Source organism: Streptomyces flavalbus (genome assembly GCF_042674625.1).
Classification (GTDB): domain Bacteria; phylum Actinomycetota; class Actinomycetes; order Streptomycetales; family Streptomycetaceae; genus Streptomyces; species Streptomyces flavalbus.
In genome coordinates this window covers 6,751,003-6,807,755 of sequence record NZ_JBHTEB010000001.1, presented here as the reverse complement: position 1 = coordinate 6,807,755, position 56,753 = coordinate 6,751,003, and the positions used below count along the sequence as shown (strand labels likewise).

Sequence of the window (56,753 nt, the reverse complement as noted above, 5' to 3'; positions counted from 1 at the left end):
GACGTTCGTCACCAGTGACCCCGAGTTCAACAGCGACGTCCAGCTCAACATCCTCGCCAGCCCCAACGACGGCGAGGGCGGGCGGCACACCGCCGAGGTCACGCTCACGCCGGGCCGCTACTTCTACCACTGCGCGATCCCCGGCCACGGCCAGATGCAGGGCATCCTGGTGGTCACCGAGGGCGGCGGCGAGGACACCACGCCACCCGAGGCCACCGCACAGGTCAGCGGCGCCCGCGACGCCGACGGCGCCTACGTCGGCTCCGCGACCGTCACCGTCACGGCCACCGACGAGGCGGGCGGCTCCGGCGTCGACCGGATCGAGTACGCCGTGGACGACGCGACCGCCTGGCAGCCGTACACCGCGCCGGTCGTCGTCGACCAGGTCGGTGACCACACGGTCCGCTACCGCGCCCTCGACCGGGCGGGCAACGTCTCCGCCGAGGGGAGCGCGCGGTTCACCGTCGTCGCGCCGCCGACGGACGACACGACCCCGCCGGAGACCTCGGCGACGGTCACCGGGGAGCGGAACGCGGACGGCGCCTACGTCGACATGGCGACGGTCACCGTCTCCGCCTCGGACACCGGCTCGGGCGTCAACGGCATCGAGTACGCGATCGGCGCGTCCGGCGCCTGGCAGCCGTACACCGCTCCGGTGATGGTCCACCAGGTCGGCACGCACACCGTGCGCTACCGGGCCACCGACAAGGCGGGCAACACCGCGGCGGTCAAGAGCGTGGAGTTCACGGTCGTCGCCGCGCCCGTGGAGGACACCACGCCGCCGGTGACCGGGGTGACGGTCGCCGGGACGCGCAACTCGGACGGGGCGTACATCGGCACCGCCGAGGTGACGGTGACCGCGACCGACGAGGGCGGCTCGGGCGTCGACCGGATCGAGTACTCCCTCGACGGCGGACCGTACCTCGGCTACGGCGGCCCGGTCACCGTCGACCGCGCCGGGGCCCACACGCTCGCCTACCGCGCCACGGACAAGGCGGGCAACACCGCCGCGGCCCGCACGGTCAGCTTCACGGTGGTGTCGAGCCCGGTCCCGCCGCCCTCCTGCCCGGAGTACGACGAGCGGCTGACGGTCTTCGTCGGCACCGTCGACTCGGGCGTGCCGAACCGGGTCACCGACAACCGGTGCCGGATCGGCGAGCTGATCGAGGACGAGAAGGAGTGGACGTCCCAGGCGCTGTTCCTCAAGCACGTGAGGTCCGTCCTGGACGGGCTGCTCCGCCAGGGCGTCATCGACCAGCGCGAGTACAACGCCATCAACCGGGCCGCCAGGCAGTCCGGCATCGGCAAGCCCGGCCAGACCGAGGGCTACCGCAAGCTCTTCGACGGCAGCGCGGAGAGCTTCGCCCGGTGGCAGCACGTGGGCGGCGGCTCCTTCGCGCTGAACGCGGACGGCTCCATGACCAGCGGCACCAGCAGGTCGGGCCTGGGGATGCTGTGGTTCCCGGAGCGCAAGTACGGCGACTTCTCGCTGCGCCTGCAGTGGCGGGACGACGCCCCCGGCACCGGCAACGCCAACTCCGGGGTGTTCGTGCGCTTCCCGTGGATCCTCGACCACCCCGAGGAGCCCCGGCCCGAGTGGGCCGCCATCAAGTACGGGCACGAGGTGCAGGTGTTCGACCGGCCCGACGGCGACATGTACAAGACCGGGTCGGTCTACGGCTTCGACCGGGTGGGGCTCGCCGGGGCCGGGGTCACCCAGAAGGGCACCTGGAACGACTACGAGATCCGGGTGGTGGACCAGCACTACTCGGTCTACCGCAACGGCGTGCTGATCAACGAGTTCGACAACACCGGCGGCCAGGAGTTCACCCCGCCCCGCGCGGACGACCCCGGCACCGACGGCCGCCGGTTCGCCTCCGGCTACGTCGGGCTCCAGGTGCACAGCACGACGGACGTGATCTCGTACCGGGACATCCGGATCAGGGAGCTGTAGGTCAGCTCTTCCTGGCGCGGCTCGGCTGGACCCGCTTGGGCTCCCCCGGCATCTTGGGGTACTCGGGCGGGTACGGCAGGTCGCCGAGCCCGTGCTCACGCTCGTCCCTGGCCGCCAGCTCCAGCAGGGCGTCCAGGGAGTGGCGCTGCTCGTCCATGCCCGCGTGCACGTCGCCGACCTCGGCGAAGCGCGCGGGCATGGTCCTGAGGTCGAAGTCCCTGGGGTGCGCGTCGGGGACCTCGTCCCAGCGCAGGGGGGCGGAGACGGGGGCGTGCGGGCGGGGGCGTACGGAGTAGGCGGAGGCGATGGTGCGGTCCCGGGCGGTCTGGTTGTAGTCGACGAAGATCCTCTCGCCGCGCTCCTCCTTCCACCACCTGGTGGTGACCCGCTCCGGCATCCGGCGTTCCAGTTCCCGGGCCACGGCGATGGCGGCGCGCCGCACCTGGGTGAAGGTCCAGCGCGGTTCGATGGGGACGAAGACGTGCAGTCCGCGTCCGCCGGAGGTCTTGGGCCAGCCGCGCAGCCCGCCGAACTCGTCGAGGACGGCACGCAGTTCGTGGGCGGCGTGAACGGCGTCCGCGTAGTCGGTGCCGGGCTGCGGGTCGAGGTCGACGCGCAGTTCGTCGGGGCGGTCGACGTCCGCCCGCCGCACCGGCCAGGGGTGGAAGGTGAGCGTGCCGTACTGGGCGGCCCACACCACCGCGCCGACCTCGGTCGGGCACATCTCGTCGGCGCTGCGGCCGGAGGGGAAGGTGATGTGCGCGGTCGGGATCCAGTCGGGCATCCCCTTGGGCGCCCGCTTCTGGTAGAACCACTCGCCGCCCACCCCGTCCGGGTAGCGCTCCAGGGTGGTGGGCCGGTCGCGCAGGGCGCGCAGGATGCCGGGGCCGACGGCGAGGTAGTACCGGGCGAGGTCCAGCTTGGTGTAGCCGGGCTCCGGGAAGTACACCTTGTCCGGGTTGGACAGCCGTACGGTCCGCCCGTCGGCCTCCAGCTCCACCGCTTCGCCCATGCCAGCCACGGTAGGCGCAGCGCACCCGCCCCGCACACCGGCACCCGCCCGCCCCGACCGTTTGCGGGGCCCGGGGCCACCGCACAGAGTCGAGTCATGGACCTCCCCGTGATGCCGCCCGTGAAGCCGATGCTCGCCAAGTCCGTGGCGGAGATCCCGCCGGGGATGCAGTACGAGGCGAAGTGGGACGGGTTCCGGGCGATCGTGTTCCGGGACGGCGCCGAGGTGGAGTTGGGCAGCCGCACCGGGAAGCCGCTGACCAGGTACTTCCCGGAGCTGGTGGCGGCGCTGCGGGAGCGGGTGCCCGAGCGGTGCGTGCTGGACGGGGAGATCGTGATCGCGCGGGAGGGGCGCCTCGACTTCGACGCGCTCACCGAGCGGATCCACCCGGCGGACTCCCGGGTGCGGACGCTGGCGGAGCGGACCCCGGCGTCGTTCGTGGCGTTCGACCTGCTGGCGCTGGCCGACGCGTCACTGCTGGACGTGGCGCAGGGCGAGCGGCGGGCGCTGCTGGTCACGGCGCTGGCCGGGGTGACCGCGCCGGTGCACGTGGCGCCCGCGACGACCGACGTCGAGGTGGCCCGGGAGTGGTTCGAGCGGTACGAGGGCGCGGGCCTGGACGGTGTGGTCGCCAAGCCGCTGACCCTGCGCTACCGCCCCGACGAACGCGCCATGTTCAAGATCAAGCACGAGCGCACCGCCGACGTGGTGGTGGCGGGGTACCGGCTGCACAAGTCCGGGCCGGTGGTCGGCTCGCTGCTGCTGGGGCTGTACGACGACCGGGGCGCGCTCCAGCACGTGGGCGTGTCGGCCGCGTTCTCCATGCGGCGGCGGCGGGAGCTGGTGTCGGAGCTGGAGCCCTTGCGGATGGACGACGTGTCCGGTCACCCGTGGGCGGCCTGGGCCGACGAGGCGGCGCACGAGTCGGCGCGGCTGCCGGGCGCGCCGAGCCGCTGGTCGGGCAAGAAGGACCTGTCGTGGGTGCCGCTGCGGCCGGAGCGGGTGGCGGAGGTGGCCTACGACCACATGGAGAACGGCCAGCGGTTCCGGCACACGGCCCGGTTCCGCCGCTGGCGCCCCGACCGCACCCCGGAGAGCTGCACCTACGGGCAGTTGGAGGAGCCGGTGCGCTACGACCTGGCGGAGATCCTGGGCCGGGCCGACTGAGTCAGGGCCGCATCAGGACCTTCACCGCGCCCTCCTGCTTGCGCTGGAACATCTCGTAGGCGTGCGGCGCGTCGGTGAGCGGCACGTGGTGGGTGGCGAAGTCCTCCACGCCGAGCGGGTCCTCGTCGGTGAGGTACGGCAGGATGTCGTCGCTCCAGCGCCGTACGTTGGCCTGGCCCATCCGGAGCTGGATCTGCTTGTCGAAGAGGGTGAGCATCGGCAGCGGGTCGGCGGTGCCGCCGTACACGCCGGACAGGGATATCGTGCCGCCGCGCCGTACCAGGTCGATGGCGAGGTACAGGGCGGCGAGCCGGTCGACGCTGACGCGCTCGGCGAGTCGGCCGCTGACCGCGCGGGGCAGCATCGACGACGCCTGCTGGGCCAGCCGGGCGGCGGCGCTGCCGTGCGCCTCGGTGCCGACGGCGTCGATGACGGCGTCGGGGCCGCGGCCGTCGGTCTCGTCCTGGATGGCGGCGACCAGTTCCTTCTCCTTGTCGAAGGCCGTGAGGTCGTACGTCTCCACGCCGCGCGCCCGCGCCCGTTCCAGCCGCTCGGGCACCAGGTCGACGCCGAACACCCGTCCGGCGCCGCGCAGTTGGGCGATGCGGCAGGCCATGTCGCCGATGGGGCCGAGGCCGAGCACGGCGATGCTGCCGCCCCGCGGGACATCGGCGTAGGCGACGGCCTGCCAGGCGGTGGGCAGCACGTCGGAGAGGTAGACGAAGCGGTCGTCGGGCGGGCCCTCGGGCACCTTGATCGGCCCGAACTGCGCCTGCGGCACCCGCAGGTACTCGGCCTGGCCGCCGGGGACCGCGCCGTACAGCCGGGTGTAGCCGAACAGGGCGGCACCCATACCCTCGCTGGTGACCTGGGTGGTCTCGCACTGGGTGAACAGCCCCGTCAGGCACATCCAGCAGTTGCCGCAGGCGATCTGGAACGGCACCACCACCCGGTCCCCCACCTGGAGGTCGGGGACCCCGGCGCCGACCTCCTCGACGATGCCCATGGGCTCGTGGCCGAGGATGTCGCCCGGTGTCATGAACGGGGTGAGCACCTCGTAGAGATGCAGGTCGGAGCCGCACAGCCCGGTGGAGGTGACGCGGATGACGGCGTCGGTCGGTTCCTCGATGCGCGGATCGGGGACGTTCTCCACCCGCACGTCGCGCTTGCCCTGCCAGGTCACTGCCTTCATCGCGTCCGCTCCCTCCTGTCACCTGGGCCGCCCGGGTACCCCCGCGGTCCGGCGCCGATGCATGGGCGCCGGACGTGCGCCGTTCGGCGTAGGGACCGCTGCCGTACGGTGAATTCCCCACAGACCGCCAGAAGCGGTCGGAAGCGTTCGGGTATGGCAATCGATGCACCTATAAGCGCACAATTGATGGCACAGGGTAGGGCGGGTGGCTGCGGTGGGCACACGGCGGGCTTCTAGACGCGGTTCAGGACTCGACAATCGACCCGGCGCGGGACCGGCCGTCCGGCGCGGCCGACGGCTCGCCAGCGCGACGGCGCTGCTCGTCGTCGCGCTGACCGCGTCCCTCACGGCGGGCTGCACCGGCGGCGGGGACCAGCGCGACGACGGGCGGGCGCCGGAGAGCACCCCGGCCGAGCGGACCCCCTCGCGGACGCCGTCGGGCGCGGTGCTGGCCGTGAAGATCGACAACGCCCGGCAGGCCCGCCCGCACACCGGGCTCGACGCCGCCGACATCGTCTACGCCGAGCAGGTCGAGGGCGGGCTGAGCCGACTGATGGCGGTGTACGCCACCCGGCTGCCGGAGGTCGTCGGGCCGGTGCGCAGCGCGCGCGAGTCGGACCTGGAGCTGCTGCGCCAGTTCCACCGGCCGACGCTCGCCTTCTCGGGCGCGCAGCGCAAGCTGCTGCCGCTGATCGACGAGGCGCCGCTGCGGGCCGAGCCGCCCGGCCGGACCCGGGACGCCTACTTCCGCGGTCCCGGCCGCCCCGCCCCGCACAACCTCTACCTGCGCCCCGCCCGGCTGCTGGCCGCCGCGCCCGGCCGGGACGCGCTGACCGGCACCGGCTTCCGCTACGGCGCCGCGCCCGACGGCGGCACGCCGAGCGACGCGCGCACCGTGCGCTTCCCGGCGGCGTCGTTCACGTTCACCTGGTCCGAGCGGCGCGACGGGTGGCTGGTGGCGATGGACGGCACCGAGGCGCGATCCACGGAGGGGCGGCGGCTGGCGCCCGCGACGGTGGTCGTGCAGCACGTGCACATGCGCACCTCCGACTTCCACGACTCCAACGGCAACTTCACGCCGTTCATCGAGACGGTCGGCTCGGGGCGGGCGGAGGTGCTGCGCGACGGGAGGGTCTACGACGCCCACTGGAAGCGCGACATCGCCTCCGACGGCACCCGCTTCACCACCGGGGACGGCAGGCCGGTGAACTTCGCCGACGGTCAGGTGTGGGTGGTGTTCGTCAAGGACTGAGCCGCGCCGGGCCACGGCTGGTCGACGAGGGGTTCCGCCGGGTCGCGGAGCCCCTCGGCCGCGTCGGCGACCCGGCCGATGAGGTCGAGGAAGAGGGCCCGCTCCTCGGCGTTGAGCGGGGCGAGGAGGACCTGGTACATCTCGCGGGCGGAGCGCCCGGCCGCTGGTTCACGCCCGGGTTCACCGTGCCGGCGCTGGTCCGCGACCACCGGGACGCCGACCCGGCGGCGTACGCCGCCTGCTGCGACGCGCTCGCCGCGTTCGACCTGCGCGAGGCGCTGCCCGAGATCACCGTGCCGACGCTCGCGGTGGCCGGGCGCCAGGACCCGGCGACGCCACCCCAGCACCTGCGGGAGATCGCGGACGCGGTGCCGGGCGCGGCGCTGGTGGAGATCCCCGGCGCCTCGCACCTGGCGCCCGCCGAACGGCCCGGGGAGGTGCTGACGGCGCTGCGGGCGCACTTCGGCGCGGGGGTGGCCCGGCGGGGCATGGCGGTGCGGCGCGAGGTGCTCGGCGACGCGCACGTGGACCGGGCGCAGGGACGGCAGACGCCGTTCACGGCCCGCTTCCAGGACTTCGTCTCCCGCTGCGCCTGGGGCGAGATCTGGACCGACCCGACGCTCAGCCGCCGTGAGCGCAGCATGATCACGCTGACCGCGCTGGTGGCGCACGGCCACTACGAGGAGCTGGCGACGCACGTGCGGGTGGCGCGGCGCAACGGGCTGACGCCGGAGGAGATCGGCGCGGTGCTGCTCCAGACGGCGGTGTACTGCGGGGTCCCGGCGGCGAACTCGGCGTTCGCGGTGGCGCGGCGGGTGCTGGCCGAGGAGGACCCGACCGGCTGGCCTGCCGTCAGGTCAGCGGGCTGCCGGTCTCCAGGGTGCGGCGGGCCGTCAGCGCCTGCTCGGCCAGGCCGTCCGCGCCGCAGGAGCGGGCCAGCGCCAGGCCCCGGTTCAGCTCGGCGGCGGAGCGGGCGGCGATGCCGTACTCGACGCGCGCGGCGGCGTGTTCGTACAGGCAGGGCGAGGCTTCCAGGTAGGCGACGGCCTGCTGGGCGAGGCGGACCTTGCGCTGGCCGGTCTCCAGGGCGGCGGCGCAGCGCACGGCCTCACCGATCGCGGTGTCGGTGCCGAACCGCTCCGCCTGGCGGCGGGCGTCGACGGCGAGCCGGGCGGCCCGCGCGGGGTCGTCACCGGCGAGGGCGCGGGCGAGGTCGACGGTCCACGGGGCGAGCACGGGGTTGTGTCCGCCGCGGGCGGCGGCGGCCTTCTCGGCGGCCTCCAGTTCGTTGACGCCGTCCTCGGTGCGGCCGACGGCGAGCAGCAGCCTGCCGCGCACCGAGCGGATGTCGGGCAGCACGATGGTGGACGGGTACGGCGGCGCGAAGCCGTACCGGTCCGCGATCGACCAGGCCTCGTCGACGTGGCCGCGGGCGAGCAGCGTGTCGACCAGGCCGCACGTCGCCGACCAGTACAGCGGCAGTCCGCGGCCGACGCGTTCGGCGAGCCGCAGGGACTCCCGCAGCACCTCCTCGGCGTCCTTCAGGCGGCCCTGCCTGCGGTAGGCGAGGCCGAGGAAGGCGTGCGCGAGGGCGAGGTGGCCGCCGCTCCAGCCCGCGCTGGTGTAGGCGCGCAGGGCCTCGGCGAACAGGCTCTCGGCGCGGTCGAGACGGTCGGCGTAGGCATAGGCGCTGCCGAGCATCATCAGCAGTTCGACGCCCCACTCGGTGTCGGTCCAGCCGAGGCCGGGCGCGAGGCGGCCGTTGACGAGGGCCTGGTCGGCGAGTTCGACGACCTCGACGGCGTTCTCGCCGTGGGTCATGGCGTCGAAGGCGCGCAGGATGAGCAGGGCGCGTTCGGAGTTGTCGCGGCCGGTGCAGGTGCCCGCGAGCCGGGCGAGCCGCTCGGAGCGGCCGGGGGTGGCGGCCTCGCCCGCGTAGACGCCCTCCCACATGTACTGCACGGCCTGGAGCCGCAGCCGGGCGGGACCGGCGTCGTGCCGGGCGGCCTCCGCCTCGACGGTGCGGACGGCCTGCTCCAGTTGGTCGTTGTGGAGCAGCGCCTGGGAGAGGCGGAAGACTGCGTCCACGCGCGCGTCGCCGTCGAGGCCGGGCATGGCGAGCGCGGTCTGGAGGTGGCCGATGGTGGTGGCGGGCGCGGTGAGCAGGGTGGCGCAGCCCAGTTCGTAGAGCACGCGCGCGTGCACCTCGGGCCGGGGCGGTTCCTCCAGGGCGCGTTCCAGGCAGCGGCGGGCGGCGTCGGGGGCGCCGACGGCGAGGTGTTCGCGGGCGGCCTCGCGCAACTGGTCGACGAGTTCGGCGTCGTCGTCGGGGTGCACCTGGAGCAGGTGCCGGGAGGCCGCGGCGGCTCCGAGCCCGGAGTCGGTGACGACCTGGGCGGCGATGCCGTGCATGGCGGTGCGCAGGCCCTCCGGGATGGAGTTGTAGACGGCGGTGGCGATCAGCGGGTGCACGAACTCCAGCTCGCCGTCGTCGGCGCGCGGGTCGGCCGGGTCGGGCACGGTGAGGATGCGGGCGGTGCGCAGCAGGGCGGCGCAGCGGGCGGCGGTGTCGCGGTCCATGGTGGTGAGCTGGGCGACCAGCCGGACGGAGATGGCGTCACCGAGAATGGCGGCGGCCCAGGCGAACCGGGTGGCGTCGACGCCGAGCCCTTCCAGGCGGGCGACGAGGCCGCGTCCGCGCGCGGAGCGGTTGAGGGCGCGCAGTTCGCCCGCGGAGACCTCGGTGGGGGTGAGTTCGCTGTCCTGCACCTTGGCGAGGAGTTCGACGGTCTCGTAGGGGTTGCCGCCGGTGACGGCCCACACCTCGCGGCAGAACGGGGCGTCGGCGTGGGCGCCGACGGTGGCCCGGGTGATCCCGGCGGTGGCGTCGGGGGTGAGGGCGCTGAGGGTGCTGACGGGGCGGCCCGCCGCGGCGGCGACGGTGTCGAGGTGGCGGGCGCCGTCGCCGCTGATCTCGCCGGGCCTGCGGGCCACGACGACCAGCACCGGTATCTCGCGCAGCCGTTCGGCGAGGGCGGCGAGCCAGCGCAGGGTCTCCTCGTCGGCCCAGTGGGCGTCGTCGATCAGCAGGACCAGCGGCCAGTCGCGGCCCGCGAGGCGGCGCACGGCGGCGACGAGGCCGTCGCACACGCCCTGCGGGTCGGCCCGCCGCCCGCCGGGGTCGGCGATGCCGAGGGCGGGGCCCGCGATGTCGTACCAGTCCCCGAGGTACTCGCGGGCCTCCTCGGGGAGCAGGGTGACGAGGGCGGGCTGGAGCAACTGCCGTACGACGTTGAAGGGGACGGACCTGAGGGTCTCGCCGCCGCGGGCCGACCAGACGGTGCAGCCGCGCAGTTCCGCGATCCTGCGGGTCTCCGCGAGCAGCGCGGTCTTGCCGAGCCCGGCCTCGCCGCAGAACACCAGCAGGCCGCCCGAGGACGAGCGGTCGGCGCACAGCCTGTCGACCGCCTCCTCGATGGCGGTGACCTCCCGGTCGCGCTCCCACAGGGCGGCCGGGGCGGCCCGCATGGGCCGTGCCTCCGTCATCCCGCTACCTCCCCGAGTCGCCCGAACGACGTACAGGGGCGAGCGTAGTCCTCCCCAAGTCCCGGCGGGGGGTGGTCCGGTGACTGTTCCCGCCACGGATGACGCCGACCGGCGGGCGGAGCGCGGGGGCCGGGGGTGGTCGCCCCTCTCATACGGCTTTCACCGACGCCTCATACGGTGGGGGCATGACGCAGGTGACTCCTCCCGGGTGGTATCCCGACCCCGGGCAGACGAATGAGGGGCCGCCCACCGAGCGCTGGTGGGACGGCAAGGCATGGACGGACCAGGTCCGTCCCGCGGGGTCGGGCGCCGCGTGGGGTCCCCCGGCACCGTCCCCGGCGGACTCCGCCGCCGCGCCCGGCTATCCGGCGCCGCCCGGCTATCCCACGCAGCCGGGCGTGCCGCAGCCCGGAATGCCCGCCTATCCGGCCTTCGGCGGCCACCCCGGCTACCCGGGGCAGCCCCCGGCCCCCGCCCGGCGCGGGCTGCGCACCGGGATAGCGGTCGGGGTCGCGGTGGCGGTGCTGGCGAGCATAGGCGTCGGCGTGTGGGCGCTGACCAAGGACGACGGCGGTGGCGGCGGCGACCGGGCCGGGTCGTCGCAGGGACAGTCCGGCGGCCCGTTCGGCGGACCGGGCGGCGAGGACGGCGGCGGCGACAACGGCGGTCCGGACGGCGACGGCGGCAGCGGCGGCTCGGGCGGTGGGGACGGCGACGACGACACCCCGGGCCCCGGTGGCTCGCAGCCGCCGGAGGTCGAGGGCGGCGGCACCGTGGCCGACCCGGTCAACGGCATCAGCCTGAAGGTGCCGGAGGGCTGGACCGGCCAGCAGGCCACGGTGGGCGCGCAGATGGCGTCGGACACCACCTACAAGTGCCCCGGCGACACCTCCAAGGACTGCACGAAGGGCGGCGCGTACTCGGCGCCCGCGGTCGCGCTCGGCTCCAAGGGCGACACCCCGGAGGAGGTAGCGAAGGCGGACATCGCGGCGAACGCGAAGGAGTCCTACGGCGGTGACACCTACGGCGGGATCACCTCGCACGAGGTGCTGGAGTCGGGGGCGGTGACGGTGGCCGGGCAGAAGGGCTACCAGGTCCGCTGGAAGGCGGTGACGAACAAGGGCTCCGACGGCTACGTCATGTCGCTGGTGTTCCCCTCGCCGGGCAACGCGAAGCAGTTGGTCGTGGTCCGCTGCGGGCTCGACACCGACCAGGAGGTGTCGCTGCTCGACGAGATCACCAAGAGCATCAAGGAGTCGTCGTTCGTCGGCGGCGGCAGCGGCCAGGACGTCTGAGCCGTCCCCCGTGCCCGACCGGCCGGGTGGGGCGCCCCTCCGCTCAGGGAGCGCCCCGCCCGGCCGGGGGGTGCGCGCCGCCCCCGTCCCCACGGTGCGGCGCGGTCAGGTCGCCGTCCAGTCATCCCGTGGACGGCGGCCTGGGCATCAGGTGAGGCCGAGCGCCGGGAGCACGGCGGCCTCCACGAAGCGCAGCAGGTAGTCCGGGTCGGGCTGGTCGCCCTCCAGCAGCGGGCGCACCCGCAGCACCCCGAACAACTGCGCCGGTACGTACTCCAGCGCGGGATGGTCCGCGGCGACCTCGCCGCGCTCCACGCCGCGCCGCAGGATCTCCGCGAGGGAGCCGATCTCGGGCTCCACCAGCGCCTCGCGCAGCGCGCTCGCCAGTTCCGGGTCGGCCATGACGGCGTGCCCGAGGGCCTGGAGCAACCGGCTGTCCTTGTGGGACCAGTCCTCCGCGGCCCGCGCGACCGCGCGCAGGTCCCCGGCGAGGGTGCCGGTGTCGATCCCGGCGAACCGGACCCGGCGCCGGGAGCGCAGGGCCGCCGCGACGAACTGCGGCTTGGTCTTCCACTGCCGGTAGAGCGTGGACTTGCTGCACCGGGTGCTGCTGGCGATGCCCTCCATGCTGACGGCGTCGTAGCCGCAGGCGCGGATCTGTTCCAGGACGGCGTCGAAGAACTCCTGCTCACGCTCGGGCGTCAGCTTGGAGCGGCGCGAGGCGCCGACCGGTTCCGGTCGGTCCGCGGCCTGGGACGACGTCATCGGCTCAGCTCCTGACTTGTGGGGGCGGTCAGCGGGGCGCGGGGTTCCAGTGTGGCGTACGTCTATCGATACGCGAGTGTACCGGTACCGAACCGTATCGGTACACTCGCGTATCGGTACGGAGACGTATCGATGACACACGTGACCGCTTCCGCGCCCGCCGGGGCCGGTCGGCACACCGCCAGTGAAGGGGCCGGGATGACTGCGAGGACCGCGCGGCCACCGCTGCTGAGGGAGTTGCTGCTGGTGGCGGGCCTCTTCCTGGCGTACAAGCTGGGCCGCACGCTGGCCGCGGGCCACACCGCGGAGGCGTTCCGCAACGCCCGCCACCTGTGGGACCTGGAGCGCGCGGTGCGGCTGCCCGGCGAGGGCGGGGTGCAGTCGCTGCTGCTGCACGGCGACGGTCTGGTGCGGCTCGCGAACACCTACTACGCCACCGTGCACTTCCCGGCCACCGCCGCCTTCCTGGTCTGGCTGTACCTGCGCCGCCCCGCGCACTACGTGTGGGCGCGCCGGGTGCTCGCCGCGGTCACCGCCGCCGCCCTCGTCGTCCACCTGGCGTTCCCGCTGGCGCCGCCGCGGATGCTGACGCCGACCGGGCTCGTGGACACCGCGCGGGTCTTCGGCCCGTCGGTGTACGGGCCGCCGGAGAGCGACCAGCTCTCGAACCAGTTCGCGGCGATGCCGTCGCTGCACTTCGGCTGGGCGGTGATGGTGGCGGTCGGCCTGATCGTCGCGACCCGGACCCGGTGGCGCTGGCTGTGGCTGCTGCATCCGCTGCTCACCCTGCTGGTGATCGTCGGCACGGCGAACCACTACTGGCTGGACGCCCTGGTGGCGGCCGTCCTGCTCGGCCTCGCCCTGCTCACGGTGCACGCGCCGCGCCGCGCGGCGAGCACCGTGCGCCGCGGCGGCGGGACGCTGGCGCGGGCCGGGGCGGGCGCGCTCGCGAGGGCGGGCCGGTGAGCGCCGCGCTGGCCGCCGTGCTGCTGTCGCTGCTGTCGGCGCTCGCGTACGCGACGGCGGCGGTCGCGCAGGAGCGGCTGGCCTCCCGGTCGGCGGGCGCCGGGCTGCCCCGGCTGCTGCGCGACCGGGCCTGGTGGTGGTCGGTGCTGCTGAACGCCGCCGGGGCGCTGCTGCACGTGGTGGCGCTGCGGTACGGCCCGCTGACCGTGGTGCAGCCGCTCGGCGCGCTCACCCTGGTGGCGGCGGTGCCGCTGGGCGCCCGGATCGCGGGGCGCCGGGTGAGCGCGGTGGAGTGGCGGGGCACCGGGCTGACCCTGCTGGGGCTCGGCGCCCTGCTGCTCACGGCGTCCGGGCCCGCGCCCGACGACGTGCTGAGCGTGCCGGAGGCGCTCGGGGTGGCCGCCGCGACGACGGCGCTGATCTGCGCCTTCGCCTGGCCGGGCGCCCGCCCCGGGCTGCGGCACGCCACCGCCTCCGGGGTGGCGTCCGGGGTGGCGTCCGCGCTCACCCAGACGGTGACGGTGGCGGCGACCGACCGCTCGGGGCCGCTGCTGGGCGCCCAGGTCGTGGGGGTGGCGCTGCTGGTGGCGGCGTTCGCCACGGTCGGGCTGCTGCTGGCGCAGACCGCCTACCGGGGCGGCCTGGGCGCGCCGCTCGCGGTGGTGACGCTGGCCAACCCGGTCGCCGCCGCGGTGATCGGGGTCAGCCTCCTCGGCGAACGGCTGCGGGGCGGCCCGGTGGGCGTGCTGCTCGCCCTGACCGGCGCCGCGCTGGCGTCCTGGGGCGTGGTGCTGCTGTCCCGGGCGGCCCCGGAACCGGGCCGCGCGGCGCCCACCCAGGTGGTGGCGTCCGGCGGACCGCCGCTGCCGGGACAGCGGCGGCGGTCCACCCACCGGCGCCTCACCCGGCTGTGAGCGCCGCCCGCCCGGCCACCGGGCTACCGGGCTAGGGGCGCCGGGCTACCGGGCTAGGGGCGCCGGGCTACCGGGTGAGGGTCGCCGGGCTACCGGGTGATCGTCGCCGGGCTACCGGGTGATCGTCGCCGGGTCGCTCACCCCGGGCCGTCCGTTCTCCACGTGCCCGGCGAAGCGGCGCAGGAAGGCCGGGTCGGTGGCGTGGGTGACGGTGAGGTCGTACCAGCGGCGGCTGGCGCCCAGGTCGACGGTGTGCCGGACGGTGGCGCCGCGCGGCACCGTGAGGGTGCGGGAGCGGCCGTCGTAGGCGTTGGCCAGGGTCAGCCGGGCCGTGCGGTCGCCGTGGTTGGTGAGGGTCAGCTCGACGTCGTCGCCGCGGTGGCGTGCGGTCACCTCGGGGCCGCGGGCGCCGCCCTCGCCCTTGAAGGCACGCAGGAAACCGGCGGGGCCGTGCACGGTCAGGTCGTACACGCCGTCGGAGTACGCCGTGTTCCAGGTGTCGGAGACGGAGGTGCCCGCCTCGGTCGTGTACGTCCAGGGGCCGTCGGCGCGGTTGCCCGAGGTGACGTGGAAGGCCGCGCCCGCCTTCGGTCCCGAGGCGAAGGTGAGGGTGTAGCGGCCGGTCGCCGGGTCCAGGGCGCCGTCCACGCGCGGGACGTACGCCAGCGGCCGGGAGCGGCGCAGGCCGGGCTCCTGGACGGGCATCGCCGGGTCGGCGGGCGGCGCCGGGCGGTAGTCGGGGTGGCGGTCGCGGTCCTGCGGCTCGTAGCCGTCGGTGTCCGGCAGGGCGGCCGGGCGGGCGTCGGCGCGGGAGAAGTCGAAGGCCGAGGTCAGATCGCCGCACACGGCACGGCGCCAGGGCGAGATCTGCGGCTCGCGCACCCCGAAGCGGGCCTCCATGAACTGGATCAGGGAGGTGTGGTCGAAGGTCTCGGAGCAGACGTAGCCGCCCTTGCTCCACGGGGAGACGACGAGCGTCGGCACGCGCGGGCCGAGCCCGTAGGGTCCGGCGACGTGCCGGGCGCTGCCCGGGAACACGTCCAGGGAGGCGTCCGCGGTGGACTTGCCGCGGTCGGCGGAGGTCGGCGGGAGCGGCGGCACCACGTGGTCGAAGAAGCCGTCGTTCTCGTCGTAGGTGATGAACAGGGCGGTGCGCGACCAGACGGCCGGGTTGGCGGTGAGCGCGTCCAGGACCTGCGCGATGTACCAGGCGCCGTAGTTGGACGGCCAGTTGGAGTGCTCGGTGAACGCCTCGGGGGCGACGATCCAGGAGACCTTCGGCAGCCGTCCCGCCTTGACGTCCGCGCGCAGCTCGTCGAAGTAGCCGTCGCCGCCCGCGACGTCGGTGCCGGTGCGGGCCTTGTCGTACAGCGGGTCGCCGGGGCTGGCGTCGCGGTACTGGTTGAAGTACAGCAGCGAGTTGTCGCCGTAGTTGCCGCGGTAGGCGTCGGAGATCCAGCCCCAGGAGCCGTCGGCGTCCAGGCCGTCCCCGGTGTCCTGGTAGATCTTCCAGGAGACCCCCGCGTCCTCCAGGCGTTCGGGGTACGTCGTCCAGTCGTAGCCGAGTTCGTCGTTGCCGAGGACCGGGCCGCCGCCGGTGCCGTCGTTGCCGGTGTGGCCCGACCACATGTAGTAGCGGTTGGGGTCGGTGCTGCCGATGAACGAGCAGTGGTAGGCGTCGCAGACCGTGAACGCGTCGGCGAGCGCATAGTGGAAGGGGATGTCCTCCCGGGTCAGGTACGCCATCGTCACGGGGCCCTTCGCGGGCACCCAGCGGTCGTACTTGCCGCCGTGGTAGGCCTGCTGGCCGTCGGGCCAGGAGTGCGGCAGGCCCTGGAGGAACCGCATCCCGAGGTCGTCGGCCGTGGGGCGGAAGGGCAGCAGGTCCCTCGTGCCGTCGGACTGGTGCCAGACCGGCTTGCCGCTGTCCAGGGTGACCGGCCGCGGGTCCCCGAAGCCGCGTACGCCCCGCAGCGTGCCGAAGTAGTGGTCGAAGGACCGGTTCTCCTGCATCAGGACGACGATGTGCTCGACGTCCTCGATGGTGCCCGAGCGGCGGTCGGCCGGGATGGCGGCGGCCCGCTCGATGCTGGCGGACAGCGCGCTGAAGGCCGTGGTGGCCCCCGCGAGCTGGAGGAAACGGCGCCGGTTGACGTCGGCCATGGAGAAGCCTCTCGACTGGTGGGACAGCTGTGAGGGGAGTGTGGTCCAACGGCTCCGAACGACACGGAAGTCCCGGGTGACCCGGTGGTGAAGGTCATGGGTACGGCGGGCGCGCGGACCGCGGGAGCCCCGGGCCGACCGAGGCGCCGTCGGCGACCTGAACGCCGACGGTGCCTGGTCAGCTCTCGGGAGTGGGGACCACGCGCAGGTGGCTCACCCGGCGGCGGGCGCGGGCCCGCTGGTGGGGCGGTGGGGACGACGGTCGGCGCGGCTCGCGCAGGACCATCGTCAGGCGGGAGTAGCCCATCTCCTCCAGGGCCCGCGGGGTCTCGCACACGATCCGGCAGTCGGTGGCGCCCCAGCGCGGGTCGGGGTGCAGCAGCGGACGGACCGCGCCGTCGTGCTCGACGCCCGCCGCGCCGACCGCCCGGATCCAGTGCGGCAGGCCCTGCCGGTAGGCCGCGTCCATGATCGGGTCCTGGGCGATGTCCCGGCGGATCGACTGGAGCTGGACGTCATGGCCGTGCCGTTCCACCGCGGCGGCGAAGTCCGCGAGCATCGGCAGGCACCAGCGGGCCTCGTGCTCGCCGAGGACCGCGCCCGCGTCCGGGTGGAAGAGCACGAACCGCAGGAAGTTGTCGTCCGGCATGGCCGTCGGGTGTGGGCCCACCGCGGCGAAGAGTGTCCGGAAGGCGCCGTTGGTGAGGACCACGTCCCAACGGTGGTCCACGACGAGCGAGGGGAAGGGCACGGCCTCCAGGAAGGCGACGTAGTCCCGGAGGTACGCCTCGGCCACCGGGTTCTCGGGGACGGGCCGCGGCGCCGACCGCTGCCCACCTGCCTGATATGCCATCGGGAGGTCACCCCTTATGCCTCTGCGGCCCTTCACGCGGCGCCTTGATCCTGGTGCCCCCGGGCGAGGCGTGTCAACTATCGTGGCATTTCATGCTGGTTGACGGCTGAAATTGGCCACAGTTGTGGCGAGACCTGGATGTGAGTTCGAACCACGGGCTACTCTCCGGGAAGTTCACGGCAACCATCTGTGAGAAGCCTGTGAGAGACGTAGGAGACCTGTCGGTGGGGACGGATGGCTACGAGGTTCCGGGCGCCACGGTGACGGCCGCGCTTCCGGCCGTCGTCTCCCGCGTCACCGCGCTCGCCGACCGGCTCGGCGTGGCGCACGCGGAGGTCTTCGACACCGGTCGGCTGTCCGTCGCCTGCGGGGTGCCGGAGCCCGTGGTCAGGGAGCTGCTCAGCGGCCGTGCGGCGGGTGAGCCCGATGTGCAGGCCCGCTTCCTGCAACGCCTCGACCTGCTGCGCCGCACCCGGCTCAAGCCGAACGGCCGCAAGTACACCCAGCAGGAGATCGCGGACGGCGCGGGCATGTCCCGGCAGCAGGCGGGCGCGCTGATCAACGGCGACCGGCGGCCCACGATGGAGCACTGCGACGCCCTGCAGCGCTTCTTCCGCGTGCACGCCGGGTTCCTCACGGCCGAGGACCCGGAGGCGCTGGCGGGCGCGTTGCAGCGTACCGAGCAGGAGTTGCTCCAGCAGCTCGCCGACCGTGAGCGGCAGGCCGCGGCGGCGGAGGCCGAGGACCCGTTGGAGCGGCTCCTCCAGGACCACGGCGTGCGCGGGATCGCCTGGCGGGCGGCGCAACTGCCCACCGACCAGCACCGCGACAAGGTCGCGGAGTGGCTGGACATGCTCCTGGAGAGCGTCCAGCGGCCCGAGTCGTGATCCGGGGGAGATTCTGTGGGGATCGGTAGGGAGATGCGCCGCCTGTGCGGCGAGTTGCTCGCCGAGCTCTCGCTGCCCGTGCCCGCCCGGCCCGCCGACCTGTACGCCGCCCTGTGCGCGGCGATGAGCAGACGCCGGGGCCGCCCGGTCGTCTTCCGTACGGCGGCCTTCCCACCGGGCACCGCCAGCGGGCTGTGGCTCGACATGGCCGAGCAGGACGTCGTGGTCGTCGAGGAGCGCACCGCGCCGGACCACCAGTTGGTCATCCTCGGGCATGAGCTGTGGCACATGACAGCCGGGCACCGCCACCACCACGTCGACGGCGTCGCGGTGGCCGCGCGTCTGCTGGACGACGAGGCCGACCTGCGGGCCACCGTCCTGAAGATCGCCGCCCGCACCCGCTTCGACCTGGAGGACGAGAAGGACGCCGAGAGCTTCGGCCTGCTCCTCGCCAGCAAGTGCCGCACCTTGCTGACGGGCCCGGCCACCCGCGGCCCGGGCCAGCGCGACGACCTCGCGGGCCGCATCGAGACGTCCCTCGGCTACCTGGGACCTCAGGGGTAGGCGGGGTCCCACGCCGCTCGGTGGCAAGGCGCCGCGCCGTGCAGGGGCGGGGCTCCGCGCGCCGTGCAGGGGCGGCGCTCGGCGGGGACGGGGCTCCGCACCGGTCAAACGGCGGGCTCCGCAGCGTGCGGCGGCCGGGTTCCGCGCCGGTCAAACGGCGGGCTCCGCAGCGTGCGGCGGCCGGGTTCCGCGCCGGTCAAACGGCGCGCTCCGCAGCGTGCGGCGGCCGGGTTCCGCGCCGGGCAAGCGGTGGGCTTCGTGGGGTTCCGCCTGCGCTAAGCGGGCGAACGCGGGCCGAGCGTGGGTGGATTGTCAGTGGTGGGCGGCAAGCTGGAGGCGCGCCACCGCCGTGCGGGGCGTGCGACCGACGACCTCGACACGGGGAGAGCCGACCGATGCCGACCGCCGTACTGACCGACCGTGAGCGCACCGCCGTACAGGCGTACCTGCGGCTGCTGCACACCGTGCGCGCCGCCTTCGACACCGTCCCCGGACCGCCCGGCACGAGCCGTCCCGCCGTCGTCCCGCCGTCGGCGCTCGCCGAGGCGGAGCGGGCGCTCGCGGCGGCGGGCCTCGCGGGCAACGAGGAGAGGTTCTTCCGGCTGCTGCACAGCTGGTGTCCGGAGCCCTGAGGGGCGCTCAGTCGTACGGGACCGCGACCGCCGTCGCCGTCAGGCCGCGCTGGATGGTCCAGCGGCCGTCGAAGTGGGCGCGGCGGCGGTCGGCCACCAGCGGCCCGGGGACGAGGAGTTCGGCCTGGAAGGTGCCGCCGAGCCCCGGGCCCGGGGTGACCCGGAGGTCGATGTCCGCCTCGGTGAACTCCAGCCACTGCCCGGTGAGCGGGAACCACGCCTTGTAGACGGACTCCTTGGCGCTGAACAGCAGCCGGTCCCAGTGCGCCGCCGGGTGCGCCCGCCACAGCTCGTCCAGGCGGCGCCGCTCCGACGGCAGGGCCACCGCCTCAAGGACCCCGCCGGGCAGCGGCCCGTGCGGTTCGGCGTCGATGCCGAGGGAGGCCAGGTCGGCGGCGCGGACCAGGGCGGCGGCGCAGTAGCCGTCGCAGTGGGTCATGCTGCCGGTCAGCCCGGCGGGCCAGCGCGGCGCCCCGCGCTCGCCGGGCAGCACGGGCTGCGCGGGCACCCCGAGCTTCTCCATGGCGCGGCGCGCGCAGCCGCGTACGGTGGCGAACTCACGGCGCCGTTTGGCGACCGCCTGCGCCACCAGCTCCGCCTCCTGCGGGTAGAGCGGCGGGGGTTCGGTGCCGTCGGCGCCGTACGCCTCCACGGCGACGACCGTGGCGGGCAGCAGTTCCTCGATCACCGGGCCGCGACCTCCCTCGGCAGGATGCGGCGCAACTGGCCCGGCGGGCGGTCGCGGCGGCGCCACTCGCGGGGGTAGCCCACCGAGACCTCCTCGAAGCGGACGCCGTCGTGGTGGGTGGTGCGCGGGATGTGCAGATGGCCGTAGACCATGGTGCGGACCCGGAAGCGGCGGTGCCAGTCGGCGGTGAGGCGGGTGCCGCACCACATGGCGAACTCGGGGTACCACAGGACGTCGGTCGGGTGCCGGTCCAGCGGGTAGTGGTTGACGAGGACGGTCGGCAGGTCCTCGGGGAGCGCGGCGAGCCTGCGCTCGGTCAGGGCGACCCGGGCCCGGCACCACGCCTCGCGGGTCGGGTAGGGGTCGGGGTGCAGCAGGTACTCGTCGTTGCAGACCACGCCCGTCGAGTGGGCGTACTCCAGCCCCTCCTTCTTGGTGGCGCAGCCCGCCGGGAGGAAGGAGTAGTCGTACAGCAGGAACAGGGGCGCGACGGCGACCGGTCCCTCCGGGCCCTCCCAGAGCGGGTAGGGGTCCTCGGGGGTGAGGACGCCGAGTTCGCGGCAGACCTCCACGAGGTGGTCGTAGCGGGCGGCGCCGCGCAGGGTGACGGGGTCGCTGGGGTGGGTCCACAGTTCGTGGTTGCCGGGCGCCCAGACGACCTTGCGGAAGCGGCCAGCGAGGGTCGCGAGGGCCCAGCGGACGGCGGAGACGGTCTCCGCGACGTCCCCGGCGACCAGCAGCCAGTCGTCGTCCGACTCGGGGCGCATCGCCTCGACCAGCGCGCGGTTCTCGGGGTACCCGATGTGCAGGTCGCTGATGGCCAGCAGTTGCCCGGCACCACCGGCCGTCGATGTCACCTGTCGCCCCCTCACGATCACACGGACCCGACCACGACAGCACACGCGCCCCGTTCCGGGCAAGGGCGCCCCGGGGCCGGGACCGCGGGCCGATCCGTAACACGCGCGTTGCACGCGGGGCCGCCGCGAAGCCGTATGATCGCCCCAACACCGGCGCCCCCAACCTCCTCTTTCTGAGGGCGGCTTGGTGTACCTCCCACTATCCTGGCCGGGCACGGCCCGCTCCGCCGTGCCCGCGAACCGTGAAAGGCGGCCTGCATGGTCTCTCGCGTACGCGTCTGGCTCAACCGCACGTACGCGGAGAACGTCTTCTTCATGGATCAGCTGCGCCGAAATCCCAGCGACCGCGCGGTGGAGATCCACGCCACCCACGGTGATCCCGACTCCCCCGTGCTGGCCGCCGCCGACACCGCGGAGCTGGAGCCGGAGGGCCTGTCCCCGGCCGCGTACGTCGAGTACGCCCTCGACCAGTGCGCCCGGCGCGGCATCGACGTGTTCGTGCCCCGGCTGCACCAGGCGGCGGTGGTCGCGCACCGCGCGGAGTTCGAGGACGCGGGTACGGCGCTGCTGGCGCCGCCGCCCGAGGCCGTCGCCGTCTTCCAGGACAAGGCGGTCGCCTACGAGGCCGTGCGGGCGATCGGCGCGCCGGTGCCGCCCTGGTGGCGGGTCCGCTCCGCCGACGAACTCCTCGCCGCCATGGAGGAGTTGGAGGCGGACGGCCACAAGGTGTGCTTCAAACCGGCGTCCGGGGCGGGCGGGGTGGGCTTCCGCGTCATCACACGCGCCCCCTTCTCGCTGATGCACCTCAACGGCTTCCCCAGCCCCTACGTGCCCCTCGACCTGGTGCTGGGCGCGCTGCGGGAGGCGGCGGAGCCGGTGGACTGGCTGGTGATGCCGCGCCTGGAGCAGCCGGAGGTGTCGGTGGACTGTCTGACCGGCCCGGACAACCGCATCCGGCTGGCCGTCGGCCGCACCAAGAACGGGCGCCGTCGCGGCTTCACCCTCAGCGAGCAGTGGCTGGAGCCCGCCCGGCGGATCGCGGAGGGCTTCGGGCTGCGCTACCTGTCCAACATCCAGTTCCGGATGTTCGGCGACCGGCCCGTCCTGATGGACGTCAACACCCGCCCCGCGGGCGGCCTGCACCAGCTCTCGCTGTGCGGGGTCAACGCCCCGTGGGCCGCGGTGCAGCTCGCCCTCGGTGAGGACCCCGGGGAGATCGTGCCGCCGTTCCTCGGCCAGGACTACACGGTGGTGTCGGGCCCCCGCCCGCTGCGCGCGGTGTCGCTGCCGCAGCAGCGGACGGACGAGCCCGACCCGGTGCGGGCGCCCGCTCCGCCGACGCCGGTACGGTCCGACGTGCCGGGCGCGGCGCAGGCGCTGCCGCTGTAGCTAGCCCGACACCAGCAGGTCCGTCCAGTCCCCGGCCACCCGGGTGAGGGAGAACCGCTCTCGCACCTGGGTGCGGGCGAGTTGGCCCGTGTCGCGCCAGGTGTGTTCGTCCAGTTCGGCGAGGGAACCGGCGATGGCGTGCGGGTCCTGGTGGATCCAGCGGCGGTCGTAGATCTCGTCGGCGCCGGGCCAGGGCAGCAGCGCGGGGACGGCGGCGGAGGCCATGCCCTCGGCCGGGGCCAGGTGGAAGCTCTCGTCGTCGCTGGTGGACAGCACGTGCCCGACGCGGCGCAGCCATCCGGCGACGTCGGCGCCGTACGCGTCGAAGACCACGGCGCCTTCGAGGAGCGGTGAGGTCTGGACGCGGCGCAGGACGGCGTCGTAGTGGGCGCGTTCCTCGGGCTTGTTCCAGATCCACCAGTACTCCCACGGCGGCTTGGACTTGACCGAGAGGTGCCAGCGGCGGTCGTGGGCGCGCAGCGCCTCAAGGACGTCGAGGCCGAGGTCGAGGCGTTTGCGGCTGGGCGCGATGCCGATCATGCCGAGGCGGAAGCGGGCGCCGGGCGCCTTGGGGCGGTCGAGCTGGTCGGTGTCGACCCAGTTGGGGATGACGGTGACCTTGGACTCCGGCCAGCCGGTGTGCTCCAGGGTGCGCCGGGCGTAGTAGGTGCTGACGCAGATCACCTGGTCGACGGCGTCGATGTCGACCTGGCGGGGCCACTGGGCGTCCAGTTCGAAGCGGTGCAGCCGGATGACCAGGCGGCTGCCCGGCCGTTTGTGGCGGCTGTACCAGACGGCGGCGGGGCCGCACCACTCCACGACCACGACGTCCGCCCAGTCGGCGAGTTCCCGGCTCTCGGCGGGGTCGTGGCGGGCGAGCGCCGCCCAGGCGTCCACGCGGACCTCCAGGCCGGGCAGGGCGCGGAAATGGTCCAGGAGCCGGGTGAGGAACTTCAGGTCGTGGCCCGCGACGCCGACCCGCAGCGGCCGGGGGCGGCCGGTCACGGCGGCCGGTGCGGCGGGGAACGCCTGGTCGAGCTGGGCGCGCCAGCGGTCGGCGGCGACCTGGAGGGTGTGGCGCGCGGCGGCGTCCCGGCAGCGGTCGGCGGCGAGCCGCCGGGCCCCGGGTTCGCGTACGGCCCGTACGACCGCCTCGGCCGCGTCGTCGATCCCGGCGCGGCCGGGCACGTACAGCGGGTAGTCGGCGCCGAGGAGGGCCTCGTGGGCGGGGGTGCGGTTGAGGACGACGGGCAGTCCGAGGGCGCCGAACTCCAGCACCTTGGTGGACAGTTCGAGGCTGGCGTCGAGCGCCGGCTCGCGCCAGCCGAGGCCGAGGTCGCAGTCGGCGGCCAGCCGCATGGCCTCCTCGCGGGGCTGCCCGCCGTGGTGCAGGACGCCCGGGGTGGCGGCCAGGGCGCGGGCCATGGCGGCCTGGAAGTCGGGGTGCGCGGGGTCGTCGTGGATCTTGTCGCCGACGGTGTGGAGTTCGGCCCTGACGCCCTGTTCGGCGAGGAGGGCGGGCAGCCGGGTCATGGGCAGGGTGTTCCACAGCGGCGCGAACTTGCCGGTGTAGACGAGCCGGAACGGGTCGTGCGGGCGGTCGCCCTCGGGCACGTCGAAGTCCGGCTCGGGGACGGCGGGCGGGCTGAGCAGGCACTTGCCGACGGCCTCGGGCACCCAGGTCTCCAGCAGGCCGCGCAGCTCCTCCGTCTGGCACAGCAGGCGCTGGCAGGACACCGCGATGCGGGTGAGGTCGGCGCGGGCCTCCTCGGTCATCTCGGCGGCGGACTGCGGGATGTCGGTGAGATAGGCCCAGATACGGCCCTGGAAGGACCCGTCGGCGACGACCCGGGTGACCAGCCGCCGTCCGCGCAGCACGAGCAGGTCGCAGGGGTCGTCCTCGTCGAGCCGGGCGAGCAGGTGGGACGCCTGCAGGGGCGACAGCGGGTGGTCGCCCTGGCCGGGCAGCAGCCGTTCCTCGTAGGGGCGTACGACGGTGACGCCGGGCAGCCCGGCGAGCGGGTCGACCAGTCGGCCGGTGCGGACGGGTGCCTTGAGGACGAGGCGGGTCCGGCAGCCCGCGCGGGACAGCGCCTGCACCGTCGACTGGGCCCAGACGGCGGAGCCGTCGATGAGGTTGAGGTCGACGTCGCCGTAGACGAGCGCGTTCAGCGTCCGGCTCATGTCGGTTCCTTTCCGCACCAGGCGAACAGGCGGTACCCCTGGCGGGCCCAGGTCTCGGGCGGCCCGCCGGACGCGAGCAGCGTCCGGCGCACCAGCAGGGGGCGCACTTCGGGGACGTACAGGTAGTCGTCGGCGGTGGGCGTGTCACCGACCGCGTCGGCGCCGGAGTACTCCTGGGCGCACATCAGGTCGAGGAGCAGGGTGTCCGGGCGGTCCTCGGTGAGGTCGGTCCAGTCGGCCACCCAGGGCGCGGTGGGCGCGCCGGTGCGCACGGGCACCCCGGCGGCGGGGAGTTCGTCGAGTCCGGTGGGGTCGGGTACGACGACCTCGGCGGGCCGGTGCCGCTGGCCGAGCACCTGGGCGGCGAGCCGGGCGATGTCGGCGCGGTCCTTCGGGTCGGCCAGGACGCTGACGCGGCGCTGGTCCAGCGGGTCGGGGGCGCCGACGCGGCGGGCGAGCTGGGACAGGCGCACGCGGGTGCACTCGGCGCGGAACACCTCCCGCAGCCGCTGTCTGCCGTCCGCCGCGGGGTCGAGGTCCGCGAGGCGGACCCCGGCGTCCGCGTCGAGCACGGCGTCCCAGGCGAACCGGGTGAGCCCCGGCGCCGCCGCGGCCGGGCCGTCCCGCCACAGCACGCACGCGCCGCCGAGCGCCCTGGTCTCGGTGAGCAGCTCGGCCAGCGCCCGGTCGAGGTCGGGCGCGACGCCGGTGCCGGTGAGCGCCCAGGGTCCGTCGCCGGTGCAGGCGCTGAGCTGCACGACCAGCGCGTCCGGCTCCGTGCGCCGCACGACCGGCGGCCCGTCGTGCGGGAGCGCCCGGTTGACGACGGCGTCCCCGGCGAGATCGGCGGCGGTGGCCTCGGTGAGGACGCCGACGATGACCATGCGGTCGCGGGGGGTGGACGTGAACGCGCGGTGGGCGAGGTGGGGGCGCCCGTCGGAGACGGGGGTGTCCGGGGCGGGGGGTGGGGGGACGGACGGGGTCGGGGCGGAGGACGCGGTGACCGGGCGCCGCCCGGCGGGCGCGGTGGCGGGGCCCCGACGGAGGGCCCTGATGACCGAGGCCCACGGCGCGGACGCGGTGACCGGGCTCTGCCCCGCGCCCTGCCCGGCGTGCGTGACAGCCGGGCCCTGCCCCGCACCCCGCCCAGCGGGCTCGGTCGCCGGGGGCGCCGCGGGCTCCGTCCGTCCCCGCCACCGCCCGTACAGCTCCCGCGCCCCCGTGCCCCCCGTCCGCTCGCGCCACAGCCCGTACAGCTCGCCCGGGAGTCGGGGGGCCGCGCGGCGTGGGGAGCGGGCCGCGGAGACCAGGGCGCGGCCGACGCGCAGGGAGGTGGAGCCCTCCAGCATGGCCACGCGCGACTCCAGCAGGGCGACCCGCTCCCGGGCGCCGCGCAAGGCCGTCGCGAGCTGGTCCTTCTCGCGTACGGCGGCGGCGAGCCGCTCGGTGAGGCCGTCCGCGTGGGCGGGGCCCCCGGTGCGCGCGGCGTCCTCGGCGTCGCGTTCCAGGTCGAGGACGCGGGCGCGCAGGGTGCGCGAGACCAGGTCGGCGAGGACGTACTCGTCGGCGACGCGCAGCTCGGTGGCGAAGCCCTCCGTGGGGACGGGGCGCCCGGCGTAGTCGTGCGGCGGCAGGAGTTCGTCGGTGCGGACGAAGACCGCGCCCGCGTGCAGGTGGACGTAGTCGAGGGGCGCCGCGCGCAGCACCTGGCAGCGGTGGGCGACGAGGGCGTCCAGGAGCCGGTGGTAGGGCAGTTCGGGCCCGCGGTGGCCGAACAGCAGCAGTCCGCGGGCGCCGGGACGCAGCCGGGCGAGGACGGCGAGGAGGTCGTCCTCGCTGCCGTGCAGGGCGGCCTCGGGGCCGTAGGAGACGAGCACCAGCTCGCCCTCCCCGACGTCCCGGTCGCCGCGGTGCAGGGGGACGTCGGCGGGCAGGTGCAGGTAGGGCTCCAGGGAGAGCCCGCCCGTGGTGGCGTCGACGACGGCGGTGACGCCGTCGAGGTGGGGGTGGAGCAGATCGGTCAGGCGCATCAGCGGGTCCTCGTGAAGACGTGGAAGCCGACCTCGTTCTCGCGGAAGCCGTAGGGGCGGAAGTGGGTGTGCCGCAGGCCGAGGGGTTCGAGCAGGGCGCGGTAGTCGGCGGTGGGCCGGTGCACGATGTAGTCGCCGCGCGGTCGGCGGGTGGCGGTGTCCTCGTCGGTGAGGATCAGCCGTCCGGTGATCCGCACCAGGGAGGCGAGGTTGCGCAGGCCCGCCGCCCACTCCGCGTCGTCGAGGACGTGGAAGAGGACGTCGACGCAGAGCACGACGTCGTACGGCCAGGCACTGCGCCACTCGTCGAGGGCGGCGACGCTCCAGCGCGGGCCGCCGCCCCGGGCGCGGGCGTGCGCGACGGCCTCCTCGCTGGCGTCGAAGGCGTCGACGCGGTGCCCGCAGCGGGCGAGGGCGCGGGCGAAGTGCCCCTTGCCGCAGCCCGCGTCGAGCACGAACAGCGGCGCGGACTCGTCGGCGAGGTCACCGATGAGCGGCAGCAGCGCGCCGAGCCGCAGCGCGTAGAAGATCTCGTTGCCCGCGCGGTCCAGGCCGATGTGGCCGCCGGAGGCGAGGTCGTCGTGGTCGCGGTGGCGGGTGTCCCAGTAGTCGCGACTGGCCCCGGACACCGCGGTCCCGTACCCGCGGCTGGCCCCGGACACCGCGGTCCCGTACCCGCGACTGGCCCCGGACACCGCGGTCCCGTAGCCGCGACTGGCTCCCGACATCGCCGCCCCATACCCGCGGCTGGCCTCCGACATCGCCGCCCCGTAGCCCCGGCTGGCCTCCGACATCGCCGCCCCGTACCCGCGGCTGGCCTCAGCCATGGTGGTCCAGCCAGCGCACGACCTCGGCGGCGATCCGGGCCCCGGCCCGTCCGTCCCACAGCGGCGGTCCCTCGTCGGGCGCCTCCGCCTCGCCGTCGAGGACCTTGCGCAGCGCGGGGACGAGTTCGCCGTGGCCGACGAGCCGGTTGGTGCCGTGGGTGACGGTGACCGGGCGTTCGGTGGTGGTGCGCAGGGTCAGACAGGGCACGCCGAGGACGGTGGTCTCCTCCTGGACGCCCCCGGAGTCGGTGATGACGGCGGTCGCGCCGCGCACCAGGCTCATGAACTCGACGTAACCGAGCGGGTCGAGGACGTGCACACCGGGCGCGTCGTCGAGGCCCGCCGCGCCGAGGGCGGCCCGGCCGCGCGGGTGCAGGGGCACGGCGAGGTCGAGGAGCCGGGCGGCCTCGGTGAGGACGCGGGCGGCGGCCTCGGCGGCCCGTGGGTCGTCGACGTTGGCGGGGCGGTGCAGGGTGACGACGCCGTAGCGCTCGGGCAGTCCGTGCGCGGTGCGGGCGGCGGCCGGGTCGAAGTGGTCCAGATGGGTGAGCAGGGTGTCGATCATGGGGTTGCCGACGAGGTGGACCCGGCCGGGGTCGACGCCCTCGCGGGCGAGGTGGCCGACCGCCTCGGGGCTGGTCACGAACAGCAGCTCGGCCACCTGGTCGACGAGGCGCCGGTTGACCTCCTCCGGCATCGACATGTCGAAGCTGCGCAGGCCCGCCTCCACATGGGCGACGGGCATCCCCAGCTTGGCGGCGGCGAGCGCGGCGGCCAGGGAGGAGTTGACGTCGCCGTACACCACCACCAGGGCCGGGTCCCGCGCGGTCAGCTCGCCCTCCAGGGCGGTCAGCAGGTCGGCCGTCTGCCGGGCGTGGCTGCCGGAGCCGACGCCGAGGTCGGTGTCCGGTTCGGGCAGGCCCAGTTGCCGGAAGAAGACGTCCGACATCCGTTCGTCGTAGTGCTGGCCGGTGTGCACCAGGACCTGGGCGCAGCCCGCCGCGCGCAGGGCGGCGACGACCGGGGCGGCCTTGACGAAGTTCGGTCGGGTGCCGACGACGTGAAGTACGGGGCGCACGGGGCGCGTACGGCCGTTCATGTCGTACTTTCTCCGCTCTGTCCACCTAATGTGGCGGCATGTCGTGCCATCTCACTCGTGCGTTCAGTCTGGCGGCATCCGTGGCGTGGGGCGAGCTGCGGTACGACCCCGCCCGTGCCGCGCTGCTCGGTCTGCGGCTGCTGCCGACGCCCGTACGGCGCCGGGTGGGGCCGCTGGAGAGGCGGCTCGCGGGGCGGGCGCGGACGGCGGGGCCGACGGCTGCTCCGTCCGGGGGAGGCCAGCCGCTCCTCCCCGTGCGGAGGGTCCGTCCGGTGCCGGGCCGGGTGCTGCACCTGGTCACCAACGGGCTGCCGTACAAGCAGGCCGGGTACACCGTGCGCACCCAGAAGATCGCCGAGGCGCAGCGGGCGGCCGGGCTCGATCCGCACGTGGTGACGCGGATCGGGTTCCCGGTGACGCAGGGGGTGCTGGACGCCCGTCCGCTGCACGTGCTCGGCGGTGTGCCGCAGCACCGGCTGCTGCCGCGCTGGCTGCCGTACGGGCAGGCGGCGGTGCTGGCGCGGAACGCCGAGCTGGCCGGGCGACTGGTGGAGCGGCTGCGGCCCGCGGTGCTGCACGCGGCCACCGACCACGGCAACGGGCGGGTGGCGCTGGCGCTGCGCGCGGCGCACGGGCTGCCGGTGGTCTACGAGGTGCGCGGCTTCCTGGAGGACACCTGGCTGACCCAGGCCCCGGGCCGGACCAGCGCGGACCCGACGTACCGGGCCCGGCGTGAGCTGGAGACGCGCTGTATGCGGGAGGCGGACCTGGTGCTGACGCTGGGCGCGGCGATGAAGGCGGAGATCGTGGCGCGCGGGGTGCCCGAGGAGCGGGTGCTGACGGTGCCGAACGCGGTGGACGAGGAGTTCCTCGCACCGCCGCCGGACGGGGCGCCGCTGCGGGCCCGGCTCGGCATCGCGCCGGACGACTTCGTGGTGGGCACGGTCAGCAGCCTTACTCCACACGAGGGAATCGGCACGTTGCTCCATGCGGGTGCCGAGCTGAGGCGCCGCGGGGTGCCGCTGCGGCTGCTGGTGGTGGGGGACGGACCGGAGCGCCCGGCGCTGCTGCGGCTGGCCGAGCGGCTGGGCCTGGGCGCCGGGGCGGCGGTGTTCACCGGGCGGGTGCCGTACGCCCAAGTGCGGGAGTACTACGCGGTGTTGGACGTCTTCGCGGTGCCGCGGACCGACACGCGCGTGTGCCGTCTGGTGACGCCGCTGAAGCCGGTCGAGGCGATGGCGAGCGGGCTGCCGGTGGCCGCCAGCGATCTTCCGGCGCTCGCGGAACTCGTCAAGCCGGGAGAGACCGGAGTCCTCATTCCCCCGTCTTCGCCACGGACTTGGGCGGATGAGCTGGAAACTCTTCTTTACAGTCGAAAGCGGTGCGAATGGGGTGGAACCGCCCGCGAGATCGTGGCGCGTGACCGCACCTGGGCCCGGGTCGCCGCGACGACCCGGGAGGCGTACCGCGCCCTCGGCTGTCTCTGAGGCGCGGGCCACGCCGGACAACCTCACATCCGGTGACGGTGACGGGAGCAGCCCAATGCAGGATGACCAGTCCATACCCCTCGGCGACGAGGGAACCGTACGGACCCCCGCCGTGGAACTCACTGTGGAACTCGCCGTGATCGGGCTCGGCTACGTCGGGCTGCCGCTGGCGCGGGAGGCCGCCACCGTCGGCCTGCGCGTGGTGGGCCTCGACCGGGACCCGGGGATCGTGTCGGCGCTCAACGCCGGGCGCTCCCACGTGGACGACGTCTCCGGCGACGACGTGCGCCGGATGCTGGCGAACGGCTTCACGGCCACCACCGACGACACCTGTCTCGCCCGCGCCCAGACCGTGGTGATCTGCGTGCCCACCCCGCTCAACGGCGACGGCGGGCCCGACCTCAGCGCGGTCACCGCCGCCGTCCGCGCGGTGGCGGCCCGGCTGCGCCCCGGACAGCTCGTCGTGCTGGAGTCCACGACCTACCCGGGCACCACCGAGGAGGTCGTACGGCCCCTCCTGGAGGAGTCCGGGCTGCGGGCCGGTGCGGACTTCGCGCTCGCCTTCTCCCCCGAGCGCATCGACCCCGGCAACACCGGGCACGGGCTGCGTGACACCCCCAAGGTGGTCGGCGGCTGCACGCCCGCCTGCGCCGCCCGCGCGGTCGCCTTCTACGGCAAGCTCGTCGACACCGTCGTGCAGGCCAAGGGCACCCGCGAGGCCGAGATGGCCAAGCTGCTGGAGAACACCTACCGGCACGTCAACATTGCCCTGGTCAACGAGCTGGCGATCATCAGCCACGAGCTGGGCGTCGACCTGTGGGACGCGATCCGCTGCGCCGACAGCAAGCCGTTCGGCTTCCAGGCGTTCCGCCCCGGCGCCGGGGTCGGCGGGCACTGCATCCCCATCGACCCCAACTACCTGTCGTACAAGGTGCGTTCCTCGCTCGGCTACGACTTCCGGTTCGTGGGGCTCGCGCAGGAGATCAACCGGCGGATGCCGGAGTACGTCGTCCGGCGCGCCCAGGACCTGCTGAACACCGCCGACCGGCCGCTGCACGGCTCCCGGGTGCTGCTGCTCGGCGTCACCTACAAGCCCGACGTGGCCGACCGGCGGGAGAGCCCGGCGGTGCCGGTGGCGCGGCTGCTGCGGCAGCGCGAGGCGGAGGTCTCCTTCCACGACCCGCACGTTCCGGCCTGGTCCGTCGACGACGTGCCGGTGCCCCGCGTCGACGACCCGCTGGCCGCCGTACGCGACCACGACCTGACGATCCTGCTCCAGGACCACTCCTGCTACGACCTGCCCGCCCTCGCCGACGCCGCCCGCCTGCTGTTCGACACCCGGGGGCGGATCTTCCGGCCCGGGGTCGAGGTGCTCTGAGCGGCGACCCACGACGGCCAGCCAGCCCTGAGGCGGCCCGCCACGGCCCGCGTGAAGGCGGCCCACCACGGCCCGGGGGACGGAACCGAAAGGCACCGCACTGATGCGCATACTCGTCGTCACCGTCGTCCACCACCCCGAGGACGCGCGGATACTGCACCGGGAGATCGCCGCCCTGACCGAGCGCGGCCACCACATCGTGTACGCCGCCCCGTTCGCCGCCCGCGAGACGGCCCCGCGCCCCGGGGTCGAGGGCGTGGACCTGCCCCGCGCCGTCGGCCGGGACCGCCGGGCGGCGCTGCGCGCGGCGCGCGCCCTGCTCACCGAACGCGGGCCCGAGGCGGACGTCGTCCTGCTGCACGACCCGGAGCTGCTGCTCGCCCTGCCCGGCACCCTGCGCCGGTGGCGGCGCGGCGGCCGGGCCCCGGTGACCGTCTGGGACGTGCACGAGGACACCGCGGCGGCGCTGACGATGAAGCGCTGGCTGCCCGCCGCGCTGCGCCCGCCGCTGCGGCTGGCGGTGCGGGCGGCGGAGCGGCTGGCCGAGCGGCAGGTGCGGCTGCTGCTCGCGGAGGACGCCTACCGGACCCGGTTCCGCGGGGACCACCCCGTCGTACCGAACCTGCCGCTCGTCCCGCCCGCCGCGCCCGAGCGGCCCGGCACCGAACGGGCCGTCTACCTGGGCCACCTGTCCCGGGCGCGCGGCGCGCTCGACCTGATCGAGACCGCCCGGCTGCTGCGCCCCGAGGTGCGCGTCGAGGTGATCGGCGCGGCCGACCCGGACGTGCGGGGCGACCTCGCCGCGGCCGACCGGGCGGGCGTGCTGCGCTGGCACGGCTACCTGCCCAACGACCGCGCGCTGGCGCTGCTGCGGGGCGCGCTCGCGGGCCTGTCCCTGCTGCACGACCAGCCCAACTACCGGCACTCGCGGCCCACCAAGGTCGTCGAGTACATGGCCCACGGCGTCCCCGTGGTGACCACCCCGAACCCGCTGGCGGCGGCCCTGGTCACCCGGCACCGCTGCGGCCTCGTCGTCCCCTACGAGGACCCGGCGGCGGCAGCGGCGGCGGTACGGCGGCTGCGCACCGACCCACGGCTGCGGCTGGACAGCGCCGGGCGCGGGCGGGCGGCGGCGGTGGCCGAACTCGACTGGGCGGAGCGGGCGGCGGAGTTCGCGGACGTGCTGGAGGGCTGGGTGAAGGAGGAGACGGGCACCGGCAGCCGCGGGACGCGCCGCCGTCACCGCCGCCGCCCGGAGCGCACGGCCGTCACGGTGGACGGCTGACACCGCCCCGGTCGACGCGGTCAGTCCACCGGGTAGCCCCACGCCTTCGCCAGCTCAAGCAGTCTGGGCGGCAGTTCCAGGGACGCGTCGGCACCGCGGGCGGCCTGGATGCGGCCCGACTTGATGGTGCTGCTCCAGTCGCCGAGCTTGGGTCGGAACCGGCCGTGGTCATGGCTGCCGTAGTCCAGCATCCCGCTCTCCCACGGCACGCCCAGGTACTCGCACAGGCCCCGGGTGACCCGCTCGGGGTCGGCGGTGAGGTCCTCGTAGGTGATGACGTGCGCGTGGTCGAGGTGCTGCCGGGCCTCCTCCAGCTTCTCGGCGTACTCGAGGACCTCGTCGCAGATCGCCGCGTGGTCGGGGTTGTCGCGGCGGTCGGTCAGGGAGGTGACCACGGCGCCGGGGTGGCGCAGCAGGATGAGGTAGCGGGCGTTGGGCCAGCAGCGCTCAAGGCGCCGGAAGATCAGGGTGTTCGCCGGGGTCTTGTCGACGATGACGTCCTTGCCGCTGTGGCGCAGCTCCAGGTCCAGGATGCGGTCCCACAGGACGTGTTCCAGCTCCTGCCGGTCCAGGCGGAGTTCCTTCATGGCGTCGGCGGTGAAGTCCCGGGAGAACCGCACGTGCACGGTGCGCAGGTGCATCTCGTGCGGGGCGCGGATGCGGCTGTGGCTGTTGAGCAGCACCCGCAGCAGGGTCGAGCCGGAGCGCACCGAGGACAGCACGAACACCGGCGAGTCCACCAGCCGGGGCGCGCGCGGCGCGGGCGTGGCGCCCGGGGCCTCCTGCCGCGGGTCGCGCTGCGCCGGTACGGCGTTCAGGGCGCGGCGCTCGGGGGCCACCCGGCGCGGCGGGCTCACCGCCTGCACCATCAGCCTGCCGCGGCGCCTGAGGCCCTTACCGATGGCGGACATACGCGGGTCTCGCACGGTGACACCTTTCTCTCTCCTTGTAGGGCCGCATCTCAGAGGCGACAGGCGAACCGCAGGTGTACGGGAGGCGAAGCGGCGTGGTCACGGAACCGGAGATACCGCGTCCGACCAGCGGTCTTACCGCTTCCTTAATTCTTGCTGAGGCGGGCCGTCTTCTTCGTGCTGAGGCGGGCCCTCCCCTCACCTGAGGTAGGCGAGGCCGGGGTGGACGGCGGTGTAGCCGTCGACGAGGCGCCGGGCGACGTGCACGGAGTCGACGAGCGGGTGCAGCGCGAACGCCTTCACGGCGGTGGCGCGGGAGCCGGAGGCCGCGGCGGCGAGGACCTCCCGCTCGACCGCCTTGACCGCGCACACCAGCCCGGTGGCGTGGTCCGGCAGCGGGTCCACGGCGACCGGGTGGGCACCGCTGGCGCCGACGAGGCAGGGCACCTCGATGACGGCGTCCCGGTCGAGGGCGGCGAGGGTGGAGCGGTTGCGGACGTTGAGGATGAGGGTGGCTCGCTCGTCGCGGGCGATGGCCCGCATCAACGCGAGGGCGACGTCCTCGTAGCCGCCGGAGAGGTCCTCGGCCTCGCGTTCGCCCGCCCCGGCCGTCTCCCGGTTCTCGGACATGTAGGTGGCCTCGCGTTCGGCGCGGGTGCGTTCCCAGGCTTCGCGGGCGGAGACAGCGGGGTCGGTGGCGGCGGCGTAGAAACCGGCCTGCTGGTCGCGGAGGAAGGCGCCGCGGGTGCGGTCGGCCTCGCGGTAGGCGCGCACGGTCTCCCGGTTGAAGTAGTAGTAGTGCAGGTACTCGTTGGGCACCGCGCCCAGCGCCTGGAGCCAGTCGGCGCCGAAGAGCCTGCCCTCCTCGAAGGAGCCGAGCAGCTCGCGGTCGGCGAGCAGCCGCGGCAGTTCGTCGCGGCCCCCGACGCGCAGGCCGCGCACCCAGCCGAGGTGGTTGAGGCCGACGTAGTCGATCCAGGCCGCGCCCGGGTCGCGCACCCCGAGCACCCGGGCGATACGGCGGCCGAGGCCGACCGGTGAGTCGCAGATGCCGATGACGCGGTCGCCGAGGTGCGCGGACATGGCCTCGGTGACGAGTCCGGCCGGGTTGGTGAAGTTGATGACCCAGGCGTCGGGGGCGAGGCGGGCCACCCGGCGCGCGATGTCCACGGCGACGGGGACCGTCCGCAGCCCGTACGCGATGCCGCCCGCGCCGACCGTCTCCTGCCCGAGGACGCCCTCCGCGAGCGCCACCCGCTCGTCGTCGGCGCGGCCTTCGAGGCCGCCGACGCGGATCGCGGAGAAGACGAAGTCGGCGCCGCGCAGCGCCTCGTCGAGGTCGGTGGTGACGGTCACGCGGGGCGCGTCGGTGACGCCCGCCGCCTGCTCCGCCAGCACCCGCGAGACCGCGCGCAGCCGACCGGCGTCGAGGTCCTGGAGGACGACGTCGGTCACCCGCCCCTCCGCCCGGTCCCGCAGCAGCGCCCCGTACACCAGCGGCACCCGGAACCCGCCGCCACCCAGAATCGTCAGCCTCACGCCGCTCCCACCTCTCCTCACTGCGGTCCCTGCGGTAACCCTCTCGCACTCCGGCGAACCTCCCGCCCACCGGTCGGGTCACGGCCCGTTCAGGATCTGAACTCGGGTGTCCGACAAGTCTTTTCCTCGCTGCACCTCTTGACGACCGCGGTGCCACAGAGCACATTTACGGGCGCACCGAGTCGTGAGAGCGCTCTCAAAACCCGGCTCGGTGCGCTTCACGCCTGTTCCGCCCTCGTTCACTCCCCGCGTTCACTCCCCACCCGCCGCGATCCGTACAGATCCGTACCGAGAGGCACCCCCCATGAGTGAAACCTCCGGCACATCCCACAGACGGCGGCGCCCCCTGCGACGGGCGCTCTTCGCCGTGCTCGGCACCCTCGGCCTGGCCGGGCTCGCCGCCACGGCCGCCGTCCCCTCCGCGACCGCCGCCGCGCCCCCGCCGCCGTCCGGCTGGACGCAGGTCTTCGTCGACGACTTCAACGGCGCCGCGGGCACCGGCGTCAACACCTCCAACTGGCGCTACGCGACCGGCACCGGGTACCCCGGCGGCCCCGCCAACTGGGGCACCGGCGAGATCGAGACCATGACGTCGAGCACCAACAACGTCGCCCTCGACGGCAACGGCAACCTGCGCATCACCCCGCGCCGGGACGCCTCCGGCAACTGGACCTCGGGCCGCATCGAGACCAACCGCACCGACTTCCAGCCCCCGTCCGGCGGCAAGCTGCGCATGGAGGCGCGCATCCAGATGCCGAACGTCACGGGCACCGCCGCCCGCGGCTACTGGCCCGCCTTCTGGGCGCTCGGCTCCCCCTACCGCGGCAACTACTGGAACTGGCCCTCGGTGGGCGAGCTGGACATCATGGAGAACGTCCAGGGCCTGAACACGGTGTGGGCCACCATGCACTGCGGCACCTCACCGGGCGGCCCCTGCAACGAGACCTCCGGCATCGGCGGCTCCCGCGCCTGCCCCGGCGCCACCTGTCAGGCGGGCTTCCACACCTACGGCATGGAGTGGGACCGCTCGACGAGCCCCGAAGAGGTCCGCTTCTACGTCGACGGCATCAACTACCACACCGTGCGCGCCAACCAGGTCGACGCCACCACCTGGGCCAACGCCACCAACCACGGCTACTTCATCATCCTGAACGTGGCGATGGGCGGCGGCTTCGTGGACGCCTTCGGCGGCGGCCCGGACGGCAACACCGTGCCGGGGTACTCCATGGTCGTCGACTACGTGCAGGTCCTGACGGCCGGTGGGGGCGGCACCACGCCGCCGCCGACCGGCAACCGCGACGCCTACAGCGCCATCCAGGCCGAGTCGCACGACGGGCAGTCCGGCACCATCACCGAGACGACGACCGACTCGGGCGGCGGGCAGAACATCGGCGCGATCGCCAACGGCGACTGGGCCCTCTACCGGGGCGTCAACTTCGGCTCCACCGGCGCCACCCAGTTCGTCGGGCGGGTCGCGAGCGGCGCGGCGTCCGGCGTGAGCGGTCTGGTGGAGGTGCGCCTGGACAGCCGTACCAGCGCGCCGGTCGGCAGCTTCGCGGTGGGCAACACGGGCGGCTGGCAGTCCTGGCGGACGGTCCCGGCGAACATCAGCCGGGTCACCGGCACCCATGACGTCTACCTGACCTTCACCAGCGGCCAGCCCGCGGACTTCGTGAACGTCAACTGGTTCAACTTCGGCCACTGAGCACACCAGCACACCCCGTCCCGGAAGGGCTCCACGCACACGCGTGGGGCCCCTCTTCGCGTGCGTCCGCACCACCCCGGCCTACTCTTGAAAAAGTCCGACTTTTAGAGTCGAACGCGTCTCACCAGGGACGATGCACGAATTCCTGAACTTTTGAAGAGGACTGGTAACAGATGAGCGCGCAGCCGTGGTTCTGACGTGGTACCGGTTCACAGGTGACGCAGACCGGACCGAACGCCGTCGCCGCCGCACGGGAATCCCCCGCGGTGACGCGTGGTTGATCCGAGCGCCAGAAAGAAGATGATCAGAATGACCGAAGCAACCGCCGCCGCGGAGCCCCTGAAGCGCCTCTCCGACGCGGGTGTCTCCGTCTGGCTGGACGACCTGTCCCGCGAGCGGATCACCTCCGGCGGCCTCGCCGCGCTCCTCACCACCCGGCACGTCGTCGGCGTCACCACCAACCCGTCCATCTTCCAGGCCGCCATAGGCTCCGGTGAGGGCTACGAGGACCAGCTCGCCGACCTCGCGGTGCGGGGCGTCACCGTGGACGAGGCCGTCCGCATGATGACGACCGCCGACGTCCGCGCCGCCGCCGACGTCCTGCGCCCGGTGTACGAGGCCACCGGCGGCCGGGACGGCCGGGTCTCCATCGAGGTCGACCCGCGCCTCGCCCACGACACCGGGGCGACCGTGGCCGAGGCCCGCCAGCTCGCCTGGCTGGTGGACCGCCCCAACGTGATGATCAAGATCCCGGCGACCCGGGCGGGCCTGCCCGCCATCACCGAGGTGATCGCCCAGGGCATCAGCGTGAACGTCACGCTGATCTTCTCCCTGGAGCGCTACCGCGAGGTCATGGCCGCCTACCTCGCCGGACTGGAGCGGGCCCAGGCCGCGGGGCTCGACCTGGCGGCCATCCACTCCGTCGCCTCCTTCTTCGTCTCCCGCGTGGACGCCGAGGTCGACAGGCGGCTGACCCTGCTGGGCACCGCCGAGGCCCTCGCCCTCAAGGGCCGCGCCGCCGTCGCCAACGCCCGGCTCGCCTACGAGGCGTACGAGGAGGTCTTCGCCGGTGACCGCTGGCTGGCGCTGTCCGGCGCCCGCGCCAACAAGCAGCGCCCGCTGTGGGCGTCGACCGGGGTGAAGGACCCCGCCTACCGGGACACCCGGTACGTGGAGGACCTGGTGGCCCCCGGCACGGTCAACACCATGCCGGAGGCCACCCTGGACGCCACCGCCGACCACGGCCGCGTCACCGGCGACACGGTCACCGGCGGCTACGCCCAGGCCCGCGCCGACCTGGCCGCCGTGGAACGCCTCGGCATCTCCTACGACGAGGTGACCGCCCTGCTGGAGGACGAGGGCGTGGCCAAGTTCGAGGCGGCCTGGCAGGACCTGCTGGACGCCGTCACGAAGTCGCTGAACAGCAAGGGAGTTGAGGAGCGGTGACCTCGAGGACGAGCACCAGGACGACCACGAAGGCGACCACCAGGACGCGCTCCAAGGCGACCACCGGAACCGCCCCCGACCCCGCCGCCTGGAGCAACCCGCTCCGCGACCCGCGCGACCGCCGTCTCCCCCGGATCGCGGGCCCCTCCGGGCTCGTCATCTTCGGCGTCACCGGCGACCTGTCCCGCAAGAAGCTGATGCCCGCGGTGTACGACCTCGCCAACCGCGGCCTGCTGCCGCCGGGCTTCTCCCTGGTCGGCTTCGCCCGCCGCGACTGGGAGGACCAGGACTTCGCGCAGGTCGTGCACGACGCCGTACGGGAGCACGCCCGCACCGAGTTCCGCGAGGAGGTGTGGCAGCAGCTCGCGGAGGGGATGCGGTTCATCCCCGGCGACTTCGACGACGACACCGCGTTCAAGCAGCTCAGGGCCGCCGTGGACGAGCTGGACGTCTCCCGGGGCACCAGCGGCAACTACGCCTTCTACCTCTCCGTACCGCCGAAGTTCTTCCCCAAGGTCGTCCAGCAACTGAAGAAGCACGGGCTGGCCGACGCGCCGGAGGGCTCCTGGCGGCGGGCCGTCATCGAGAAGCCGTTCGGGCACGACCTGGGGTCGGCCGAGGAACTCAACGCGATCGTGCACGACGTGTTCGACCCGGAGCAGGTCTTCCGGATCGACCACTACCTGGGCAAGGAGACCGTCCAGAACATCCTGGCGCTGCGCTTCGCCAACCAGATGTTCGAGCCGATCTGGAACAGGTCGTACGTCGACCACGTACAGATCACCATGGCGGAGGACATCGGCATCGGCGGCCGGGCGGGCTACTACGACGGCATCGGCTCGGCCCGTGACGTCATCCAGAACCACCTGCTCCAGCTCATGGCGCTCACCGCGATGGAGGAACCCGCCGCCTTCGACGCGGCCTCCCTGCTCACCGAGAAGCTGAAGGTGCTGAAGGCGGTGAAGCTGCCCGAGGACCTGGCCCGGCACACCGTGCGCGCCCAGTACGCGCCCGGCTGGCAGGGCGGCGCGCAGGTGCGCGGCTACCTGGAGGAGGACGGCATCGACCCGGCCTCCACCACCGACACCTACGCCGCGATCCGGCTGGAGGTCGACAACCGGCGCTGGGCGGGCGTCCCCTTCTACCTGCGCACCGGCAAGCGCCTCGGCCGCCGGGTCACCGAGATCGCGGTGGTCTTCCAGCGGGCGCCGCACTCCCCCTTCGACTCGACGGCCACCGAGGAACTCGGCGAGAACGCGGTCGTCATCCGCGTCCAGCCGGACGAGGGCATGACGGTCAGGTTCGGCTCCAAGGTGCCGGGCACCTCGATGGAGATCCGGGACGTCACGATGGACTTCGCGTACGGCGAGTCGTTCACGGAGTCCAGCCCGGAGGCGTACGAACGGCTCATCCTGGACGTCCTCCTGGGCGACGCCAACCTGTTCCCCCGTCACCAGGAAGTGGAAGAGTCCTGGAGGATCCTCGACCCGATCGAGGAGTACTGGGCCACGCACGGCGCACCCGCGCGGTACGCGTCGGGCAGTTGGGGTCCGCAGGAAGCCGACGAGATGCTCGCACGAGACGGACGGAGCTGGCGCAGGCCATGAAGATCGACCTGACCGACACCACGGCAAGCAAGATCAACAAGGCGCTGGTGCAGGGCCGCCGCGCCCTGGGCACCCCCGCCGTGGGCATGGTCCTGACGATGGTGATCGTCACGGACGAGGAGAACGCCTACGACTCCATCAAGGCCGCCGAGGAGGCGTCGCACGAGCACCCCTCGCGCACCCTGGTCGTCATCAAGCGGCACGCCCGCACCCCCCGCGAGCGCCACCGCTCCCGGCTGGACGCGGAGGTGCGGGTCGGCTCCGAGGCCGGGACCGGCGAGACGGTCGTCCTGCGCACCTACGGCGAGGTGTCCGACCACGCCGACTCGGTCGTCCTGCCGCTGCTGCTGCCGGACGCACCGGTGGTGGTGTGGTGGCCGGTGGACGCCCCCGACAACCCCTCCAAGGACCCTCTCGGCGCGCTGGCCCAGCGCCGGATCACCGACATGTACGCCGTCGAGCGCCCCCTGACGGCCCTGGAGACCCGGGTGAGGTCGTACGCGCCCGGCGACACCGACCTCGCCTGGACCCGGCTCACCCCGTGGCGCTCGATGCTCGCCGCCGCCCTCGACCAGGCCCGTCTGACCATCACCTCCGCGGCGGTGGAGAGCGAGGCCGACAACCCCAGCGCCGAGCTGCTCGCCCGCTGGCTCCAGGCCCGCCTCGGCGTCACCGTCGACCGGGTGGAGACCGCGGGCCCGGTGGTCACCGGCGTCCGCCTGGGCACCGAGCGCGGCGACATCGTCATCGACCGCCCCGAGGGCCCGCTCGCCACCCTCACCCTGCCGGACCAGCCCGCGCGCACCCTCGCGCTGAAGGTCCGCCCCACCTCCGAACTGATCGCCGAGGAGCTGCGGCGCCTCGACGCCGACGAGATGTACGCCGTCGCGCTGCGCGGCGAGGCCACCAAGGAGGCCCCCTCCCATGTCTGACACCCCCCTGCTGACGCGGCGCCCGCAGTGGACCGCCCTGGAGGACCACCGGGCGCAGGGCGTCCCGGGCCTGCGTGAGCTGTTCGCGGCGGACCCGGCGCGCGCCGAGCGGTACGTCGTCCGCGTCGGAGACCTGCGCGTCGACTACTCCAAGCACCTCGTCACCGACGAGACCCTCGCCCTGCTCCAGGAACTCGCCGAGGCCACCGACGTGTTCGGGCTGCGGGACGCCATGTTCCGCGGCGAGAAGATCAACACCACCGAGGGCCGGGCCGTCCTGCACACCGCGCTGCGCGCCCCGCGCGACGCGGTGATCGAGGTCGACGGTGAGAACGTCGTGCCCAAGGTGCACGCCGTCCTCGACAAGATGGCCGACTTCGCCGAGCGGGTCCGCTCCGGCGCGTGGACCGGGCACACCGGCCAGCGCATCCGCAACGTCGTCAACATCGGCATCGGCGGCTCCGACCTCGGCCCCGCGATGGCGTACGAGGCGCTGCGGGCGTACACGGCCCGCGAACTGACGTTCCGTTTCGTCTCCAACGTGGACGGCGCCGACCTGCACGAGGCGGTCCGTGACCTGGACCCGGCGGAGACCCTGTTCATCGTCGCCTCCAAGACGTTCACCACCATCGAGACGATCACCAACGCCACCTCCGCCCGGAGCTGGCTGCTGGCCGGGCTCGGCGGCGAGGAGAAGGCGGTCGCGAAGCACTTCGTCGCCCTGTCGACGAACGCCGAGAAGGTCACGGACTTCGGCATCGACCCGGACAACATGTTCGAGTTCTGGGACTGGGTGGGCGGCCGGTACTCCTACGACTCCGCGATCGGCCTCTCCCTGATGATCGCGATCGGTCCCGACCGGTTCCGGGAGATGCTCGACGGCTTCCACCGCGTCGACGAGCACTTCCGCACCGCCCCCGCAGAGGCCAACGCGCCCCTGCTGCTCGGCCTGCTGGGCGTCTGGTACGGCAACTTCCTGGACGCGCAGTCGCACGCCGTGCTGCCGTACAGCCACTACCTCTCCAAGTTCACCGCCTACCTCCAGCAGCTCGACATGGAGTCCAACGGCAAGTCCGTGGACCGCGAGGGGCGCGGCGTGGAGTGGCAGACGGGCCCGGTGGTGTGGGGCACGCCCGGCACCAACGGGCAGCACGCCTACTACCAGCTCATCCACCAGGGCACGAAGCTGATCCCGGCCGACCTGATCGGCTTCGCCCGGCCCGTCGCCGAGCTGAGCGACGACCTGAAGGCGCAGCACGACCTGCTGATGGCCAACCTGTTCGCGCAGGGCCAGGCGCTCGCCTTCGGCAAGACCGCGGACGAGGTGCGCGCGGAGGGCGTGCCCGAGGAGCAGGTCCCGCACCGCACGTTCCGCGGCAACCACCCCACGACCACCATCCTCGCCGCCGAGCTGACCCCGTCGGTGCTCGGCCAGCTCATCGCGCTCTACGAGCACAAGGTGTTCGTGCAGGGCGCGGTGTGGAACATCGACTCCTTCGACCAGTGGGGCGTGGAGCTGGGCAAGGTCCTCGCCAAGCGCGTCGAGCCCGCGCTCACCGAGGGCGCCGACGTGCCCGGCCTGGACGCCTCCACCGCCGCCCTCGTCGCCGCCTACCGTGACCTCAAGGAAGTGAAGTGATCATGCAGCTCGGTCTCATCGGTCTCGGCAAGATGGGCGGCAACATGCGCGAGCGCATCCGCCGCGCGGGCCACACCGTCATCGGCTACGACCGCAACCCCGACCTCTCCGACGCCGCCTCCCTCGCCGACCTGGTCGAGCGGCTGGACGCGCCGCGCACGGTCTGGGTGATGGTCCCGGCGGGCGCCGCCACCCAGTCCGTCGTCGACGAGCTGTCCGGTCTGCTCCAGGCCGGTGACACCGTCGTCGACGGCGGCAACTCCCGCTGGACCGACGACGAGAAGCACGCCGCCGAGCTGGGCGCCAAGGGCATCGGCTTCGTCGACGCCGGGGTCTCCGGCGGGGTGTGGGGGCTGGAGAACGGCTACGCCCTGATGGTCGGCGGCGACAAGGAGCACGTGGACCGGCTGAAGCCGATCTTCGACGCCCTGAAGCCCGAGGGCCCCTACGGCTACGTCCACGCGGGCAAGGTCGGCGCCGGGCACTTCTCCAAGATGGTCCACAACGGCATCGAGTACGCCATGATGCAGGCGTACGCCGAGGGCTGGGAGCTGCTGGAGGCGGTGGACTCGGTGACCGACGTGCGCGAGGTGTTCCGCTCCTGGCAGGAGGGCACGGTCATCCGCTCCTGGCTGCTCGACCTGGCCGTCAACGCCCTCGACGAGGACGAGCACCTGGACAAGCTGCGCGGCTACGCCCAGGACTCCGGCGAGGGCCGCTGGACGGTGGAGGCGGCGATCGACAACGCCGTGCCGCTCCCGGCGATCACGGCGTCCCTCTTCGCCCGGTTCGCCTCGCGGCAGGAGGACTCCCCGCAGATGAAGATGGTCGCGGCGCTGCGCAACCAGTTCGGCGGCCACGCGGTGGAGTCGGCCAAGTAGTCCCGGGTCCCGCCGGGGACCCTGTGACACCCCTGTAACAGGATTTGTGACGTCCGCCACGGACCCGACGAGCGCGGCCCTGGTGGGGTGACCGGATGCGTACCGCCTCCCTCATCCCACCGGCCGCGCTCGTCGGCGTCCTCCTCCTCACCGCCTGCGGCACGGAGGGCGCCGACGACGCCACCGGCTCCCGGCCGACCTCGGTGTGCGCGACGGCCGAGGCGGGCGACGCGGCGGGCATGGAGCTGGACGGCGTACGGATCAACGCGCTGGGCGGCGCCGGGTACTCGGGGTGCGCCGAGTTCCAGGTCACCAACGACGAGCCCGAGGCGTTCACCTACACCGTCACCTTCGACTTCCTCTCGGAGACCGGCGGTGGGGTGATGAGGAACCGGGCGGAGACGGTGGCGTCGGTGCCGCCGGGCGGCACGGTCAAGCGCATCCTCAAGGCGTCCCAGCCGCTCGTCACCGCGCAGGGCCAGCCGCTGGTACGGATCTCCAAGGTGCGGAGCGTCCCCGCCGACGAGGCCCCCGCGCCGGGCGGCCCGTGCCCCGAGTCCGGCATCCGCCTGACGGCTGACCAGGGCGACGCGGCGATGGGCCTGCGGGTCGTCGGCCTGCACCTGGAGAACTGCGGCACCCGCCCCTACCACCTCGACGGCTACCCGCGGGTCGACGTGGTCGACGAGGCGCACGAGGTCGTGACCGACGTGAAGGTGGTGGAAGGCGGCGGGTCCACCGCCCTGGGCACCGGCGCCGACGCCCCGGCGAGGCCGCTGGACCTGGCGCCGGGCGAGCGGGCCCGGTCCACCCTGGTCTGGCGCAACACCACCGAGTTCGGCACGCCCGTGAACGCCCCCTACGCCAGGGTGGTCGCCAAGCCCGGCGCCGCCCCGGTGATGGTGACCCCCGAACTGGACCTGGGTACGACGGGGAAGCTGGGCGTCGGCGCCTGGCAGCGGGAGGAGACGCGCTGACGGCCGAGGCCCGTTCGGTCAAGGACTCGATCAAGGACTCGAAAAGGGCCCGGTCGCGCGTGGTCTGCGCGACGATGGGGACCTGAGGTGGAGCAGAGGCGCACGGGAGGCAGTTGATGACGGCACTGCGGCAGGAGGTCGACCCGGGTGAGGCCGGTCTGGACGCGAAGGCGCTGCACCGCCTCGACCAGCACTTCGCCCAGTACGTGGACGAGGGGCGGCTGCCGGGCTTCCTCGTCGCCGTCGCCCGCGGCGGACGCGTCGCGCACCTCACGACGCACGGCCACCGCGACCTCGCCGCCGGGCTCCCCGTCGAGCCCGACACCCTCTGGCGGATCTACTCCATGACCAAGCCGGTGACCTCGGTCGCCGCGCTGCTGCTGGTGGAGGAGGGCAGGCTGGGTCTGGACGACCCGGTGGCCCACCACCTGCCCGCGTTCGCCGACGCGCGCGTGTACGAGGGCGGTTCCGGGGACGACGTACGGACCCGGCCCGCCGACGGCCCCATCCTGGTCCGGCACCTGATGACCCACACCGCGGGCCTGACCTTCGCGTTCTACCACTCCCACCCCGTGGACGCCCTCTACCGCGAGGCGGGCCTGGAGTCGTCCGTGCCGCCCGGCGCCGACCTGGCCGAGGCGGTCGAGGTGTACGCCGGGCTGCCACTGCAGTTCGAGCCGGGCACCCAGTGGAACTACTCCGTCGCCAGCAACGTCCTGGGCCGGGTCGTGGAGGTGGTGTCCGGGCAGCCGCTGGACACCTTCTTCGCCGAGCGGATCTTCCGCCCGCTGGGGATGCCCGACGCCGGTTTCGAGGTCGACGCCGAGCAGTCGGGACGGCTGGCCGAACTGTACGGGCAGCGGGAGGACGGCAGCCTCAAGCCCATCGCCGGGCTGCCGCTGCACGGGCGGCCGAGGTTCCTCTCCGGCAGCGGCGGCATGGTGGCGGGCGCCTACGACGTGCACCGCTTCATGGAGTTGCTGCGCCGCCGCGGCGAACTCGACGGCGTACGGCTGCTCGACCCGCGCACGGTGGACCTGATGACCGCCAACCACCTCCCCGGCGGCGCCGACCTGCGCGCCTTCGGCAGCCGCCCCGCCCATGACGAACCCGGCAACGAGGGCGTCGGGTTCGGCCTCGGCGTCTCCGTGGTGATCGACCCCGACCGCACCAAGGCGCCCGCCGGGCTCGGCACCTACGGCTGGACCGGGGTGGCGACCACGGCGTTCTGGGTCGACCCCGGCCGAGATCTGACCGTGCAGTTCATGACCCAACTGCGGCCGAGGATCTCGCACACGGTCTTCACGGACCTGAAGCGGTTCGTCCACGAGGCGGTCGTCACGGACTGACCCCGGCCGCGTGCGGCAACACCGCGTCCAGGTGCGGGAGATGGTGGTCGAGCCGCTCCCGCTTGGTGCGCAGGTAGGTGATGTTGCTCTCGCACGGCGGTATCAGCAGCGGCACCTGCTCGGCGACCTCGATGCCGTGCCGTACCAACGCCTCACGCTTGCGCGGGTTGTTGGACATCAGCCGGACCGAGTTCACGCCCAGGTCGTGCAGGATGTCGGCGGCGACCCGGTAGTCCCGGGCGTCCACCGGCAGCCCGAGCGCGAGGTTCGCCTCGACCGTGTCCAGGCCCTCCGCCTGGAGCGCCATCGCGCGCAGCTTGGCGAGCAGGCCGATGCCGCGGCCCTCGTGCCCGCGCAGGTAGACGACGACGCCGCGGCCCTCGGCGACGACGGCGCGCAGCGCGGCGGCCAGTTGGTCACCGCACTCACAGTGCTGCGAGCCGAACGCGTCGCCGGTCAGGCACTCGGAGTGCAGCCGGGTGAGGACGTTCTCGGCGCCGATGTCCCCGTGCACCAGGGCGACCTGTTCGTCACCGCGGTCGTGGTCGAGATAGCCGACCGCGCGGAATTCACCGTGGACGGTGGGCAGCGGGGCGTTGACGACGCGTTCCACGCCGAGCTTTTCTGTCATGATTCTCGCGTTCCTCATCCAGTGTTCCTCATCCAGTGTTGAAAGGCCGGGAAAAGATGCGTGAATTCCGAGGTCCGCTGCCGACGGACACCACCCGGGACGTCCGGGCGCGGGGCGCGTCCGTGGCCCGGCAGGTCGCCGTCCTCCCCGTGGGGAGCTTCGAACAGCACGGCCCGTACCTGCCGTTGACCACCGACACGCTGGTCGCCTGCGCCATCGCCGGGGAGATCGCCGCCGCGTACCCGGTGCACCTCCTGCCGCCGGTGACGATCTCCTGCTCGCACGAGCACGCGGCCTGGCCGGGAACCGTCAGCATCTCCTCCGTGACCCTCCACGCGGTGATCGGGGACATAGCGGCGTCGCTCCGCCGCTCGGGCGTCGACGCCCTGGTGCTGGTCAACGGGCACGGCGGGAACTACGTCCTGGGCAACGTCGTTCAGGAGTCCTCCGCGCGCGGTGAGCGGATGGCGCTGTTCCCGGCCGCGGAGGACTGGGAGGCGGCGCGGGAGCGGGCCGGGGTGTCGACCTCGCTGCTCACCGACATGCACGCGGGGGAAATCGAGACCTCCGTCCTTCTGCACACTCATCCGGAACTGGTCCGCCCCGGCTACGAGAACGCCGATTTCGTCGCCGACGACCGACGCCAGCTCCTCACCGTCGGAATGTCCGCCTATACCGATTCGGGGGTCATCGGCCGCCCTTCCCTCGGAACCCCGGAAAAGGGGAAGGAATTGCTGGCGAGCCTGACGGATTCCTTCGGGACGTGTTTCGCGACGCTGACAGCGGGATAGCTCCGGGGAGTCGTGCCGCTCGGGCGGCACATCAACACCCCCGGCACGCTCGCCGCGAACGTCAGCACCCCGTACACCACAGCCACCGACAGCCCGCTCCCGGCCCCCAGCCCCGCCGCCCCGAACGCCCAGGCGGTGGCCCCTTCCCGCGGCCCCCACCCCCCGACGTTCAGCGGCACGCTCATGGCGAGCAGCGCCAGCACCGCCAGGGGCAGCAGCGTCACCACGGACGCCCGCACCCCCGCGACCCGCGCGGCCAGCACGAACGTGGCGACGTGCCCGGCGAGGACGACGACCGACGAGCCCACCACCCCGGGCCCGTTCCGCCGGGACAGCAACGCCTCCCGCGCCTCCCCGAGGAAGGCCCAGGAACGGTTCGCCCGCAACGCGAACCCCACCGCCACCGCACCCACCACCGCGACCGCGACCGGCGGCACGGCGTGCCGGGCGGCCGACAGCACGGGCGACGGCAGGGTCAGCAGTACGGCGACCCCCACCACCCCCAGCACCAGTTGCCCGGCCGCCCGCTCCAGCACCACCGACCGCACCCCCCGCCCGAGGTCCCCGGCACCGCGCCCGTGCCGCACGGCCCGGTGCACGTCACCGACGACACCGCCGGGCAGCGCGGCGTTCAGGAACAGCGCGCGGTAGTAGTCCGCGACCGCCCGACCGAGCGGCATCCGGATGCGCAGCCCGCGTGCCACCAACTGCCAGCGCCAGGCGCTGGACACGGTGGTGACGAACCCGATCCCCACCGCCGCCAGCAGCGCCCCCGCGTCGATCCGGCGCAGCCCGTCCAGCAGCGCGCCGGTGCCGAGCCGCCACATCAGCGCGGCGAGGATGGCGACCCCGGCGAGCGTGCCGAGGCGGGTGCGCAGGGCGGCGCGGCGCGGGGTGGGCACCGGGGCGGTCCCGGCGCTCATGACGTCCCGCCCGTCGGACGGGCCAGCGCCAGCAGGTCGCTGTGGTGGACGGTGACCCGCAACTCCCCCGCGCCGCAGGCGGCCAGCCGGGCCGCGAGGTACTTATCGGCGCGGGGAGCGAGGTCGGGCCGCTGTTCCACCGCCGCCCCGACCCACCCGCGCAGCCACCGCGCGGTGAGTTCGGCGTCGTCGGGCCCGAGCCGCCACGGGCTCGGCTGCACCCGCACCGTGGCGCCGTGCGCGGCGAAGACCTCGCAGGCGACGGTGGCGGCGTCCGGGCCGAGGAGGCCGGTGCGCCGCTGGTGGGCGTTGAACGCCTCGGTGATCTCCGCGTCCAGCGGGTCGGCGGGGCTGAGGTCGACGCGTCCGGCGACCGTCAGCGTCAGCAGCGCCGGGCACCCGGCTCCGGCGCAGGCGGCGGCGAGGGTGTCGACCTCGGCGCGGGTGAGGACGTCGAGCAGCGCGGAGGCGGTCACGAGGGAGGCGCCGGTCAGCGCGTCGGGGGTCAGCCGGGCGATGTCGCCGCGCCGCGTCTCGACGGTGACCCGGCTGCCGTCGGCGGCGGAGCGGGCGGAGGAGACGGCGGCGAAGTGCAGGAGGTAGGGGTCGCGGTCGTGCAGGACCCAGTGCTGGGGTCCGTCGAGGCGGGGGGCCAGCCAGCGTCCCATCGACCCGGTGCCGCAGCCCAGGTCGTGGATGACGAGGCCGCCCGAGCGGCCCGGCAGGTTCGCCAGCCGGATGCGCAGCGGATCGAGCAGTTCCGGCGCCCGCGCGGCGGCGTCCGCGCCCTCCCGCAGCTCCAGCCACTCGGGCGCGTACCGCGTCGCACCCGAGGCACCCGAGGCGCCAGCGGCGTCAGAGGCGTCAGAGGCGTCAGAGGCGTCAGCAGCCTCCGCTCCGGTGTCCCGCTGCCGCAGGGTGGGCCGCTCACCGGGCGGCGCCCCGTCCGCCTCCCGTGGCCCCGGCTGGGCGGGGACGCGGGCGGTGCCCTGTCGTGTGGCCGTCGGCTTCGTCATGCCGCCCTCCGGGGTTCGGTCGGGAGCCGGGTCAGTACCCCGGCGAGGTTCTTGGCGGTCGTCGCCCAGCCGTCCAGGGCGGCGCGGCGGCCCCGGGCGGCGGCCTTGAGTCGGCGGCGGACGTCCGCCTCCCCGAACCAGCCGCGTAGTTCGGCGGCGAGGGCGGCGGGGTCCTCCGGCGGTACGAGGATGCCGGGCACGCCGCCGTCGGGGGCTCGGCCGACCGCCTCGGGGAGGCCGCCGACGTCCGTGGCCAGCACCGGGATGCCACGGGCGAGCGCCTCGGTGACCGCCATGCCGTAGGTCTCGGCGGAGGAGGCGAGGACCAGCAGGTCGGCGGCGGCGTAGCAGGCGTCGAGGGCGGCACCGGCGCGGGGTCCGGTGAGCCGGACGCGGTCCTGGAGGCCGTACTCCTCGATGCGGGCGCGCAGTTGGGTGACGTACCCGGGGTCCTGGGTGAGGCCGCCGACGAGGGTGCAGTGCCAGGGCAGGTCGGTGACCGTGGCGAGGGCCTCGACCAGGCGGTGCTGGCCCTTGCGCGGGGTGACCGAGGCGACGCAGAGCAGCCCGGAGACTCCGTCGGTGCCGGGCGCGAGGGGCGCGATGTCGGCGCCGGGGGCGGCGACGTGGACGCGGTCGGGGGCGAGGCCGTGGTGGGCGACGAGGCGGCGGGCCGCCCAGTCGCTGGTGGCGATCACGGCGGACGCGGCGCGCAGCACGGCGCGTTCGCGGGCGTCGAGTTCGGCGGCGAGGGCGGGCGCGAGGCCGGTCTCGGCACCGAGGGGCAGGTGGACGAGGACGGCGAGCCGCAGCCGCCCCGCCTCCGGTACGACGGTCTCGGGGACGCCGCAGGCGACCAGCCCGTCCAGCAGGACGACGGTCCCGTCCGGCAACTCCCGCAGGGTGCGGGCGAGTTCCTCACGCGCAGACGCACCGGGGCTCGGCCAGGCGCCGTCGACCAGGTGTCCGCGCGCCTGCCAGCCGAAGCCGGGGAGGTCGAGGCAGACCCGGCGGTCGTAGGCGTTGCCGCCGCTCGGGGCGGCCGGGTCGTCGACGCCGCCCGGCATCACGAAGTGCACGGTGCGCAGGGACATGGGGATGATGTCACCGTTCCGCGGGGTCGCCTGCGTGGGCAGATAGGCGAGCGGGGCGCCCTCCAGGCTCAGGTCGGTCACAGGGCACGCTCGTAACTCGCCCAGGCGATGTGCGACTCGTGCAGGGTGACGGAGAGCGCCTTGATCCCCTTGGCGCCCTCGCCGAGGGCGCCCTTGTGGACGCGCTCCGCGAGCCGGTCCGCGATGACCTTCGCCAGGTACTCCGTGGAGGTGTTGATCCCGGCGAAGTCGGGCTCGTTGTCGAGGTTGCGGTAGTTCAACTCGCTGACCACGGCGCCGAGTTCGCGGGTGGCCAGGCCGATGTCGACAACGATGTTGTCGTCGTCGAGCTGCTCGCGCCGGAAGGTGGCGTCCACCAGGAACGTCGCGCCGTGCAGACGCTGCGCGGGTCCGAACACCTCGCCGCGGAAGCTGTGGGCGATCATGATGTGATCGCGGACGGTGACACTGAACAACGAAGACCCTCCAGGTGCGGGCGCGTGGACGCCGAGTAGTACGGCCGGAGTCCTTCCCTTGTTCAGCGGGTCGTACGTCTCAGGGCCGGTCGTCGCCGTACCGCACGCGGTGGCACAGTGCCGGGACGGCGCCCGAGGCGAGCCCCGGCATCACCTCGGGCAGCTCCTCGAAGGCGCACTCGCCGGTGATGAGCGCGTCCAGCGCCGGGTCCGCGAGCAGGTCGAGGGCGAGGGCGAGGCGGTCGGCGTAGGTGCGGTTCGGGCGGGCCGGGGAGACGGTGCCGACCTGGCTGCCGCGGATGCTGAGGCGGCGGGAGTGGAACGCCTCACCGAGCGGGAGGCTGACCTTCCGGTCGCCGTACCAGCTCAGTTCGATCACCGTGCCCTCGGGGGCGAGGAGTTCCAGACAGCGGGCGAGGCCCCGCTCCGTGGCGCTGGCGTGCACGACGAGGTCGCGGTCGCCGCGCGCGTCGGCGGGGAGCGCGAAGTCGACGCCGAGCGCCTCGGCGGTCGCGGCCCGCGCGGGGTCGGCGTCGACCAACTGCACGCGCACGCCGGGGAAGCGGGCCAGCAGGGCGGCCACCGAGCAGCCGACCATGCCGCCGCCGACGACCGCGATCCGGTCGCCGACCAGGGGCGCGGCGTCCCACAGCGCGTTGACGGCGGTCTCCACGGTCCCGGCGAGGACGGCGCGTTCGGCGGGCACGGCGTCCGGTACGGGGGTGACGGCGGCGGCGGGGACGACGTACCGCGTCTGGTGCGGGTAGAGGCAGAAGACGGTACGGCCGAGCAGGTCCGCCGGTCCGGCCTCGACCTCGCCGACGCTGAGGTAGCCGTACTTCACCGGGGCGGGGAACCCGCCCTCCTGGAACGGCGCGCGCATCGCGGTCCACTGGCTGCGCGGCACGCCGCCGCGGAAGACGAGCGTCTCGGTGCCGCGGCTGACGCCGGAGTAGCGGGCGCGCACCAGGACCTCGCCGTCGGCGGGCTCGGGGAGGTCGACGTCCCGGATGACGGCCCGCCCCGGTGAGTCGAGCCAGAACGCGCGTGCGGTGCGCCGAGTCATCGGCATCCTCCTGAACGATCGGGAACTTGTCCACGTACCGAGGTGTGCACAGGCCGCGCACAGTACGCGGCGTTGATCGACTCTGTCATACGGCCGGAGGACGCACGGTGGCCCTGAACAACCCCTACGGAGCGAGCCCGGTACTCCAGGAACCCGCGGTCGGCGCGGGCGCGCAGGTGCTGCTGCTCGCGCTGCTCGGCCCGGCGATCGGCATGGGTCCGGCGGGCTGGCTGACCGGCCTCGCCTTCGCCGTCGGTAGCTGGGCGGTGCTGTCGCTGGCCGTGCACCGCTCCCGGCTGCGCTCCTTCGGCCCGGCGAACCGGGTCACCCTCGGCCGGGCCACGCTGGTCGGCGGGGTGACGGCCCTGGTCGCGGACTCCTTCGCCAGCCCGCCGCCGGTGACGCTGCTGGTCGGCCTGACGGCGGTGGCGCTCCTCCTCGACGGCGTGGACGGCAAGGTGGCCCGGCGCACGGGGACGTCGTCCGCGCTGGGGGCGCGGTTCGACATGGAGGTGGACGCGTTCCTGATCCTGGTGCTGAGCGTGTACGTGGCCGTCTCGGTGTCGGTGGGCCCGTGGGTGCTGCTGATCGGCGGTATGCGGTACGCGTTCGTCGCCGCGTCGTACGTCTGCCGCTGGCTGAACGCGCCGCTGCCGCCGAGTACGGCGCGCAAGACGGTGGCCGCGTTGCAGGGCGTCCTGCTGCTGGTCGCGGGCGCGGACGTGCTGCCGCGCCCGGTGACGACCGGGGTGGTGGCGGTGGCGCTGGGGTCGCTGGTGTGGTCGTTCGGGCGGGACGTGGTGTGGCTGTGGCGGCGGTCGCGGACGGTCACGACGGAGGTCGGGCCGCAACGGGAGCGGGTGCTGGAGCCGGTGGCGGGGTGAGGGCGGGCCGCACCGCGCGGGACGCGCGGCGCGCCGTCCGCCGTCCACCGGCCGCCGACACGGCCAGCGCGCCGAGCAGGGCGAGGACGGCGGCGGGGGCGAGGACGGCCCAGGGGGCGCGTTCGGCGTAGGGCTGGTTCTCGGCGAGCAGCAGTCCCCACTCGGGGGACGGCGGCTGGGCGCCGAGGCCGAGGAAGGTGAGCGAGGCGAGCGCGAGGGCGACGCCGGGCAGGCGCAGCAGGGCGTGCCGGAGGACGGGCGGCAGGACGGCCGGGAGCAGTTCGCGCCGCAGCAGGTACAGCGGGCCCGCCCCGAAGGCGCGGGTGGCGGTGATGTGCAGAGCGGCGCGTTCCTGGCGCAGCAGGGCGGAGGTGTGGGCGGCCAACGGCGCCCACGCGACGACGGCGACGGCGAGCGCGGGGGTGCTGGCGCCGCGCCCCGCGACCGCCGTGACGAGCAGCGCGCCCAGCACCGGCGGCACGGCGTTGACGGTGTCGACGAGCGGCCCGGAGACCCGGGGCAGCAGCCCGAGCAGCACCCCGCACGCCAGGGCGACGGCACTGACGCCGACGGCGGGCAGCAGGGTGTCGAGGGCCCCGTGAGCGACCCGCGCGAGGACGTCCCGCCCGAGGGCGTCGGTCCCGAACGGATGGGACACGGAGGGCGCTCGGAGGCGCTCGGCGGTGTCGAGGGCGAGCGGGTCGCGGGGCAGCCCGAGGGCGACGACGGCCAGCAGCAGGACGCCGTACGCCACCGGCAGGCTCCCGCGGGCCGTCCGTGGACGCCGGTGCAGGGGCGGCACCGCGCCGTCGCGCGGGGCGGGCCCGGTGAGCAGTCGGGCGGCGAGGTGGGCGAGCGCGGTGGCCGCCGCGCCGAGCAGGAGCAGCGCCAGGGTGCCCGCCTGGAGGACGGGCAGGTCCTGGGCGAGGGCGGCCTGGAGGGTGGTGCGGCCGAGCCCCGGTATGTCGAAGACCCGCTCGACGGCGACGGCCCCGCCCGTGAGCCCGACGACGAACAGCCCGGCGTTCGGCAGCAGCGCGGGCACGCACCGGCGCAGCGCCATCCGGGCGATCCGCCACCCGCCGAGCCCGCGCGCGGCGGCGGCCGTGGCCCACGGTTCGGCGAAGGCGCCGGGCAGCAGGTCGTCGAGGAGCCGCCCGAGGACGGCCCCGGCGGGCAGGCCGAGGGCGAGCGCAGGCAGCACCGTCCACTGGGGCCCGTACCAGCCGAGCGCGGGCAGCCAGCCGAGGTGCACCCCTACGACGGTGGCGAGCACGGACGCCGTGAGGAACTCGGGCAGCGCGGCGAGGACGGCGGTCCCGGTGCCGCCCGCGCGCCGCCCGCTCAGCCGCCGCCGGGCGCCGTGGCGCAGCGTCCGCGCGCACACCAGCCCGGCGGTGACCACGGCGACGCCCAGCGCGACCCCGGTCAGCAGCAGGGAGACCCCGAGTGCCTGCCCGACGACTGGCAGCACCGGCTCACCGGAGAGCCAGGACCGCCCGGCGTCCCCGCGCGGCAGCCCGCCGAGCCACTCCCCCAGCAGCGCCAACGGCCCGTCGCCCAGCCCCAGTTGCCGCCGCACCGCGTCCAGCACCTCGGGCGTGGCCGCCCGCTCCATGTCCCGCGCCTTCAGTACGGTGAGCGCCGGATCGGTGTGCGCGAGCCAGGGCAGCACTCCGACGAAGCACACCAGCAGCGCGGCGAGCACGCCCCGCCACAGCAGCGCGCCGACAGATCCCCTCATCAGGCAGCCGTCAGCGCCGCGTCCCGGCGCCGACGAGGGTCCGCTCGTACGGGTCGAGCAGCACCCCCCGGACGGAGCCGCCGACCCCGGTGATGATCCGCTGGTGGACCAGCGGCACGACGGTGTCGGTGGCGAGGATGCGGGCCTCGGCCACCATGGCGGCCTCCTGCCGCTCCCCGCTGTCCGCGACGGCCTCGGCCCGCTCGACGGCCCGGTCCACGCCCTCGTCGCACAGCAGGGCCAGGTTGTAGCCGCCGTCGCAGGTGAAGTCGGAGGCGAGGACGGCGACGGGGTCGCCGGTGTCGACGAGGGTGTTCCGGGCCAGCACGAAGGCGTCGAACTCCCCGGCGAGGGCGTCGCTCTCGATCCGCGAGTACTCCCGCACCTCCAGCGTGACGTCGAACCCGGCCTCCTCCAACTGCTGCTTCAACACCTGTGCGACCTCGGGCAGTTCGGGCCGGTTGTCGTAGGTGGCGAGGGTGATGGCGGTACCGTCCCCGCCCTCCCCACGCACCCGCTGGTCGGGCGTTCGCCGCTTGCCCTCGGCCCAGGTGACGGCGGGTCCGTAGATCCCGGCGCCGGGGTCGGCGTGTCCCTCGTACACCCCGTCGGCGAGGGCGGAGGTGTCGACGGCGGCGCGGGCGGCGGCCCGTAGCGCGGGGTTGCGGAAGGGACCGGTCCGCGAGTTGAGCAGCAGGCTGGTGGTGCGGGCGGTGGCGGTCTCCCGGCGGACGTCCGCGTCCAGGGAGGCGGCCTGCGCCACGGGGACCGCCTCGGCGATGTCGGTCTCGCCGGTGCGCAGGGCGGCGGTGCGGGCGGTGCCGTCGGCGATGAAGCGCACGTCGATGCCGGACGCCTGGGCGCGGCCACCCCAGTAGTCGTCGTGGCGGTCGAGGGTGGCGGAGGCGGAACCGGAGAGCTGGGTGAGGGCGAAGGGTCCGGTGCCGGTGCGGACGGGATCGACGCGGCCCTTGTCGCCGTAGGCGCCGGGCGCGAGGACGGCGAGGCTGGGGCTGGCGAGCCGCGACGGCAGGATCGGGTCGGGCTGTTCGGTGGAGATCCGCACGCCCGTGTCCCCCTCCGCCCGCGCCGTGAGGCTGACGCCGCTCAGCGCGGCCGGGGCCGGTTCGGCCTCGACGGCGTGCCTGAGGGACGCGGCGACGGCGGCGGGCGTGACGTCGGTGCCGTCCTGGAAGGTGGCGTCCCGCAGGTCGAACACCCACTCCCGCTCCCCCTCCCGCCGCCAGGACGCGGCAAGCGCGGGGATGGCGGCCCCGTTGGCGTCGAGGGCGGTCAGCCCCTCGGTGACGCCGAGCCTGCTGAGGATGGTGGCGTCGGCGCCGTACGGGGAGAGCCCTTCGGCGGGCGGGAAGGCGAGGGCGACCCGGAGCCGGAAGCCGTCGCCCCCGGCCGGGTCGTCCTGCGCACCGCCGGAGGCGAAGCACCCGGCGAGGACCGGTATGAGCAGGAGTACGGCGGTCAGCCGCGCGCCTCGTTCACGCACGGCGCTCACCCCCGAAGGGGATCTCGACGTGCAGGACCCGCTGCCCTTGACCGTCCGCGCGCTCGTCGTGCACGACCTTCCCGAGGGACCGCCAGAACGCCTCGGCCCCGGGCACGGCGGGGTCGGTGTGCAGATAGACGGCCTGGTAACGCCCGTCCGCCGCCACGAAGTCGAGCAACGCCTCCACCATCCGCCGGGCGACACCCCGCCGACGGTGCTCGGGCCGGACGTACACCCGCCGCACCTGCGCGGTCGCCCCGGAGGGATACCGCTCGGCGACCCACCGGGGGTTCGGCGGATGCAGGGGCCCGCGCGCGTCGACCGCCGCCGTCCCCACGACACCCCCGTCCCGCCGGTCCACCGCCACCAGCAGGGTGTGCCGGGGCGGGGCGAGGTAGGCGGTGGCCGGGTCGATGATGTCGCCGTGCCAGCGGGGCACGTATCCGGTGCCGAAGTCGCGGTAGACGGTGTCGAGCATCACCGCACGGGCGGCGTCCAGGTCGTCGGGCTCGGCTGCCCTAATGCAGTAATCACGCACTTGCGCATCATATGCATTAAGTGACCGGAGTCGATCACTCCCCTCCCCACCGGACCCGATCCCGTGCCCATTCCAGCGAGCCCGCGAAGATCTCCTCCACCTCCCCGTCGCCCAGCCCGTGCCAGACGTGCTCCGCCCCCGGCACGGTGCGCAGGTCCACCCGCGCCCCGACCTCCGCCAGCCGCGCGGCGAAGCGGCGGCTGTGCTCGCAGTCGACCAGCGTGTCCTCCTCGCCGTGCACGAGCAGGAACGGCGGCGCCCCGGGACGCACCTGGGCGAGCGGGCTGGCCTGCCGCGCGAGGTCGGGACGGGTGGTGGGTGCCCCGCCGAGCAGCAGCGCCTCGGGGGTCGTCGGATCGTCCCCGGCGAGGGTCAGGTCGCTGGGCCCGTACCAGGCGATGGCCCCGGTGACGGGAACGTCCCCGCCCAGGGCGAGCAGTGAGACGAGGTGCGCCCCGGCCGACTCGCCCCAGACCACCGTCCGCCCGGTGTCGACACCGAGTTCGCCGGAGCGCAGCGCCAGCCAGCGCAGCGCGGCGCGGAGGTCGTCGAGGGGCGCGGGAAAGGTGGCCTCGCCGTTGAGCCGGTAGTCGACGGCGGCGACGACGAACCCGGCGGCCACGAACCGGGCGAAGGGACCGGGCCGCCAGTCCCGCATCCGGTACCCCATGTCCCCTCGCCGCCCGTACCGCCACGCACCCCCGTGGACGGCGA

General features: G+C 74.3%; 46 protein-coding genes and 3 pseudogenes (2 of these 49 only partly in view). 24 read left to right on the top strand and 25 right to left on the bottom strand.

Annotated elements, in window-relative coordinates:
• Nucleotides 1-1,954, top strand: the 3' portion of a protein-coding gene (locus ACFQZ6_RS30385) for an OmpL47-type beta-barrel domain-containing protein (RefSeq protein WP_381615435.1). Its footprint begins 251 nt before the window's first position; only the last 1,954 of its 2,205 coding nucleotides appear in the window; the start codon falls outside the window, past its left edge; the stop codon is at nt 1,952-1,954.
• A 1-nt stretch (nt 1,955) separates the two neighbouring features.
• On the opposite strand, the gene ligD is transcribed toward ACFQZ6_RS30385, so the two are convergent.
• Nucleotides 1,956-2,966: a non-homologous end-joining DNA ligase gene (gene ligD, locus ACFQZ6_RS30380; RefSeq protein WP_381615432.1), complete on the bottom strand. Its 1,011-nt coding sequence runs from the start codon at nt 2,964-2,966 to the stop codon at nt 1,956-1,958.
• A gap of 96 nt (nt 2,967-3,062) precedes the next feature.
• Between ligD and ACFQZ6_RS30375 the strand changes: the two genes are divergently transcribed.
• Nucleotides 3,063-4,133 carry an ATP-dependent DNA ligase gene (locus ACFQZ6_RS30375; protein WP_381615429.1) on the top strand — a complete coding sequence of 357 codons (1,071 nt, stop codon included), beginning with the start codon at nt 3,063-3,065 and terminating at the stop codon, nt 4,131-4,133.
• 1 nt (nt 4,134) lies between these two features.
• Here the strand turns inward: ACFQZ6_RS30375 and ACFQZ6_RS30370 are convergent, their stop codons facing one another.
• Nucleotides 4,135-5,325, bottom strand: a complete 1,191-nt coding sequence (locus tag ACFQZ6_RS30370) for a zinc-dependent alcohol dehydrogenase (RefSeq protein ID WP_381615426.1) — start codon at nt 5,323-5,325, stop codon at nt 4,135-4,137.
• A gap of 316 nt (nt 5,326-5,641) precedes the next feature.
• Here ACFQZ6_RS30370 and ACFQZ6_RS30365 point away from each other — a divergent pair, with 316 nt between their 5' ends.
• Nucleotides 5,642-6,577 carry a DUF3048 domain-containing protein gene (locus ACFQZ6_RS30365; RefSeq protein WP_381618769.1) on the top strand — a complete coding sequence of 312 codons (936 nt, stop codon included), beginning with the start codon at nt 5,642-5,644 and terminating at the stop codon, nt 6,575-6,577.
• Here the strand turns inward: ACFQZ6_RS30365 and ACFQZ6_RS30360 are convergent.
• Nucleotides 6,547-6,732, bottom strand: a pseudogene (locus ACFQZ6_RS30360) (MarR family winged helix-turn-helix transcriptional regulator); the annotation flags it as partial. The gene ACFQZ6_RS30365 and the pseudogene ACFQZ6_RS30360 sit on opposite strands and share 31 nt — an antisense overlap.
• On the opposite strand from ACFQZ6_RS30360, the pseudogene ACFQZ6_RS30355 reads away from it, so the two are divergent.
• Nucleotides 6,703-7,410, top strand: a pseudogene (locus tag ACFQZ6_RS30355) (alpha/beta fold hydrolase); the annotation flags it as partial. The pseudogenes ACFQZ6_RS30360 and ACFQZ6_RS30355 overlap by 30 nt on opposite strands.
• Before the next feature lie 19 nt (nt 7,411-7,429).
• On the opposite strand, the gene ACFQZ6_RS30350 reads toward ACFQZ6_RS30355, so the two are convergent.
• A complete protein-coding gene (locus tag ACFQZ6_RS30350) occupies nt 7,430-10,123 on the bottom strand; it encodes an ATP-binding protein (RefSeq protein WP_381615423.1) in 2,694 nt (897 codons plus the stop codon).
• A gap of 185 nt (nt 10,124-10,308) precedes the next feature.
• Between ACFQZ6_RS30350 and ACFQZ6_RS30345 the strand changes: the two genes are divergently transcribed.
• Entirely contained in the window at nt 10,309-11,418 is a 1,110-nt protein-coding gene (locus ACFQZ6_RS30345; RefSeq protein WP_381615420.1) for a DUF2510 domain-containing protein, read from the top strand.
• A 147-nt stretch (nt 11,419-11,565) separates the two neighbouring features.
• Here the strand turns inward: ACFQZ6_RS30345 and ACFQZ6_RS30340 are convergent, their stop codons facing one another.
• Entirely contained in the window at nt 11,566-12,183 is a 618-nt protein-coding gene (locus ACFQZ6_RS30340; protein ID WP_381615417.1) for a TetR/AcrR family transcriptional regulator, read from the bottom strand.
• A gap of 198 nt (nt 12,184-12,381) precedes the next feature.
• Between ACFQZ6_RS30340 and ACFQZ6_RS30335 the strand changes: the two genes are divergently transcribed.
• Complete coding sequence (locus ACFQZ6_RS30335; RefSeq protein WP_381615414.1) at nt 12,382-13,149, top strand: phosphatase PAP2 family protein; 768 nt, start codon at nt 12,382-12,384, stop codon at nt 13,147-13,149.
• A complete protein-coding gene (locus ACFQZ6_RS30330; protein WP_381615411.1) occupies nt 13,146-14,063 on the top strand; it encodes a DMT family transporter in 918 nt (305 codons plus the stop codon). Before ACFQZ6_RS30335 ends, ACFQZ6_RS30330 begins: the two co-directional genes overlap by 4 nt.
• Before the next feature lie 111 nt (nt 14,064-14,174).
• Here ACFQZ6_RS30330 and ACFQZ6_RS30325 read toward each other — a convergent pair whose 3' ends face one another.
• Together ACFQZ6_RS30325 and ACFQZ6_RS30320 are read right to left on the bottom strand one after the other, a co-directional pair.
• The gene (locus ACFQZ6_RS30325) at nt 14,175-16,226 is read right to left on the bottom strand and encodes a phosphocholine-specific phospholipase C (RefSeq protein ID WP_381615408.1); all 2,052 of its coding nucleotides are present in this window, start codon (nt 16,224-16,226) and stop codon (nt 14,175-14,177) included.
• Between the two features lie 178 nt (nt 16,227-16,404).
• Entirely contained in the window at nt 16,405-17,079 is a 675-nt protein-coding gene (locus ACFQZ6_RS30320) for an MmyB family transcriptional regulator (protein ID WP_381615405.1), read from the bottom strand.
• A gap of 218 nt (nt 17,080-17,297) precedes the next feature.
• Between ACFQZ6_RS30320 and ACFQZ6_RS30315 the strand changes: the two genes are divergently transcribed.
• From ACFQZ6_RS30315 to ACFQZ6_RS30305, 3 genes are all read left to right on the top strand, one after another.
• Nucleotides 17,298-17,966 (top strand): helix-turn-helix domain-containing protein, encoded by a 669-nt coding sequence (locus ACFQZ6_RS30315; RefSeq protein ID WP_381618766.1) that lies wholly within the window; start codon nt 17,298-17,300, stop codon nt 17,964-17,966.
• 33 nt (nt 17,967-17,999) lie between these two features.
• The gene (locus tag ACFQZ6_RS30310) at nt 18,000-18,530 is read left to right on the top strand and encodes a toxin-antitoxin system, toxin component (protein ID WP_381618763.1); all 531 of its coding nucleotides are present in this window, start codon (nt 18,000-18,002) and stop codon (nt 18,528-18,530) included.
• 395 nt (nt 18,531-18,925) lie between these two features.
• Entirely contained in the window at nt 18,926-19,162 is a 237-nt protein-coding gene (locus ACFQZ6_RS30305; protein ID WP_381615402.1) for a hypothetical protein, read from the top strand.
• A gap of 7 nt (nt 19,163-19,169) precedes the next feature.
• Here ACFQZ6_RS30305 and ACFQZ6_RS30300 read toward each other — a convergent pair whose 3' ends face one another.
• Both ACFQZ6_RS30300 and ACFQZ6_RS30295 read right to left on the bottom strand, forming a co-directional pair.
• Nucleotides 19,170-19,850, bottom strand: a complete 681-nt coding sequence (locus ACFQZ6_RS30300) for a 4'-phosphopantetheinyl transferase family protein (protein ID WP_381615399.1) — start codon at nt 19,848-19,850, stop codon at nt 19,170-19,172.
• Nucleotides 19,847-20,707: a metallophosphoesterase family protein gene (locus ACFQZ6_RS30295; protein WP_381615396.1), complete on the bottom strand. Its 861-nt coding sequence runs from the start codon at nt 20,705-20,707 to the stop codon at nt 19,847-19,849. Before ACFQZ6_RS30295 ends, ACFQZ6_RS30300 begins: the two co-directional genes overlap by 4 nt.
• 258 nt (nt 20,708-20,965) lie before the next feature.
• Between ACFQZ6_RS30295 and ACFQZ6_RS30290 the strand changes: the two genes are divergently transcribed.
• Nucleotides 20,966-22,096, top strand: coding sequence for an ATP-grasp domain-containing protein (locus ACFQZ6_RS30290; protein ID WP_381615393.1), 1,131 nt, complete (start codon nt 20,966-20,968; stop codon nt 22,094-22,096).
• On the opposite strand, the gene ACFQZ6_RS30285 is transcribed toward ACFQZ6_RS30290, so the two are convergent.
• From ACFQZ6_RS30285 to wecB, 4 genes are all read right to left on the bottom strand, one after another.
• The gene (locus tag ACFQZ6_RS30285) at nt 22,097-24,280 is read right to left on the bottom strand and encodes a glycosyltransferase (RefSeq protein WP_381615390.1); all 2,184 of its coding nucleotides are present in this window, start codon (nt 24,278-24,280) and stop codon (nt 22,097-22,099) included.
• Entirely contained in the window at nt 24,277-26,310 is a 2,034-nt protein-coding gene (locus tag ACFQZ6_RS30280) for a hypothetical protein (RefSeq protein WP_381615387.1), read from the bottom strand. The genes ACFQZ6_RS30285 and ACFQZ6_RS30280 overlap by 4 nt, the downstream gene beginning before the upstream one ends.
• A complete protein-coding gene (locus tag ACFQZ6_RS30275) occupies nt 26,310-26,939 on the bottom strand; it encodes a class I SAM-dependent methyltransferase (protein ID WP_381615384.1) in 630 nt (209 codons plus the stop codon). Before ACFQZ6_RS30275 ends, ACFQZ6_RS30280 begins: the two co-directional genes overlap by 1 nt.
• 190 nt (nt 26,940-27,129) lie before the next feature.
• On the bottom strand, nt 27,130-28,236 hold the full coding sequence (wecB, locus tag ACFQZ6_RS30270) for a non-hydrolyzing UDP-N-acetylglucosamine 2-epimerase (protein ID WP_381615382.1): 1,107 nt from the start codon (nt 28,234-28,236) through the stop codon (nt 27,130-27,132).
• An 80-nt stretch (nt 28,237-28,316) separates the two neighbouring features.
• Between wecB and ACFQZ6_RS30265 the strand changes: the two genes are divergently transcribed.
• The 3 genes from ACFQZ6_RS30265 (at nt 28,317) to ACFQZ6_RS30255 (ending at nt 32,386) form a co-directional block, all read left to right on the top strand.
• Nucleotides 28,317-29,723, top strand: a complete 1,407-nt coding sequence (locus tag ACFQZ6_RS30265; protein ID WP_381615379.1) for a glycosyltransferase family 4 protein — start codon at nt 28,317-28,319, stop codon at nt 29,721-29,723.
• A gap of 55 nt (nt 29,724-29,778) precedes the next feature.
• Entirely contained in the window at nt 29,779-31,101 is a 1,323-nt protein-coding gene (locus tag ACFQZ6_RS30260; RefSeq protein WP_381615376.1) for a nucleotide sugar dehydrogenase, read from the top strand.
• Nucleotides 31,102-31,204: 103 nt separating this feature from the next.
• Nucleotides 31,205-32,386 (top strand): glycosyltransferase, encoded by a 1,182-nt coding sequence (locus ACFQZ6_RS30255; protein ID WP_381615373.1) that lies wholly within the window; start codon nt 31,205-31,207, stop codon nt 32,384-32,386.
• 20 nt (nt 32,387-32,406) lie between these two features.
• Here ACFQZ6_RS30255 and ACFQZ6_RS30250 read toward each other — a convergent pair whose 3' ends face one another.
• Both ACFQZ6_RS30250 and ACFQZ6_RS30245 read right to left on the bottom strand, forming a co-directional pair.
• Entirely contained in the window at nt 32,407-33,312 is a 906-nt protein-coding gene (locus ACFQZ6_RS30250) for a sulfotransferase family protein (protein WP_381615370.1), read from the bottom strand.
• Nucleotides 33,313-33,495: 183 nt separating this feature from the next.
• Nucleotides 33,496-34,836, bottom strand: coding sequence for a 6-phospho-beta-glucosidase (locus ACFQZ6_RS30245; RefSeq protein ID WP_381615368.1), 1,341 nt, complete (start codon nt 34,834-34,836; stop codon nt 33,496-33,498).
• Nucleotides 34,837-35,140: 304 nt separating this feature from the next.
• Between ACFQZ6_RS30245 and ACFQZ6_RS30240 the strand changes: the two genes are divergently transcribed.
• From ACFQZ6_RS30240 to ACFQZ6_RS30205, 8 genes are all read left to right on the top strand, one after another.
• Entirely contained in the window at nt 35,141-36,541 is a 1,401-nt protein-coding gene (locus ACFQZ6_RS30240) for a glycoside hydrolase family 16 protein (RefSeq protein ID WP_381615365.1), read from the top strand.
• A 300-nt stretch (nt 36,542-36,841) separates the two neighbouring features.
• Nucleotides 36,842-37,987: a transaldolase gene (gene tal / locus ACFQZ6_RS30235; RefSeq protein ID WP_381615362.1), complete on the top strand. Its 1,146-nt coding sequence runs from the start codon at nt 36,842-36,844 to the stop codon at nt 37,985-37,987.
• A 134-nt stretch (nt 37,988-38,121) separates the two neighbouring features.
• Nucleotides 38,122-39,594, top strand: coding sequence for a glucose-6-phosphate dehydrogenase (gene zwf, locus ACFQZ6_RS30230; RefSeq protein ID WP_381618760.1), 1,473 nt, complete (start codon nt 38,122-38,124; stop codon nt 39,592-39,594).
• The gene (gene opcA / locus ACFQZ6_RS30225; RefSeq protein WP_381615359.1) at nt 39,591-40,526 is read left to right on the top strand and encodes a glucose-6-phosphate dehydrogenase assembly protein OpcA; all 936 of its coding nucleotides are present in this window, start codon (nt 39,591-39,593) and stop codon (nt 40,524-40,526) included. Before zwf ends, opcA begins: the two co-directional genes overlap by 4 nt.
• Nucleotides 40,519-42,165 carry a glucose-6-phosphate isomerase gene (pgi, locus tag ACFQZ6_RS30220; protein WP_381615357.1) on the top strand — a complete coding sequence of 549 codons (1,647 nt, stop codon included), beginning with the start codon at nt 40,519-40,521 and terminating at the stop codon, nt 42,163-42,165. The genes opcA and pgi overlap by 8 nt, the downstream gene beginning before the upstream one ends.
• 2 nt (nt 42,166-42,167) lie before the next feature.
• Complete coding sequence (gene gnd, locus ACFQZ6_RS30215; RefSeq protein WP_381615354.1) at nt 42,168-43,046, top strand: phosphogluconate dehydrogenase (NAD(+)-dependent, decarboxylating); 879 nt, start codon at nt 42,168-42,170, stop codon at nt 43,044-43,046.
• 95 nt (nt 43,047-43,141) lie between these two features.
• Nucleotides 43,142-44,023 (top strand): DUF4232 domain-containing protein, encoded by an 882-nt coding sequence (locus tag ACFQZ6_RS30210; protein ID WP_381615351.1) that lies wholly within the window; start codon nt 43,142-43,144, stop codon nt 44,021-44,023.
• Nucleotides 44,024-44,139: 116 nt separating this feature from the next.
• A complete protein-coding gene (locus ACFQZ6_RS30205; protein ID WP_381615348.1) occupies nt 44,140-45,372 on the top strand; it encodes a serine hydrolase domain-containing protein in 1,233 nt (410 codons plus the stop codon).
• Here ACFQZ6_RS30205 and ribA read toward each other — a convergent pair.
• Nucleotides 45,362-46,003 carry a GTP cyclohydrolase II gene (ribA, locus tag ACFQZ6_RS30200; protein ID WP_381615345.1) on the bottom strand — a complete coding sequence of 214 codons (642 nt, stop codon included), beginning with the start codon at nt 46,001-46,003 and terminating at the stop codon, nt 45,362-45,364. The two genes, ACFQZ6_RS30205 and ribA, sit on opposite strands and share 11 nt — an antisense overlap.
• Before the next feature lie 56 nt (nt 46,004-46,059).
• Here ribA and ACFQZ6_RS30195 point away from each other — a divergent pair, with 56 nt between their 5' ends.
• Complete coding sequence (locus ACFQZ6_RS30195; RefSeq protein ID WP_381615342.1) at nt 46,060-46,794, top strand: creatininase family protein; 735 nt, start codon at nt 46,060-46,062, stop codon at nt 46,792-46,794.
• Nucleotides 46,795-46,904: 110 nt separating this feature from the next.
• Here the strand turns inward: ACFQZ6_RS30195 and ACFQZ6_RS30190 are convergent.
• The 5 genes and pseudogenes from ACFQZ6_RS30190 to ACFQZ6_RS30170 form a co-directional block, all read right to left on the bottom strand.
• Nucleotides 46,905-47,621: pseudogene (locus tag ACFQZ6_RS30190) on the bottom strand (lysylphosphatidylglycerol synthase transmembrane domain-containing protein); the annotation flags it as partial.
• 92 nt (nt 47,622-47,713) lie between these two features.
• Nucleotides 47,714-48,733 (bottom strand): trans-aconitate methyltransferase, encoded by a 1,020-nt coding sequence (locus ACFQZ6_RS30185; protein ID WP_381615339.1) that lies wholly within the window; start codon nt 48,731-48,733, stop codon nt 47,714-47,716.
• Entirely contained in the window at nt 48,730-49,908 is a 1,179-nt protein-coding gene (locus tag ACFQZ6_RS30180; RefSeq protein ID WP_381615337.1) for a glycosyltransferase family 4 protein, read from the bottom strand. The genes ACFQZ6_RS30185 and ACFQZ6_RS30180 overlap by 4 nt, the downstream gene beginning before the upstream one ends.
• On the bottom strand, nt 49,905-50,303 hold the full coding sequence (locus tag ACFQZ6_RS30175; protein WP_381615334.1) for a 6-pyruvoyl trahydropterin synthase family protein: 399 nt from the start codon (nt 50,301-50,303) through the stop codon (nt 49,905-49,907). Before ACFQZ6_RS30175 ends, ACFQZ6_RS30180 begins: the two co-directional genes overlap by 4 nt.
• Nucleotides 50,304-50,382: 79 nt before the next feature.
• Entirely contained in the window at nt 50,383-51,369 is a 987-nt protein-coding gene (locus ACFQZ6_RS30170; protein ID WP_381615332.1) for a zinc-dependent alcohol dehydrogenase, read from the bottom strand.
• Nucleotides 51,370-51,476: 107 nt separating this feature from the next.
• Here ACFQZ6_RS30170 and ACFQZ6_RS30165 point away from each other — a divergent pair, with 107 nt between their 5' ends.
• The gene (locus ACFQZ6_RS30165) at nt 51,477-52,253 is read left to right on the top strand and encodes a CDP-alcohol phosphatidyltransferase family protein (protein WP_381615329.1); all 777 of its coding nucleotides are present in this window, start codon (nt 51,477-51,479) and stop codon (nt 52,251-52,253) included.
• On the opposite strand, the gene ACFQZ6_RS30160 is transcribed toward ACFQZ6_RS30165, so the two are convergent.
• The 4 genes in view from ACFQZ6_RS30160 to ACFQZ6_RS30145 are tightly spaced (at most 34 nt apart) and all read right to left on the bottom strand, a layout consistent with a single transcriptional unit that may run on beyond the window.
• Nucleotides 52,198-53,997, bottom strand: a complete 1,800-nt coding sequence (locus ACFQZ6_RS30160; RefSeq protein ID WP_381615326.1) for an ABC transporter permease subunit — start codon at nt 53,995-53,997, stop codon at nt 52,198-52,200. The genes ACFQZ6_RS30165 and ACFQZ6_RS30160 overlap by 56 nt on opposite strands.
• Before the next feature lie 10 nt (nt 53,998-54,007).
• Nucleotides 54,008-55,501 (bottom strand): ABC transporter substrate-binding protein, encoded by a 1,494-nt coding sequence (locus ACFQZ6_RS30155; RefSeq protein ID WP_381615323.1) that lies wholly within the window; start codon nt 55,499-55,501, stop codon nt 54,008-54,010.
• The gene (locus ACFQZ6_RS30150) at nt 55,494-56,039 is read right to left on the bottom strand and encodes a GNAT family N-acetyltransferase (RefSeq protein ID WP_381615320.1); all 546 of its coding nucleotides are present in this window, start codon (nt 56,037-56,039) and stop codon (nt 55,494-55,496) included. The genes ACFQZ6_RS30155 and ACFQZ6_RS30150 overlap by 8 nt, the downstream gene beginning before the upstream one ends.
• Nucleotides 56,040-56,073: 34 nt before the next feature.
• Nucleotides 56,074-56,753, bottom strand: partial view of an alpha/beta hydrolase fold domain-containing protein gene (locus ACFQZ6_RS30145; RefSeq protein ID WP_381615317.1) — the 3' portion only. It continues 205 nt past the right edge of the window; the window shows 680 of its 885 coding nt (coding positions 206-885); the start codon falls outside the window, past its right edge — the gene reads right to left on this strand; it ends in the stop codon at nt 56,074-56,076.

Coding starts and splice junctions, on each gene's coding strand:
- ACFQZ6_RS30370 (WP_381615426.1), bottom strand. CDS start 5,325: ATGAAGGCAGTGACCTGGCAGGGCAAGCGCGACGTGCGGGTGGAGAAC.
- ACFQZ6_RS30335 (WP_381615414.1), top strand. CDS start 12,382: ATGACTGCGAGGACCGCGCGGCCACCGCTGCTGAGGGAGTTGCTGCTG.
- ACFQZ6_RS30375 (WP_381615429.1), top strand. CDS start 3,063: ATGGACCTCCCCGTGATGCCGCCCGTGAAGCCGATGCTCGCCAAGTCC.
- wecB (WP_381615382.1), bottom strand. CDS start 28,236: ATGAACGGCCGTACGCGCCCCGTGCGCCCCGTACTTCACGTCGTCGGC.
- ACFQZ6_RS30325 (WP_381615408.1), bottom strand. CDS start 16,226: ATGGCCGACGTCAACCGGCGCCGTTTCCTCCAGCTCGCGGGGGCCACC.
- pgi (WP_381615357.1), top strand. CDS start 40,519: ATGTCTGACACCCCCCTGCTGACGCGGCGCCCGCAGTGGACCGCCCTG.
- ACFQZ6_RS30210 (WP_381615351.1), top strand. CDS start 43,142: ATGCGTACCGCCTCCCTCATCCCACCGGCCGCGCTCGTCGGCGTCCTC.
- ACFQZ6_RS30310 (WP_381618763.1), top strand. CDS start 18,000: ATGCGCCGCCTGTGCGGCGAGTTGCTCGCCGAGCTCTCGCTGCCCGTG.
- ACFQZ6_RS30345 (WP_381615420.1), top strand. CDS start 10,309: ATGACGCAGGTGACTCCTCCCGGGTGGTATCCCGACCCCGGGCAGACG.
- ACFQZ6_RS30160 (WP_381615326.1), bottom strand. CDS start 53,997: ATGAGGGGATCTGTCGGCGCGCTGCTGTGGCGGGGCGTGCTCGCCGCG.
- ACFQZ6_RS30320 (WP_381615405.1), bottom strand. CDS start 17,079: ATGGCATATCAGGCAGGTGGGCAGCGGTCGGCGCCGCGGCCCGTCCCC.
- ligD (WP_381615432.1), bottom strand. CDS start 2,966: ATGGGCGAAGCGGTGGAGCTGGAGGCCGACGGGCGGACCGTACGGCTG.
- opcA (WP_381615359.1), top strand. CDS start 39,591: ATGAAGATCGACCTGACCGACACCACGGCAAGCAAGATCAACAAGGCG.
- ACFQZ6_RS30280 (WP_381615387.1), bottom strand. CDS start 26,310: ATGCGCCTGACCGATCTGCTCCACCCCCACCTCGACGGCGTCACCGCC.
- gnd (WP_381615354.1), top strand. CDS start 42,168: ATGCAGCTCGGTCTCATCGGTCTCGGCAAGATGGGCGGCAACATGCGC.
- ACFQZ6_RS30205 (WP_381615348.1), top strand. CDS start 44,140: ATGACGGCACTGCGGCAGGAGGTCGACCCGGGTGAGGCCGGTCTGGAC.
- ACFQZ6_RS30290 (WP_381615393.1), top strand. CDS start 20,966: ATGGTCTCTCGCGTACGCGTCTGGCTCAACCGCACGTACGCGGAGAAC.
- ACFQZ6_RS30195 (WP_381615342.1), top strand. CDS start 46,060: ATGCGTGAATTCCGAGGTCCGCTGCCGACGGACACCACCCGGGACGTC.
- tal (WP_381615362.1), top strand. CDS start 36,842: ATGATCAGAATGACCGAAGCAACCGCCGCCGCGGAGCCCCTGAAGCGC.
- ACFQZ6_RS30170 (WP_381615332.1), bottom strand. CDS start 51,369: ATGACTCGGCGCACCGCACGCGCGTTCTGGCTCGACTCACCGGGGCGG.
- ACFQZ6_RS30350 (WP_381615423.1), bottom strand. CDS start 10,123: ATGACGGAGGCACGGCCCATGCGGGCCGCCCCGGCCGCCCTGTGGGAG.
- ACFQZ6_RS30240 (WP_381615365.1), top strand. CDS start 35,141: ATGAGTGAAACCTCCGGCACATCCCACAGACGGCGGCGCCCCCTGCGA.
- ACFQZ6_RS30260 (WP_381615376.1), top strand. CDS start 29,779: ATGCAGGATGACCAGTCCATACCCCTCGGCGACGAGGGAACCGTACGG.
- ACFQZ6_RS30305 (WP_381615402.1), top strand. CDS start 18,926: ATGCCGACCGCCGTACTGACCGACCGTGAGCGCACCGCCGTACAGGCG.
- ribA (WP_381615345.1), bottom strand. CDS start 46,003: ATGACAGAAAAGCTCGGCGTGGAACGCGTCGTCAACGCCCCGCTGCCC.
- ACFQZ6_RS30340 (WP_381615417.1), bottom strand. CDS start 12,183: ATGACGTCGTCCCAGGCCGCGGACCGACCGGAACCGGTCGGCGCCTCG.
- ACFQZ6_RS30255 (WP_381615373.1), top strand. CDS start 31,205: ATGCGCATACTCGTCGTCACCGTCGTCCACCACCCCGAGGACGCGCGG.
- ACFQZ6_RS30285 (WP_381615390.1), bottom strand. CDS start 24,280: ATGAGCCGGACGCTGAACGCGCTCGTCTACGGCGACGTCGACCTCAAC.
- ACFQZ6_RS30185 (WP_381615339.1), bottom strand. CDS start 48,733: ATGACGAAGCCGACGGCCACACGACAGGGCACCGCCCGCGTCCCCGCC.